The sequence below is a fragment of the Mesorhizobium sp. WSM4307 genome (genome assembly GCF_007003945.1).
Lineage (GTDB): Bacteria > Pseudomonadota > Alphaproteobacteria > Rhizobiales > Rhizobiaceae > Mesorhizobium.
This window is the reverse complement of record NZ_VFTB01000002.1, coordinates 447613-502833: the sequence shown is the minus strand read 5'-3', so window position 1 is coordinate 502833 and position 55221 is coordinate 447613. Positions and strand designations below refer to the sequence as shown.

General features: G+C 63.5%; 59 protein-coding genes, 1 tRNA gene and 2 pseudogenes (2 of these 62 cut by a window edge). 23 read left to right on the top strand and 39 right to left on the bottom strand.

Features of this window, described 5'->3' with window-relative positions; all coding sequences use genetic code 11:
• The 3 genes from rplM to FJV83_RS06060 all read left to right on the top strand — a co-directional run.
• A protein-coding gene (gene rplM, locus FJV83_RS06070) for a 50S ribosomal protein L13 (RefSeq protein ID WP_010915638.1) crosses the window boundary here: on the top strand, window positions 1-19 show its end. The gene continues 446 nt to the left of window position 1, outside the view; the window shows 19 of its 465 coding nt (coding positions 447-465); the start codon falls outside the window, past its left edge; the stop codon is at window positions 17-19.
• Between the two features lies 1 nt (window position 20).
• A complete protein-coding gene (rpsI, locus tag FJV83_RS06065; RefSeq protein ID WP_027028580.1) occupies window positions 21-503 on the top strand; it encodes a 30S ribosomal protein S9 in 483 nt (160 codons plus the stop codon).
• Window positions 504-926: 423 nt separating this feature from the next.
• Window positions 927-1631 carry a class I SAM-dependent methyltransferase gene (locus FJV83_RS06060; RefSeq protein WP_245317958.1) on the top strand — a complete coding sequence of 235 codons (705 nt, stop codon included), beginning with the start codon at window positions 927-929 and terminating at the stop codon, window positions 1629-1631.
• Between the two features lie 11 nt (window positions 1632-1642).
• On the opposite strand, the pseudogene FJV83_RS06055 reads toward FJV83_RS06060, so the two are convergent.
• The 4 genes and pseudogenes from FJV83_RS06055 to FJV83_RS06040 all read right to left on the bottom strand — a co-directional run.
• Window positions 1643-1918: pseudogene (locus tag FJV83_RS06055) on the bottom strand (hypothetical protein); the annotation flags it as partial.
• 12 nt (window positions 1919-1930) lie between these two features.
• Window positions 1931-2086: pseudogene (locus FJV83_RS06050) on the bottom strand (DNA polymerase III subunit chi); the annotation flags it as partial.
• Complete coding sequence (locus FJV83_RS06045; protein WP_142884739.1) at window positions 2086-3144, bottom strand: glycerophosphodiester phosphodiesterase family protein; 1059 nt, start codon at window positions 3142-3144, stop codon at window positions 2086-2088. The pseudogene FJV83_RS06050 and the gene FJV83_RS06045, both read right to left, overlap by 1 nt.
• A 96-nt stretch (window positions 3145-3240) precedes the next feature.
• On the bottom strand, window positions 3241-4452 hold the full coding sequence (locus FJV83_RS06040) for an acyltransferase (RefSeq protein WP_142884740.1): 1212 nt from the start codon (window positions 4450-4452) through the stop codon (window positions 3241-3243).
• A 123-nt stretch (window positions 4453-4575) separates the two neighbouring features.
• Between FJV83_RS06040 and speB the strand changes: the two genes are divergently transcribed.
• Genes speB through FJV83_RS06025 form a run of 3 tightly spaced genes read left to right on the top strand, consistent with a single transcriptional unit; the run spans window position 4576 to window position 7379 of the window.
• Window positions 4576-5583, top strand: a complete 1008-nt coding sequence (gene speB, locus FJV83_RS06035) for an agmatinase (protein WP_142884741.1) — start codon at window positions 4576-4578, stop codon at window positions 5581-5583.
• 30 nt (window positions 5584-5613) lie between these two features.
• Complete coding sequence (gene argC / locus FJV83_RS06030) at window positions 5614-6540, top strand: N-acetyl-gamma-glutamyl-phosphate reductase (RefSeq protein ID WP_142884742.1); 927 nt, start codon at window positions 5614-5616, stop codon at window positions 6538-6540.
• Window positions 6537-7379 carry an aminoglycoside phosphotransferase family protein gene (locus tag FJV83_RS06025; protein WP_210202890.1) on the top strand — a complete coding sequence of 281 codons (843 nt, stop codon included), beginning with the start codon at window positions 6537-6539 and terminating at the stop codon, window positions 7377-7379. Before argC ends, FJV83_RS06025 begins: the two co-directional genes overlap by 4 nt.
• 19 nt (window positions 7380-7398) lie before the next feature.
• Here the strand turns inward: FJV83_RS06025 and FJV83_RS06020 are convergent, their stop codons facing one another.
• On the bottom strand, window positions 7399-8559 hold the full coding sequence (locus FJV83_RS06020; protein ID WP_246691806.1) for a COX15/CtaA family protein: 1161 nt from the start codon (window positions 8557-8559) through the stop codon (window positions 7399-7401).
• Window positions 8560-8711: 152 nt separating this feature from the next.
• Here FJV83_RS06020 and FJV83_RS06015 point away from each other — a divergent pair, with 152 nt between their 5' ends.
• The gene (locus tag FJV83_RS06015; RefSeq protein WP_095770414.1) at window positions 8712-8927 is read left to right on the top strand and encodes a DUF2842 domain-containing protein; all 216 of its coding nucleotides are present in this window, start codon (window positions 8712-8714) and stop codon (window positions 8925-8927) included.
• 72 nt (window positions 8928-8999) lie between these two features.
• Here the strand turns inward: FJV83_RS06015 and FJV83_RS06010 are convergent, their stop codons facing one another.
• The gene (locus FJV83_RS06010) at window positions 9000-10058 is read right to left on the bottom strand and encodes a polysaccharide deacetylase family protein (RefSeq protein WP_142884743.1); all 1059 of its coding nucleotides are present in this window, start codon (window positions 10056-10058) and stop codon (window positions 9000-9002) included.
• Window positions 10059-10148: 90 nt separating this feature from the next.
• Here FJV83_RS06010 and FJV83_RS06005 point away from each other — a divergent pair, with 90 nt between their 5' ends.
• Window positions 10149-11378, top strand: coding sequence for a GNAT family N-acetyltransferase (locus FJV83_RS06005; RefSeq protein WP_142884744.1), 1230 nt, complete (start codon window positions 10149-10151; stop codon window positions 11376-11378).
• A 3-nt stretch (window positions 11379-11381) separates the two neighbouring features.
• Here FJV83_RS06005 and FJV83_RS06000 read toward each other — a convergent pair whose 3' ends face one another.
• Window positions 11382-12092, bottom strand: a complete 711-nt coding sequence (locus FJV83_RS06000) for a GntR family transcriptional regulator (protein ID WP_095770417.1) — start codon at window positions 12090-12092, stop codon at window positions 11382-11384.
• Between the two features lie 263 nt (window positions 12093-12355).
• Here FJV83_RS06000 and FJV83_RS05995 point away from each other — a divergent pair, with 263 nt between their 5' ends.
• The 6 genes from FJV83_RS05995 to FJV83_RS05970 all read left to right on the top strand — a co-directional run bounded on the left by FJV83_RS05995 (window position 12356) and on the right by FJV83_RS05970 (window position 18177).
• Complete coding sequence (locus FJV83_RS05995) at window positions 12356-13444, top strand: ABC transporter ATP-binding protein (protein ID WP_142884745.1); 1089 nt, start codon at window positions 12356-12358, stop codon at window positions 13442-13444.
• A 34-nt stretch (window positions 13445-13478) separates the two neighbouring features.
• Window positions 13479-14768 (top strand): PotD/PotF family extracellular solute-binding protein, encoded by a 1290-nt coding sequence (locus FJV83_RS05990; protein WP_095770419.1) that lies wholly within the window; start codon window positions 13479-13481, stop codon window positions 14766-14768.
• Window positions 14769-14851: 83 nt separating this feature from the next.
• A complete protein-coding gene (locus tag FJV83_RS05985) occupies window positions 14852-15763 on the top strand; it encodes an ABC transporter permease (protein WP_142884746.1) in 912 nt (303 codons plus the stop codon).
• A gap of 1 nt (window position 15764) precedes the next feature.
• On the top strand, window positions 15765-16583 hold the full coding sequence (locus FJV83_RS05980; protein ID WP_095770420.1) for an ABC transporter permease: 819 nt from the start codon (window positions 15765-15767) through the stop codon (window positions 16581-16583).
• Complete coding sequence (locus FJV83_RS05975; protein ID WP_142884747.1) at window positions 16580-17332, top strand: aspartate/glutamate racemase family protein; 753 nt, start codon at window positions 16580-16582, stop codon at window positions 17330-17332. Before FJV83_RS05980 ends, FJV83_RS05975 begins: the two co-directional genes overlap by 4 nt.
• Before the next feature lie 5 nt (window positions 17333-17337).
• On the top strand, window positions 17338-18177 hold the full coding sequence (locus FJV83_RS05970; RefSeq protein ID WP_142884748.1) for a GNAT family N-acetyltransferase: 840 nt from the start codon (window positions 17338-17340) through the stop codon (window positions 18175-18177).
• A gap of 28 nt (window positions 18178-18205) precedes the next feature.
• Here FJV83_RS05970 and FJV83_RS05965 read toward each other — a convergent pair whose 3' ends face one another.
• Entirely contained in the window at window positions 18206-20488 is a 2283-nt protein-coding gene (locus FJV83_RS05965; RefSeq protein ID WP_142884749.1) for an exopolysaccharide transport family protein, read from the bottom strand.
• 256 nt (window positions 20489-20744) lie between these two features.
• Here FJV83_RS05965 and FJV83_RS05960 point away from each other — a divergent pair, with 256 nt between their 5' ends.
• From FJV83_RS05960 to FJV83_RS05940, 5 genes are all read left to right on the top strand, one after another.
• Window positions 20745-21308 carry a polysaccharide biosynthesis/export family protein gene (locus FJV83_RS05960; protein ID WP_027046744.1) on the top strand — a complete coding sequence of 188 codons (564 nt, stop codon included), beginning with the start codon at window positions 20745-20747 and terminating at the stop codon, window positions 21306-21308.
• Between the two features lie 10 nt (window positions 21309-21318).
• Window positions 21319-22449 carry a glycosyltransferase family 4 protein gene (locus tag FJV83_RS05955; protein WP_142876137.1) on the top strand — a complete coding sequence of 377 codons (1131 nt, stop codon included), beginning with the start codon at window positions 21319-21321 and terminating at the stop codon, window positions 22447-22449.
• 89 nt (window positions 22450-22538) lie between these two features.
• Window positions 22539-24074: an undecaprenyl-phosphate glucose phosphotransferase gene (locus FJV83_RS05950; protein ID WP_095770424.1), complete on the top strand. Its 1536-nt coding sequence runs from the start codon at window positions 22539-22541 to the stop codon at window positions 24072-24074.
• Complete coding sequence (locus tag FJV83_RS05945) at window positions 24071-25342, top strand: O-antigen ligase family protein (RefSeq protein ID WP_095770425.1); 1272 nt, start codon at window positions 24071-24073, stop codon at window positions 25340-25342. The genes FJV83_RS05950 and FJV83_RS05945 overlap by 4 nt, the downstream gene beginning before the upstream one ends.
• Before the next feature lie 54 nt (window positions 25343-25396).
• Window positions 25397-25473: transfer RNA gene (locus FJV83_RS05940), tRNA-Pro, on the top strand.
• Between the two features lie 713 nt (window positions 25474-26186).
• On the opposite strand, the gene FJV83_RS05935 is transcribed toward FJV83_RS05940, so the two are convergent.
• The 5 genes from FJV83_RS05935 to FJV83_RS05920 all read right to left on the bottom strand — a co-directional run bounded on the left by FJV83_RS05935 (window position 26187) and on the right by FJV83_RS05920 (window position 28067).
• Window positions 26187-26381: a DUF1059 domain-containing protein gene (locus FJV83_RS05935; protein ID WP_080643723.1), complete on the bottom strand. Its 195-nt coding sequence runs from the start codon at window positions 26379-26381 to the stop codon at window positions 26187-26189.
• Between the two features lie 127 nt (window positions 26382-26508).
• On the bottom strand, window positions 26509-26727 hold the full coding sequence (locus FJV83_RS05930) for a hypothetical protein (protein ID WP_095770895.1): 219 nt from the start codon (window positions 26725-26727) through the stop codon (window positions 26509-26511).
• 70 nt (window positions 26728-26797) lie between these two features.
• Window positions 26798-26974 (bottom strand): hypothetical protein, encoded by a 177-nt coding sequence (locus FJV83_RS36345; RefSeq protein ID WP_179295889.1) that lies wholly within the window; start codon window positions 26972-26974, stop codon window positions 26798-26800.
• Between the two features lie 164 nt (window positions 26975-27138).
• Complete coding sequence (locus FJV83_RS05925; protein ID WP_095770426.1) at window positions 27139-27597, bottom strand: YbaK/EbsC family protein; 459 nt, start codon at window positions 27595-27597, stop codon at window positions 27139-27141.
• Between the two features lie 185 nt (window positions 27598-27782).
• Entirely contained in the window at window positions 27783-28067 is a 285-nt protein-coding gene (locus FJV83_RS05920) for a helix-turn-helix transcriptional regulator (protein WP_095770896.1), read from the bottom strand.
• Window positions 28068-28348: 281 nt separating this feature from the next.
• Here FJV83_RS05920 and FJV83_RS05915 point away from each other — a divergent pair, with 281 nt between their 5' ends.
• Both FJV83_RS05915 and FJV83_RS05910 read left to right on the top strand, forming a co-directional pair.
• Window positions 28349-28963, top strand: a complete 615-nt coding sequence (locus FJV83_RS05915; protein ID WP_142884750.1) for a hypothetical protein — start codon at window positions 28349-28351, stop codon at window positions 28961-28963.
• Between the two features lie 196 nt (window positions 28964-29159).
• A complete protein-coding gene (locus tag FJV83_RS05910; RefSeq protein WP_140888648.1) occupies window positions 29160-29357 on the top strand; it encodes a hypothetical protein in 198 nt (65 codons plus the stop codon).
• A 229-nt stretch (window positions 29358-29586) separates the two neighbouring features.
• Here the strand turns inward: FJV83_RS05910 and FJV83_RS05905 are convergent, their stop codons facing one another.
• From FJV83_RS05905 to FJV83_RS05875, 7 genes are all read right to left on the bottom strand, one after another.
• A complete protein-coding gene (locus tag FJV83_RS05905; RefSeq protein WP_095770897.1) occupies window positions 29587-29889 on the bottom strand; it encodes a hypothetical protein in 303 nt (100 codons plus the stop codon).
• Between the two features lie 120 nt (window positions 29890-30009).
• Entirely contained in the window at window positions 30010-30549 is a 540-nt protein-coding gene (locus FJV83_RS05900; RefSeq protein ID WP_027046741.1) for a MerR family transcriptional regulator, read from the bottom strand.
• 211 nt (window positions 30550-30760) lie between these two features.
• Window positions 30761-31084, bottom strand: a complete 324-nt coding sequence (locus FJV83_RS05895) for an integration host factor subunit alpha (protein ID WP_010915609.1) — start codon at window positions 31082-31084, stop codon at window positions 30761-30763.
• 102 nt (window positions 31085-31186) lie between these two features.
• Window positions 31187-32158, bottom strand: a complete 972-nt coding sequence (locus tag FJV83_RS05890; RefSeq protein WP_095770428.1) for a beta-ketoacyl-ACP synthase III — start codon at window positions 32156-32158, stop codon at window positions 31187-31189.
• A gap of 9 nt (window positions 32159-32167) precedes the next feature.
• Window positions 32168-33238, bottom strand: coding sequence for a phosphate acyltransferase PlsX (gene plsX, locus FJV83_RS05885; RefSeq protein ID WP_019857626.1), 1071 nt, complete (start codon window positions 33236-33238; stop codon window positions 32168-32170).
• Between the two features lie 111 nt (window positions 33239-33349).
• Window positions 33350-33898 (bottom strand): DUF177 domain-containing protein, encoded by a 549-nt coding sequence (locus tag FJV83_RS05880; protein ID WP_095770429.1) that lies wholly within the window; start codon window positions 33896-33898, stop codon window positions 33350-33352.
• On the bottom strand, window positions 33898-34443 hold the full coding sequence (locus FJV83_RS05875) for a ubiquinol-cytochrome C chaperone family protein (RefSeq protein ID WP_095770430.1): 546 nt from the start codon (window positions 34441-34443) through the stop codon (window positions 33898-33900). The genes FJV83_RS05880 and FJV83_RS05875 overlap by 1 nt, the downstream gene beginning before the upstream one ends.
• Window positions 34444-34558: 115 nt before the next feature.
• On the opposite strand from FJV83_RS05875, the gene FJV83_RS05870 reads away from it, so the two are divergent.
• Window positions 34559-35074, top strand: coding sequence for an outer membrane protein assembly factor BamE (locus tag FJV83_RS05870; RefSeq protein ID WP_027046739.1), 516 nt, complete (start codon window positions 34559-34561; stop codon window positions 35072-35074).
• 226 nt (window positions 35075-35300) lie between these two features.
• Here FJV83_RS05870 and FJV83_RS05865 read toward each other — a convergent pair whose 3' ends face one another.
• From FJV83_RS05865 to FJV83_RS05790, 16 genes are all read right to left on the bottom strand, one after another.
• Window positions 35301-37442, bottom strand: a complete 2142-nt coding sequence (locus tag FJV83_RS05865; RefSeq protein ID WP_095770431.1) for a sodium-translocating pyrophosphatase — start codon at window positions 37440-37442, stop codon at window positions 35301-35303.
• 262 nt (window positions 37443-37704) lie between these two features.
• Window positions 37705-38454, bottom strand: coding sequence for an ABC transporter permease (locus FJV83_RS05860; protein ID WP_095770432.1), 750 nt, complete (start codon window positions 38452-38454; stop codon window positions 37705-37707).
• Complete coding sequence (locus FJV83_RS05855; protein ID WP_095770433.1) at window positions 38451-39389, bottom strand: ABC transporter ATP-binding protein; 939 nt, start codon at window positions 39387-39389, stop codon at window positions 38451-38453. The genes FJV83_RS05860 and FJV83_RS05855 overlap by 4 nt, the downstream gene beginning before the upstream one ends.
• Entirely contained in the window at window positions 39386-40549 is a 1164-nt protein-coding gene (locus tag FJV83_RS05850; RefSeq protein WP_142887451.1) for an ABC transporter permease, read from the bottom strand. The genes FJV83_RS05855 and FJV83_RS05850 overlap by 4 nt, the downstream gene beginning before the upstream one ends.
• Before the next feature lie 55 nt (window positions 40550-40604).
• Window positions 40605-41516: an ABC transporter substrate-binding protein gene (locus FJV83_RS05845; protein ID WP_142884752.1), complete on the bottom strand. Its 912-nt coding sequence runs from the start codon at window positions 41514-41516 to the stop codon at window positions 40605-40607.
• A gap of 180 nt (window positions 41517-41696) precedes the next feature.
• Complete coding sequence (locus FJV83_RS05840; protein WP_142876370.1) at window positions 41697-42914, bottom strand: MFS transporter; 1218 nt, start codon at window positions 42912-42914, stop codon at window positions 41697-41699.
• On the bottom strand, window positions 42911-43411 hold the full coding sequence (nusB, locus tag FJV83_RS05835; RefSeq protein WP_019857616.1) for a transcription antitermination factor NusB: 501 nt from the start codon (window positions 43409-43411) through the stop codon (window positions 42911-42913). Before nusB ends, FJV83_RS05840 begins: the two co-directional genes overlap by 4 nt.
• The gene (gene ribH / locus FJV83_RS05830; protein ID WP_095770437.1) at window positions 43408-43902 is read right to left on the bottom strand and encodes a 6,7-dimethyl-8-ribityllumazine synthase; all 495 of its coding nucleotides are present in this window, start codon (window positions 43900-43902) and stop codon (window positions 43408-43410) included. The genes nusB and ribH overlap by 4 nt, the downstream gene beginning before the upstream one ends.
• A 109-nt stretch (window positions 43903-44011) precedes the next feature.
• Window positions 44012-44629, bottom strand: coding sequence for a riboflavin synthase (locus tag FJV83_RS05825; protein WP_095770438.1), 618 nt, complete (start codon window positions 44627-44629; stop codon window positions 44012-44014).
• A gap of 12 nt (window positions 44630-44641) precedes the next feature.
• Complete coding sequence (gene ribD / locus FJV83_RS05820; RefSeq protein ID WP_185973285.1) at window positions 44642-45772, bottom strand: bifunctional diaminohydroxyphosphoribosylaminopyrimidine deaminase/5-amino-6-(5-phosphoribosylamino)uracil reductase RibD; 1131 nt, start codon at window positions 45770-45772, stop codon at window positions 44642-44644.
• A 2-nt stretch (window positions 45773-45774) separates the two neighbouring features.
• Window positions 45775-46254 carry a transcriptional regulator NrdR gene (gene nrdR / locus FJV83_RS05815; RefSeq protein WP_010915593.1) on the bottom strand — a complete coding sequence of 160 codons (480 nt, stop codon included), beginning with the start codon at window positions 46252-46254 and terminating at the stop codon, window positions 45775-45777.
• A gap of 95 nt (window positions 46255-46349) precedes the next feature.
• Window positions 46350-46679: a GlpM family protein gene (locus tag FJV83_RS05810; RefSeq protein ID WP_019857610.1), complete on the bottom strand. Its 330-nt coding sequence runs from the start codon at window positions 46677-46679 to the stop codon at window positions 46350-46352.
• Window positions 46680-46705: 26 nt separating this feature from the next.
• Window positions 46706-47284, bottom strand: coding sequence for a hypothetical protein (locus FJV83_RS05805; protein WP_179295940.1), 579 nt, complete (start codon window positions 47282-47284; stop codon window positions 46706-46708).
• Between the two features lie 96 nt (window positions 47285-47380).
• Window positions 47381-48694, bottom strand: a complete 1314-nt coding sequence (glyA, locus tag FJV83_RS05800) for a serine hydroxymethyltransferase (protein ID WP_095770440.1) — start codon at window positions 48692-48694, stop codon at window positions 47381-47383.
• Window positions 48695-48887: 193 nt separating this feature from the next.
• Complete coding sequence (locus tag FJV83_RS05795; protein WP_142884753.1) at window positions 48888-50531, bottom strand: Na+/H+ antiporter; 1644 nt, start codon at window positions 50529-50531, stop codon at window positions 48888-48890.
• Between the two features lie 309 nt (window positions 50532-50840).
• Window positions 50841-52094, bottom strand: coding sequence for a murein L,D-transpeptidase (locus FJV83_RS05790; RefSeq protein WP_095770442.1), 1254 nt, complete (start codon window positions 52092-52094; stop codon window positions 50841-50843).
• A 240-nt stretch (window positions 52095-52334) separates the two neighbouring features.
• On the opposite strand from FJV83_RS05790, the gene FJV83_RS05785 reads away from it, so the two are divergent.
• Window positions 52335-52976, top strand: a complete 642-nt coding sequence (locus FJV83_RS05785; protein ID WP_142884754.1) for a hypothetical protein — start codon at window positions 52335-52337, stop codon at window positions 52974-52976.
• Between the two features lie 460 nt (window positions 52977-53436).
• Here the strand turns inward: FJV83_RS05785 and FJV83_RS05775 are convergent, their stop codons facing one another.
• The 3 genes from FJV83_RS05775 to FJV83_RS05765 all read right to left on the bottom strand — a co-directional run.
• Window positions 53437-53952, bottom strand: coding sequence for a winged helix DNA-binding protein (locus tag FJV83_RS05775; RefSeq protein ID WP_008875359.1), 516 nt, complete (start codon window positions 53950-53952; stop codon window positions 53437-53439).
• A gap of 238 nt (window positions 53953-54190) precedes the next feature.
• On the bottom strand, window positions 54191-54613 hold the full coding sequence (locus tag FJV83_RS05770; RefSeq protein ID WP_095770445.1) for a DUF6163 family protein: 423 nt from the start codon (window positions 54611-54613) through the stop codon (window positions 54191-54193).
• Window positions 54610-55221, bottom strand: the 3' portion of a protein-coding gene (locus FJV83_RS05765) for an enoyl-CoA hydratase/isomerase family protein (RefSeq protein WP_142876373.1). Its footprint extends 432 nt past the window's final position; the window shows 612 of its 1044 coding nt (coding positions 433-1044); its start codon lies off the right edge, out of view — the gene reads right to left on this strand; it ends in the stop codon at window positions 54610-54612. Before FJV83_RS05765 ends, FJV83_RS05770 begins: the two co-directional genes overlap by 4 nt.

Below are 55221 nucleotides of genomic sequence, written 5' to 3'. Positions count from 1 at the left end.
GAACAAGAAGGTCGCATAAGATGGCTGAGCTTTCCTCGCTCGCAGAACTGGGCGCCGCCACGGGCAACACTAATACCCAGCCGGCAGCCCCCGTCCACGTCCAGAAGCTCGACAAGTCGGGCCGCGCCTATGCCACCGGCAAGCGCAAGAACGCCATTGCGCGCGTCTGGGTGAAGCCGGGTTCCGGCAAGATCGTCGTCAACGACAAGGAATTCGCGACCTATTTCGCGCGTCCGGTCCTGCAGATGATCCTCAACCAGCCGATCATCGCTTCCAACCGTTCGGGCCAGTACGACATCGTCGCCACCGTCGTCGGCGGCGGCCTCTCCGGCCAGGCCGGTGCGGTGCGTCACGGCATCTCCAAGGCGCTGACCTACTACGAGCCGGCGCTGCGCGCCGTGCTCAAGAAGGGCGGCTTCCTGACCCGCGACAGCCGCGTCGTCGAGCGCAAGAAGTACGGCAAGGCGAAGGCCCGCCGCAGCTTCCAGTTCTCGAAGCGCTAAGCGCTCCGCAGTCTTGGACAATCGAAAAGGCCGCCTCCGGGCGGCCTTTTTGCATTGCGCATCCCTATCCTGCGGAATGGTCCGCGTTGCGGATGAACAGGGAACGCGCAGAGCGCCGCGCCGGCCACCGCAAGCGCCGAGGCGAGGAAGGCAATCTGCATGCCCTGGATCGTGCCCAACCCCAAAAGGCGGAGCTGAACAGGTGTTGCACATCCGGAAAATGTCAGGCTCGGCAAATTTGCTGAGGCCCGTCGCGCGCGGCGCGGCACCATGCTACGAAACGGGACCGGCCTTTTCGGTCCAAAGGATATTTGGATAGGTAGTTCTTAGGGAAGGTCGCAGATGTCACCCGAACCGATCAAATTCACCGACGGCGCGGCTTACGAGCGCTTCATGGCTCCCTGGAGCCGATCCGCCGGGGCTTTGTTCCTCGACTGGCTGGCGCCGGGCTCCGGACGGGCCTGGGTTGATGTCGGTGCCGGCAACGGCGCGTTCACTGAGCTCATTCTAGCGAAGTCCGCCCCTTCGTCCGTTTGCGCGATCGATCCCTCCGACGCGCAGATTGCGACTGCTCGGCAAAAAATCTCGGCAAAGCAGGTCGAGCTGTTGATTGGCGATGCGATGGCCCTTCCCTACGACGCCAACCGCTTCGACGTCGCTGTGATGGCGCTGGTGCTGTTCTTCGTCCCCGACCCGCGCAAGGGCGCCTCGGAAATGCTCCGCGTCACCAAGCCCGGCGGCATTGTCGCGTCCTACACCTGGGACGTCATGCGCGGCGGCACCCCTACGCAGCATTTGTGGGAGGAGATGGACGCGATGGGCAAACCGGCCGCACGTCCGCCGAGCGCGGAGGTCTCGCGTTTCGCGGCGCTGAAGGCGCTTTGGGCGGAGCTCGGCATCCGCGATGTCGAGACGCGCGAGCTTGTCGTCGAACGCGCCTTCGCTGACTTCGACGATTATTGGCTATCCATGGTCGTGAGCAGCCCGAGCGGAATCGTCGGGAAGCTGTCGGATGCGGAGAGCGCGGAGCTGAAACGCCGACTAAAGGACAGACTGCCGGCAAGCGCCACGGGAGCGATCACGGTTCACGCCTGGTCGACGGCGATCAAGGGGCGAAAGGCCGCTTAATGCGCGGCGCCTTACGTCGCCGCTTTCTTCTTCCTTCTTCGCCTTCGGCTTGCCGGCTTCGATGCGACCGGCGCTTCCAGCGTGCCCTAGATCGAGGACAGGCGGCCGGACGTGAACGTGTAGATGCCCGCACGCCGGCCGGTCGTCCAGGTGACCACAGCGACGCGCCGGCCGGCACCGTCACAGGAGAGATTGACGTTCGAGGGCGCGCCGATGCCGCGCACCACGTCGCATTCGGTGTGGCCGAGCCCGACCGTGCCGCCCATGGCCGCAGGCGCCGTCGTCGATGTAAACGACCGCTAATTCCGCCGCTGCCACCGGCCCCGTTCGAAGGCCTGCCAATAGGTGACCTCAAATCCGCGCGTCTTGCAATCCGTCCAGGTGCTGCGGGCCAAGGCAAGTGCGTCCGGATCGTCGCCGTTGAACAGCAGCACCATGCGCTCGTAGCTCTGGCTCAATTGATGCTGGCGGTCGCGGCAGGCTCGAGGCGTTCGCCCGTCCCGGCATAAGGCACGCGATAGCCGTTCGCCACCAGCCAGGCGATGGCCGCTTTCGGTTCGTCGGTCTGGATGATGGTGGCGCCACGATCTGCCCAGAAGCCCCAGGCTTCGCGCGGCAGGCTGGCCTGGACCGCCAATTCGTCGCCACGGCCGCCAGCGAGGAAGCCACCCGGCTTGTTGACGATGGCATAGGTGTCGGCCCAGATGTGCCAGTTGCCCCGCACCGCGGCCGCGCGCATGCGGGTGCTGAACAGCGGTCCACCGGTTTCGGTCAGCGTCTCGGCGCCGGCCCGCCAGTTGATCAGCTCGATCGCGCGCGGCGAGAAGGCGTGGTCGACCGTCCCGGCGAAACCGGCGTCATGGACCGCGTCATCGGCGATGATCGGCATGAACTGGATGCCGCCGCCGATCGCGGCCATGGCCGCCTTCACCGTGGCAATCCTGGTCTGGTTCCAGAGATTCTCCTTGACGATGACCTGGTCGGCCATGCCGAGATCGCGCGCCACCGCGATCATGCCCGGGAGGTCACCGACTTCGAGCTTGTTGTCGAGATTGATGAGGATCCTGTCCCTGGTCGCCAGCAGCATCTCGCGCAGCGTCGAAACCCTCTCGTCGGTAACGGCGCGGGTGCCCTCGATCACCAAGCGGCAGGTCTTCAGTTCGGCAAGCGTGTATTTCGCCACCTCGCCCCTGCAGGTCGTGGTGCGCTCGAGCCAGCTGTCATGCATGACGACGAACTCACCGTCCTTCGAGCGCCTGATGTCGACCTCGACAATCTCGGCGCCCATGGCGATCGAGCCCTCGACGGCGGCGAGCGAATTTTCCGCATAGAGCGTCTTGCCGGCCTGCATGCTGCCGGCGCGGTGCGCGGCGATCATGACGTGGTCGCGCCACTGATTGGCATGCTCGAAGCGGTCGAGAATCTGCCTGGCGCGGGTTTCGCTGGCCAACGCCTGACCAGAGGAAGCCGCAAGTGCCGCGGAAAGCAGAAGACTCAGACAGATGGTCCGCATCCAGAATCGCTCCTTGCCGGATCGAAGCCGGGATAGGCGATGCCCGTGACATCTGGGTGAACGAAGCCGGCTAGCAGATTCTCAGGAAAGGTGGCGTCAGATGCGTTTCGAGAGCCGGCGGAACCTTGTCATCGCCGGAATTTCGATGAAGCGCCAAGTGATCCACGATGCGGCGATGGTGGCGACGAGCATGACGACGATTGCCACCGTTCCGGCCCAGCCGGTGCCGAAGCCCGTCGCCGGCGACCCGCGCAGCACGATGTCGCCGACGAGGCCGAGGCCAAGCTTGTGCTCGACGAGCCCGGCAACGTTGATCAGGCGTGCCTGCACGAAGATGTGGACCATGTAGATGGAATAGGACAGCGCGCCAAGCGTCAGCATGAACGGCGCCCGCAGCAAGGCGGAAATCCAGCCGCCCTCATGGGCAAAGAGAAACAGCGCCAGCGCGAACACCAGGGGTGCCGCGATGCCGAAATCATTGCTGCCCGCCAGTGAGACGAAAAGCACGATGACCGCCACCATGACGATTTCGGCAAGGGTCCAGCTCAGCCGCGGCCCGCTTCTGGCGAGGAGCTGTCGCGCCCCCGCAATGGAATCATGCTGAAACCAGGCCAGCAGGGCCCCGAGCGAGAAGCCGTAGAGGCAGCGGATGAAGCCGAAATCGTAGGATACATCCATATGATGATGTATGGAGAAGCCAAGCAGAAAAAGCGGCGCGGTGATGGCGGCGGCGACAAGCCATATCCAGGCACGCGCGCCGGCGATGAAGACCACGCCGGCGAACAGCAGGTAGGCGAAGAACTCCGCCGAAATGCTCCAGCTTGGCGCATTCCAGGTCAGGTGATCCTCGAAGCCCATCCCTTGCAGCAGGAGCAGATTGGCAAGCAGGCTCTTCAAATCGAAACCGCCGGTGAAGGGGGCAGCGCCGGTGCCATGCAGTTGCGGCAGCATCAGGCGCAGCAGTTCGAAGCCCGCAAAAGCGGCGAGCATGATGAGATGCAGCGGATAGATGCGGCCGAACCGCACCAGCGCGAACCGGGCGACCTCTGCCGGCTGGCTCAGCCGATCGGCATAGCTGCCGGCGATGACAAAGCCGGAAAGGACGAAGAAGAAATCGACGAAAAGATAGGACGAACCGATGAAGGCGCTCTGCGAGATCGCGGAAGCGGTCGGGAAATGAAACAGCGCCACAAGCAGCGCGCAGATGCCGCGCCACGAATCGAGAACCTGGAAGCGCTCGCCGGCTATCGTACCGGCATGGGTCGACACCACGGCATCGGACGGATTAAGAAACGCGGCCTGCGTCATGATGATACAAATCCTGTCTTGCCGTGGCACCCGGGCGGCGCCGTTTCGTCTCCCCAAGCCGTGACTGGCATCTTCCATGCCGGTTCTGTAGTTGTTGCACCCCGATGAAAACGAGGACCAGTAATGGCGACCAAGAACATCGACCATGCCTTCACCGCCCGCTCCAAAACGGGTGGCGCCCTTGAGCCGACCTATTCCGGCGCGCTGTCGTTCATGCGGCGCAAATACACCAAGGACGTGAAGGGCGCGGACGCAGTGGTATGGGGCATTCCCTTCGACGCCGCCGTCACCAACCGGCCCGGCGCCCGTTTCGGGCCGCAGGCGATTCGCCGCGCATCGGCGATCCTCGACAATGACCCGCAATATCCATTTTCGCGCGATCTGTTCGAACATCTCGCGGTCGTCGATTACGGCGACTGCCTGCTCGACTCCGGCAACCACCAGAAAACGCCGGGCACGATCGAGCGCGAAGCGGCGAAGATCCTGAAATCAGGCGCCTTTCTTTTGACGCTGGGCGGCGACCATTTCGTCACCTGGCCGCTCCTCAAGGCACATGCCGCCATCCACGGACCGCTTGCCCTGGTGCAGTTCGACGCGCATCAGGATACCTGGGAGGATGACGGCAAACGCATCGACCACGGATCCTTTGTCGGCCGTGCGGTCAAGGAAGGCATCATCGATCCGGACCGTTCGATCCAGATCGGCATCCGCACCCACGCCCCTGATACGTTCGGCATCAAGATCCTCTACGGCCACGAAATCGAGGAGATGCGCGCCTCCGACATCGCCTACGCCATCGTCGACCGCACCGGCGGCAAGAAGACCTACCTCACCTTCGACATTGACTGCCTCGACCCGGCCTATGCGCCCGGAACCGGCACGCCGGTGGCCGGCGGACCGTCCTCGGCGAAGATCCTATCGACGCTGCGCCAGCTCAACCAGGTCGATATTGTCGGCGCCGATGTCGTGGAGGTTGCGCCGGCCTACGATCACGCCGATATAACGGCGGTCGCCGGCTCGATGGTGGCCATGCAGTATCTCGGCTTGCTGGCCGAACGAAAGGCACGGCAGGATGAGATGAACAACGGCAATCACAACGGTGCCGCGGTGAATCACGGTAACGGCATATAGTCTCGGAATATCAGGGAATTTGATCAGGTCATGAAACCGAAAATCTTCATCGACGGCGAGCACGGTACCACCGGCCTCCAGATCCGGGCGCTGCTTGCCGAGCGAGGCGACCTGGAGATCATTTCAATCCCCACCGAGCGCCGCAAGGAAACGGCGGCGCGCGCCGAATTCCTCAATGCCGCCGATATCGCGATCCTGTGCCTGCCGGACGATGCGGCGAAGGAGAGCGTCTCGCTGATCGCCAACGACACCACCAAGGTCATCGATGCGTCGACCGCGCATCGTGTCGCCGAAGGCTGGGCCTATGGCTTCGCTGAGATGGACAAGGATCAGGCGAAAACCATCGCCACGGCCAAGCGCGTCGCCAATCCCGGCTGCTGGCCGCAGGGACCGATCGCCACGCTGAGGCCACTGGTCACATCAGGCCTGCTGCCGGCGGATTTCCCCATCACCGTCAACGGCATTTCCGGCTATTCGGGCGGCGGACGCCCGATGATCGAGGACTATGTCGCCAAGGGCGAGGACGCCTCGGAGTTCCAGCCCTATGGCCTGACCCTGCAGCACAAACACGTGCCGGAACTGCGGGCCTATGCAAAACTATCACATGAGCCGATCATGCAGCCGGCGGTCGGCAATTTCGCCCAAGGCATGATCACAGTGGTGCCGCTGCAACTGGGCGGCCTCGAGCATGTGCCGACAGGCGCGGAGCTTCATGCCGCCATTGCCGACCATTTCGCCGCCATCAAGGGCGGCGTGGTCGAGGTGGCGCCCTATGCACATCTGGAGCGCATGCCGGAGATCGATCCCGAGATATACAACGGCACCAACCGCATGAAGGTCTACGTCTTTGCCAACGACAAACGCGCGCAGGCGCTGCTGCTGGCGGTCTATGACAATCTCGGCAAGGGTGCCTCGGGTGCAGCCGTCCAGAACATGGACCTGATGCTCGGCCTTTGATGGACGCACCAGCCTTTCCGGCGCGCTGGAAAGTCAGCGCGCCGGACCTCATTGCCGAAACCTTTTCGAGCCGTATCTGGAAGGTTGTTCGCGACGACGGCTCGCCGGCCGTCGTCAAGGCGCTCAAGCCTTTCGACGATGTCGCCGACGAGCTGCGCGGCGAGCATTTCCTCGCCTGGCGGCGCGGCGAAGGCGCGGTGCGCCTGCTTGGCCGCGACGGCCACCGCATATTGCTCGAATATGGCGGCGACACCCTGCTTACGCGGGTTCTCGATGAACAGGGCGACAATGCCGCGACCGCGATCGCGGCCGAGGTGATGACGAAACTGTTTTCACCATCGCAACACCCTTACCCGCCCGAGTTGCAGCCGCTCAGGGAGAGGTACGCCAGCCTGTTCAGGAAAGCCGCAACCGACAAAGACGCGGGTCATGCCAGCATCTATGTCGAGGCTGCGTCGACCGCCGGACGGCTGCTGGATAATCCGCACGATATCAGGCCCTTGCATGGCGATCTCCACCACGACAACATCCTGCACGGGCCGCGCGGCTGGCTGGTGATCGATCCGAAAGGTGTGCTCGGCGATCCCGGCTTCGACGCCGCCAACATGTTCTACAACCCGCTCGACCGGGACGATCTTTGCCTCGATCCGGAGCGGATCGCGCATATGGCCGAAGTCTTTGCCAGGACACTGGGCCAGGCACCGCCAGCCATCCTCGACCACGCCATCGCCTATGGTTGCCTGTCGGCCGCGTGGCACCGCGAGGACGACAATGCGGTCGAGGAGAACCGCGAACTGTCGATCGCCGAGGCGCTCCGGGCAGTGCGGCTCACCTTCTGAGCGCCGCAGTCACATAGCGTTAGACGTAGCGAGGCAGTTCGACTGCAAAGTAGACTATTGCAGCTGCCAAGAGACCAAAGAGAATGTATCTGCGTTTCATCGGTGGCCGTGTCGGCAGTGGATAGGCGCCCTTGGTGCCGCGCCAATGCGCGGCGGCAAAGCCCAGCACGATCAGTGCAAAAGCTTGATGGGTCAGTGCCATATGCAGCGGCACCTGCATCAGCAGCGTACCGACGCCGATCGAGGCCTGCACCAGCACCAGCACAAACAACAGCGTCGCGCGGCGGGCATGGGTCGAGCCGGGCAGCCGACGACGCGTGGCGATCATGTGCCAGAGCGCGACGGCGAAGACCGTATAGGCGCCGAGCCGGTGGACGAACTGCACCGTCTTCGGACTTTCGAAGAAGTTGCGCCATGCCGGCTCGAGGATCAGCAAATCACCCGGGATGATCTTGCCGTCCATCAGCGGCCAGGTGTTGTAGCTCAGGCCGGCGTCGAGCCCGGCGACCAGGCCGCCGAGGTAGATCTGGACCAGCGCCAGGAACACGATGAAGCCGGCCAGGCGCTGCGTCGAGCGATCGGCGGCGGGCTCCGAATGCGGCGCCAGCCCACGCGCGACGACCATGGTGGCGGTGAAGATCAGCGCCGCCAGCGTCAGGTGCGTCGCCAGCCGATACTGGCTCACGGACACACGGTCGACCAGGCCTGAGGCCACCATCCACCAGCCGATAGCGCCCTGCAGGCCGCCGAGAAGCAGAATGCCGACCAACTTTGGCCCCAGGCCGCGCTCGATACGGCGGCTCCCCCAGAAGACCAGCAGCGGCAAGGCGAAAACCAAGCCGACGCTGCGCGCCAAGAGACGGTGCGCCCACTCCCACCAGAAGATCGACTTGAACGCCTCGATGCTCATGCCCTTGTTGAGCTCGGTGTATTGCGGGATCTGCTGGTAGCGCTGGAATTCCTCCTGCCACTCGGCGTCGTTGAACGGCGGGATGACGCCGTGGATCGGCTGCCATTCGGTGATCGACAGGCCGGACTCCGTAAGCCGCGTGGCGCCGCCGACCACCACCAGGGCAAACAGCACCAGAAGCACGACATAAAGCCAGCCGCGCACAAGCGCGCGGTTGTGCAGGTCGCGGTCGCGGGCGACGTATGGCGCGGCGGCTGATATGGCAGCCATGATCTTGTCCCGTCCGGTTGAGGTGGCGGATTGGTGGACCATCGCATTCGTGCTGGCAAGACCATGCAGCGCGGCACGCCGTCGCGCCCGATGTCGCGGGTTGCGCCTGTCCGGCGTTCGGCCTAAGCGGTAGCGATCAACGAGGCCGAGCCATGCCCATTCGCCTGAAAAAGCTGATCGGAATGTTCCTGCTGGTGGCACTGGTCATCATCTATGCCCTGGTCGCATCGATCTTCGCCGTCGCCCGTCTGTCGGAATCGGGCGCGCTGGTGCACTTCCTGTTCTTCCTGTTCAGCGGCCTGCTCTGGGTGCTGCCGGCGATGGGCATCATCAAGTGGTTGATGCTGGAACCGCGGGCGAAGCGCTGAAACGGGCTGGCCCGGTTGCAGAGGCATAGACGGCTGGATCAACGCGCACGGCGGATTGACGACAAACCCCGGTCAGACGGTGACGACCATCTTGCCGGCATTGGCGAGCGGCGTCGTCACGCCCGACAGCATGGTGCGGATATGGGCGAGGTTCTGGTACCGGCCATTGATCGAAATGCGCGGCAAGGCATGCAGGAAGCCGGCATGTTCGGCGCGCAGCACGCCATGGCGGGTCGTCACGGCGGAGACATAGCCGGCGTCGCGGGCAAAGCCGACTTCTCGGCAGCCGACCGCGCTTGCATAGCCATAGGGATAGGCGAAATGGAGTGGTTCGCTGCCAAGCTCTGCTCGGAACATGTCCTTCACGGCGACGATCTCGCGCCGCGCATCGGCCTCGGAGAGCCGCTTCAGATTGCTGTGATTGATCGTATGGGCGCCGATCGTGACCAGCGGATGCGCGGCGACGGTGCGGATCTCATCCCAGTTCATCAGCGTCCGCAGGCGCGAGGCATCCGCGTCGACGCCATTTGAGCTGGCGAGATCGCGCAGCACGGTGCGCAGATCTTCCTCGCGAACCTCGGTGGCGAGGTAGGCGTGCAACCGGGTTATGGCCTGGCTTTTCCGGGACGAGGTCGCGCAATCGATCACCGCCGGACCATTCGAGGTCGACAAAGTCAGGCGGTCGGACGCGTTGACGATATCCTCGGCCACATCCCACCACAGATCGGCGGTGCCGTCGATCAGCCCTGGCGCCACATAGATGGTCACCGGCGCGCCGTGCTTCTCCAGCACCGGCAGGGCCTCGGTCATGTTGTCGCGATAGGCATCGTCGGCGGTGATGGTGGCGAACCGGCCGCCCTTGCCGCCTGCCTTGATGCGCTCCACGGCCTCGTCCATCGAGACGAAAACATAGCCGTCCGCCTTCATGTCGGCGATCACGGCGTCGAGGAAACTGGGCGCGATGTTGAGGTGCCGGTTGACGCTGTCGGGCTTTTCCGGTGTCGCCGTCACGCGGTGCAGCATCAGGATGGCGCCGATGCCGCCGATAAACGGCCTGGCCAGCGGTGCGAGGCCGGTATAACGGGCGACGTTGAGCGCCAGCTTCCGGATTGCCTCCCCACCGTCGATCATTCATTCACCTTTTGCGCCTAGGCTGATCCAAGCACGGAATACGCCTGAGCGCGCCCCAAATCGGGATCAATACGCCTTAAGGATTGAGGTATGGTTGACGCAATGGCGTCATTTGACGGCAATCGGCTCGCGGCGACCGAGGCTTCGCCACGCGCCCTGCCGAAGGACGCCGCCGGGCCATCGGTCTCCGTTGCAGCAGCCGATGGGCTCGCAGCCTATGCAGGGTTCTGCCGCTCGGCGATTTATGCGCCGGCACAGGGCGCGACATGGATCCTGAACTGGGCCGCGCAGTTCGAGCCCGATCTGTTGGTGGCGACGCTCACTCTCGGAGGCAAGCCAGTCTTCGCGCTGGCGCTGGAAGTTGTCAGCCAGGGGCCGTTCCGGGTCGCCCGTTTCATGGGTGGCCGCCATGCCAATGGCAATTTCGCGGCCGCTGACCCGCAATGGCTGGCCAGGGCGGAGAGCGCGGCCGTCGGATCAGTGTTTCGGGCCATCGCCAAGGCTCGGCCCGACATCGATCTCATCGCGCTGGAACGATTGCTGCCCGATCTCGATGGCATCGCCAGTCCGCTCGCATCGCTCGATCATTTCGCCAGCCCCAATCTTTCGCTGGCCATCGACCTTGGCGGGGGCTTCGAGGCGCTGCTGCTGCGCGCTAGCGGCAAGCGCAAACGCAAGAAACATCGGTCGCAGATGCGCAAATTCGACGCCGTCGGCAGCCATCGGCGCATCGAGGCGCGCAGCCCCGACGAGGTGGAGCGATTGCTCGACGCCTTCTTCGAGATGAAGGAGCTCCGCTTTCGCAGGATGGGCATTGCCAATGTCTTCGGCGGCGACCAGACGCGCGCCTTCTTCCGGGCGCTGTTCACGCAGGCCCTGGCCGAGGACACGCCCTCGTTCGTGCTGCATGGCTTGGAGGTTGCCGGCAAGCTGCGCGCCATCACTGGATCGAGCCGCTGCGGCAAGCGCCTGATCTGCGAGTTCGGCGCGATCGCCGAGGACGATCTCTCGCACAGCAGTCCCGGCGATTTCCTGTTCTTCGACAACATCCAGGAAGCCTGCGAGACGGGTTTCGCCGTCTATGATTTCTCCGTCGGCGACGAACCCTACAAGCGGCAGTGGTGCGATGTCGAAACCAGGCATTTCGAGGTGCTGGTCCCACTGACGCTGAAGGGCCGCGCGCTGGCGCAGACGCTTCGCCAGGGCGCGCGGTTGAAGGCTTTCGTCAAGAACAGCCCGACGATCTGGAAACTGACCAAGATGCTGCGCCGCAAGGCAGCCGGACAGGCAGCGCAAGCCGCCACGGACGACGAAAACTAGCCGTCAGAAATTGAGAGCCTCGCGAAGCGCCGGACCCGCCCTGACGCGCAGATCGAGATCGGCCTCGATATGGTCGATATGATGCAGCATCAGCTGGCTGGCCCGTTCGCAATCGCTGCTCTCCAGCGCTCCGACAATTTCCGTGTGCTCGCTATGCCCGCAGGCTGACACGCCAGACCGCCCGTAAAGCGCGATGACAAGCGAGGAGCGCGCGACCAGTTCCTCCATGAAGCGCTGCAGGATGCCGTTGCCGGCGACCGAAGCAAGCAGCAGATGGAAATCGCCGGACGCCTTGATCTCGGAACGCCGCGCGGTCGGACCGCGTTCGGCAATGAAGCGGCCCTCCTCGTCGAGTTGCGCCCTGAAGGCCGCGATGTCGGCGGCGGTGACGCGCCCGCAGGCGGCAACGGCAATGCCGGGCTCGATCAGCCGGCGCGAGGCGAACACCTGGCGGGCCTCCTCGGGCGAGGGGTTGGCGACGAACGCGCCGCGGTTGCGCTCCGTGCGCACCAGGCCTTCGAAGGACAACATCTGCAGGGCCGCGCGCGCCACGGTGCGCGACACATCGAACAGTGTGCCAACCTCGCCCTCGGACAGCTTGGTGCCCGGCGCCAGCCGGCGGTCGACGATGGCGTCGCGCAGATTGTCGCGGATCGCCTGTGCGCGATCCTGATTGGCGCTGTCGGTGGAATAGATGTGATCGGCAATATTCATGGCGATGATGTTCCCGCACCCTTCTAACGCGACTCGCCGTCTGCGCACGAGAGGCAAAGTGAACACAAAGCCGGAAAAGATTGCATACGATTTTTGTGCAGATCGCGCACAATAGCCCATAATTTGTGCAATGCACAAGACAGCCCGCCAGATAGGCAACCGCAGGCAGGCCTGATTTTCCAGACAATTCAAATGCTTGGCCAGTCACCCCGATATTGGCACGCATGATGCATTGGTCAATGCGACCAAACGGGGAAGCCTGAATGTCCAAAGCCGCCGAGATCGACATCGTGTCCGTTTCGAAAGTCTATGGAACGACGACCGCCGTCGAGGATATCAGCCTGAAGATACCGGCGGGCACCTATTGCTGCCTGCTCGGCCCCTCCGGCTGCGGCAAGACCTCGACGCTGCGCATGATCGCCGGCCACGAAAGCATCTCGTCCGGCGATATCAGGCTCGGCAACGCCGTCGTTACCGACCTGCCGCCGGCCAAGCGCGGCACGGCGATGATGTTCCAGTCCTATGCGCTGTTTCCGCATCTCGACCTCATCGACAATGTCGCCTTCAGCTTGAAGATGAAGCGCGTCGACAAGGAAAAGCGCCGCGCCAAGGCGCTCGACATGCTGAAGCTGATGCAGATGGAGGCCTATGCGACGCGCCGCCCGGCGCAGCTTTCCGGCGGCCAGCAGCAGCGCGTCGCGCTCGCCCGCGCCCTGATCACCGATCCGGAAGCACTGCTGCTCGACGAGCCGCTTTCGGCGCTCGATCCGTTCCTGAAGATCCGCATGCGCGCCGAGCTGAAGAAATTGCAGACGTCGCTCGGCATCACCTTCGTGCACGTCACCCACAGCCAGGAGGAGGCGATGGCGCTTGCCGACCTGATCGTGGTGATGAATGACGGCCGTATCGAACAGGCGGCGCCGCCGCGCGACGTGTTCGAGCGGCCGGCCACGGCCTTCGTCGCGCGCTTCATGGGCGACCACAACGTCATCTCCGGCCGGGTCACCGGCAGCCGAGACGGCATGGTCGTCTTCGACGTCAATGGTGGCGGCACGCTCGCCGCCAGCGGCAAGCCGCAGCAGGCGGGCGCCTCGATCGACATCGCCATCCGCACCGACCATGTGCGCATCGGCGCGGCACCCGCGCCCGGGCTCGGCTTCACCGGCATCGTCGCCAACATCGAATATCGCGGCGCCACCGTGAAGCTCTCCGCCACCGGTGCCGGCATCGACGATTTCACCGTCATCATCGACGATTCCGAGTTCTTCGCCAGACCCGTCGCCATTGGCGACGCCGTACCGCTCGCCTGGGATGCCGAGGATGCGATCGTCCTCGGCCGCCTTCATTCATGACATCAACCAAGCAAAACAAGACAGGGGAATAGACATGACAGACACAATGCAACCCAAGACTGGCATCTCGCGCCGCTCGCTGCTCAAGACGGGTGCGGCCGCCGTCGGCCTCGCCGCCGGATCGGGCGTCATTACTGGCTTCCCGACCATCTGGGCGCAGTCCAACATCACCCTGCGGCAGTTCGGCACCGGCGTGTCGAACCTCAACGCCATTGCCGACAAGTGCAAGGCCGACCTCGGCATCACACTGGAGATGACGGCGACCGATTCCGACGCCGCCGCCCAGCGCGCCGTGACCCAGCCCGACAGCTACGACATCGCCGATATCGAATACTGGATCTGCAAGAAGGTGTTCCCCACCGGCGTGCTGCAGCCGATGGATGTCAGCAAGCTGAAATATTACGACGAGCTGGTGCCGCTGTTCAAAACCGGCAAGCTCACCCCCGACAGCGTGATCGCGCAGGGCACCGCACCGCACACGGTGGGCTATGTCGAGGCGCAGGACTCCAAGACCTTCGCCAAGGCGCCGACCAACTGGTTCACCATGGTGCCGACCATCTACAACGCCGACACGCTGGGCATCCGTCCTGACCTCGTCGGCCGCGACATCACCAGCTGGGCCGACATCATGGACCCGGCCTTCAAGGGCAAGACCGCCATCCTCAACATCCCGTCCATCGGCATCATGGATGCCGCCATGATCATGGAAGCCAGCGGCAACATCAAATATGCCGACAAGGGCAACATGACCAAGGACGAGATCGACAAGACGATCGACTTCCTGATCAAGGCCAAGCAGGGCGGCCAGTTCCGCGCCTTCTGGAAGTCCTTCGACGAGAGCGTCAACCTGATGGCGTCGGGCGAAGTCGTCATCCAGTCCATGTGGTCGCCGGCAGTGGCCGCCGTGCGCTCCAAGGGCATCGCCTGCCGCTTCCAGCCCCTCAAGGAAGGCTACCGCTCATGGGGCGGCGGTCTCGGCCTTGCCGCCCACCTCAAGGGCGCCGAACTCGACGCCGCCTATGAATACATCAACTGGTACACGTCGGGCTGGGTCGGCGGCTACCTCAACCGCCAGGGTTACTACTCGGCCAACATGGTCTCGGCCAAGAAGTTCATGACCGAGGACGAGTGGGGCTACTGGATCGAGGGCAAGCCGGCCAAGGGCGAGATCAAGGCGCCCGACGGCACCGTCATGGAAAAGGCCGGCGCAGTGCGCGATGGCGGCTCCTTCGAAGAGCGCATGGGCAAGGTCGCCTGCTGGAACTCGGTGATGGACGAGGACCGCTACATGGTGAAGCGCTGGAACGAGTTCATCGCGGCGTAAGGCTGCGCCTCTCCTCTTCCCCTTCTCCTGCTGGAGAAGGGGAAGGCAGCTCCGCCCGGACAGCACCCGCACCGAGAGCCTAGATGACAGTCGCCCTCGAACGTCCCACCATAGCCGCCAGTCCCATCAGGCGTCGCCGTCGCTTTTCGCTCGGCGCCGTCACGCCCTATCTGCAGTCGGCTCCGCTGGCGCTGATCCTCGGCGCGTTCCTGCTTTTGCCCATCATCATGATCGTCGTCGTGTCCTTCTGGGATTACGACTTCGCCGCCATGTATCCGGATTTCCTGACAACCAACTATTCCGACGTGCTGGGCTCCTGGGTCACCTGGAAGACCTATCTCAATACCATCAAATTCGCGGCCATCGTCTGGGCGCTGACCTTGTTCATCGGCTTCTGGGTCGCCTATTTCCTCGCCTTCCACATTCGCACCACCGCCATGCAGATGGTGCTGTTCCTGGTCTGCACCGTGCCGTTCCTGACCTCCAACATCATCCGCATGATCTCGTGGATCCCGGTGCTCGGCCGCAATGGGCTGATCAACTCGACGCTGGTGCATATGGGCCGGGTGCCAAAACCCATCGAATGGCTGCTCTATTCCGAATTCGCGGTCGTGCTCGCCATGGTGCACCTCTACACGCTGTTCATGGTGACGCCGATCTTCAATACGCTGATGCGCATCGACCGCTCACTGGTCGAGGCCGCCCGCGACGCAGGCGCCTCCGGCTGGCAGGTGCTCTGGAACGTCATCATTCCTCTGGCCAAGCCCGGCATGGCGATCGGCACCATCTTTGTCGTCACGCTGGTGATGGCCGATTTCTCCACCGTGCAGGTGATGTCGGGCGGCCAGAGCGCGTCCGTGGCGCTGATGATGAAGAACCAGATGTCGCTGCTGCAATATCCGGCCGCCGCTGCCAACGCCGTGGTGCTTTTGGTGCTGGTGCTCTTGATGGTCGCCGGCATCCTGCGCATCGTCGATATCCGCCGGGAGCTTTGACGTGAGCCACGAGAAACGCACCCTCGAATTTTATGTGCTGGCGGCCTTCTTCGCGCTGTTCGTGCTGTTCCTCTACGGCCCGCTGTCGGCGATCCTGATCCTGTCGTTCCAGGGCGAGACCGGGGGCCTCACCTTCCCGCTCAACGGCGTGTCGCTGCACTGGTTCGCCAATCTGTTCGAGCGCCAGTCGGTCGGCGATTTCGGCGGCAGCTTCAAGCGCTCGCTGGTGCTGGGGCTGATGGTGATGGTCGTCACCGTCATCGTGTCGCTGCTGGCGGGCCTTGCCTTCCGCCGCAAGTTTCGCGGTGCCACCGCCCTGTTCTATTTGGCGGTCGCCAGTCTCGTCGTGCCCTCCATCATCATCTCGCTGGGCATCGGCGTCGTCTTCCAGCAGGTCGGCTTGCGCCCAGCCTGGTATACCTCGGCCTTCGGCGCGCAGCTGACCTGGACCTTGCCGTTCGGCGTGCTCATCATGTTCGCCGTCTTCAACCGCTTCTCGCCGGCCTATGAGGAGGCCGCGCGCGATCTCGGCGCCACCTCCTGGCAGACCTTCGTCCATGTCGTGCTGCCGATGATCGCGCCGAGCCTGATCGGCGTCGGCCTGTTCGGCTTCACGCTCTCTTACGATGAGTTCGCCCGCACGCTGATGACATCGGGAACCTTCAACACGCTGCCGCTCGAGATCTATGGCATGACCACCAATGTCACGACGCCGGTGCTCTACGCGTTGGGCACGGTGACCACCGTGTTCTCCTTCCTGGTGATCCTGGCGACGCTGGGCGCCATCCTCTATGTCGGCCGCCGCCGGGCGAGAGCATGACCGTGCAGATCCTGGTAGTGAACCCCAACACGACGGCGAGCATGACCGAGACCATCGCGGCCGCCGCGCGCGGCGTCGCTGGCGTCCGGACTGAAGTCGTCGCCGTCACCTCGTCCACGGGGCCAGCCTCGATCGAAGGCTATTATGACGAGGCGATGGCCGTGCCGGGTCTTTTGATGGAGATCGCCGCCGGCGAACGCCGCGGCGTGCAGGCGGCGATCATCGCCTGTTTCGACGACACCGGCCTCGACGCCGCGCGGGCCATGGCCGCCATTCCCATCATCGGCATCTGCGAGGCGGCACTCAGCATGGCCTCCTTCATCGCCCAGCGCTTCACCGTCGTAACCACCACCGAACGGTCGCGCGTGCCGGTGGAGGGGCTGGTGCAACGCTACGGCATGGCCGGACGGGCGCGTGTGCGCGCCGCCGACATTTCGGTGCTGGCGCTCGAGGATCCGGCATCGGGAGCAGTTGGCAAGCTGCGCGACGAGATCGCCCGGGCCGTGGAGCAGGATCGTGCCGAGGCGATCGTGCTTGGCTGCGCCGGCATGGCGGACCTTGCGCACCAGTTGCAGGCGGATTTCGGACTGCCTGTCATCGACGGTGTCGGCGCCGCGATCAAGCAGGCCGAAGCGCTCATTGCGCTCGGCCTTTCGACATCGAAGCGCGGCGCCTATGCCAGCCCGCTGGCCAAGCCCTATCGCGGTATGCTGAAATCGTTCTCGCCCGGAGCTGTCGCCGCGGAGTGAGCACCATGAATCGAACCGTCCGCACGCTGTCGCTGGGGGAATTGACCGACCTCATCGACTGGGCGGCTGCGGAGGGCTGGAATCCCGGCCTGGAAGACGCGGCGATGTTCCAGGCGGCGGACCCGGAGGGTTTCATCGGTGCCTTTGTCAGGGATGAAATGGTCGCCGCGATCTCGGCGGTGGCCTATGGACAGGATTTCGGTTTCATCGGCCTTTACATCTGCCGCCCGGACATGCGCGGCAACGGCCACGGCAAGGCGGTGTGGACCGCGGGCATGGACAGGCTGGCCGGGCGCACCATCGGCCTCGATGGCGTCGAGGAGCAGCAGGCCAACTACCGCAGCAAGGGGTTCGAGCCGGTCTACGAGACCATCCGCTACAGCGGACGACCCGCGGCCCTGCCCGTCCGCGCCGAGCGGCCTAGCATGGCGAGTGCGCAACCGACGCCCGACATCATCGCCTATGATGCCCTTTGCTTTCCCGCGCCCCGGCGGTCCTTCCTGCAGCGATGGCTGCAACCGCCACATCATCATGCCGTAACGGCGATCACGTCGCGGGGAACGGCTGGCTATGCGGTGGCGCGAGCCTGCCGCAGCGGCTTCAAGATCGGCCCACTTTTCGCCGACGACGAGCAGACCGCGCTTGAATTGCTCGGGGAGCTGGCGGGCGCGTGCAAGGGTGGCGAATTGAACATCGACGTGCCGGCCACCCAGGTGGATTTCATCGCGGCGCTCGAGGCGTCCGGTTTCGCACCGACCTTCAGCACCACCCGCATGTACAAGGGCGCGCCGCCGAGGCTCGATGCCAAGAGGGTATTCGGCGTGACGACGCTGGAGCTGGGATAGGTGGGGCGCGCCGCTGAACGCGGTTTTTTCAGGCCGCGGAGCGCCGTCCCGGAGTGCCAGGCGGCTCGTGGCCAATCGGCGTCACCAGCGTCAGGTCGGGGTAACCGCTCTCGATCAGATTGACCGCGGCCTTGGTGACCTCGTCGTCCGGTTCGAGCATGGACAGGAAGACCTCTGTGGCATCGGCCCCGAGACGGCTGATGCCTTGCGCGTCGGCCGGCCCGCATTCGACCACCACCAGATCATAGGCGGTGGTCAGTGACTGCATGATGATCGGCAGCCGGTCGGCGGCGCGCATGGCGCGGACCGGATCGGCGGTGCCGACGGGAATGACGTGGCAGTCCGAATAGAGATCGGCATGGATGACGTCGCTGAACTGCGCCTGCGAGGCGAGCAGATCGGTGATCCCCGGGAAGAGCCCGCTGTCCAGCATCGGCCGCGAAGCGGCACCAGACGCGGTGAGGTCGAGCAGCAGGACGCGGAGGCCGGCGTCGGACACTTCGCGCGCCACCAGGATCGCCGACGCGGCTGCCTCGTCGCCTTCGGGCGAAACGAATATGGCGCGGGCGGCTCCGCTGGCGATCAGCTTTTCCGCGGCCTTCTCGATGTCGATTTCACCCAGCACCGAGCGCGGCCGCTGGACTTCTACAACCGGCTCCGGCTCGGCGACCGATTCGACTTCGGCGACAGGTTCTGCCTTGACGGCAGGCTCGGGCTCGGCAAAGGGCCGCGGTTGCGCCACCATCTCCGGGTCCGCAGCCGCCTCGGACCATTGCGCCTCGGCGCCAGGATTGGCGAACCCGCCGGCGACAGCCGGCTCCAGGCGGGCAGATGGCTCAGGGGCGTCCGGCTGCTGGCGCGCCGTTGCTGGCATAGCCACTTCGTCGATCGGCGCAAAACGGGTGCCTGGAGCCGGGCGCATGGCGCGGCCCGAGAAGAGTTCGCGCAACAGCGTGAATATGGCCGCCAGCAGAAGCGAGGCCGCCGCAGCTGCCCCAACGATCGGCCCAATTTTGGGGAAGTATGGCTCGGAGGGCACCGAAGCCGGTGAGGCGATGCGGGCGTCGACCGGCACATAATTGCGGTCCTGACGCGAAGCTGCCTCGCGGTAATTGGTCAGATAGAGCTCGAGCTGCTGGCGCTTGGCGGCGGCGTCGCGCTGCAGCGCGTCGAGATCGACCTGCTGTTCGCCGGCCTGCGCCGAAGCCGCCTTCAGTTGGTTGACGTCGGAGACGAGCTGGCTTTCGCGCGCCTTGGCGGCGTCGGCCTGCATCACCAGGCCCTTCATGATCTTCTGGGCTTCGCTGCGGATCTGCGCGTCGAGATCGGCGAGCTGTGACTTTGCGGCGCGAACGCGCGGGTGGTTGTCGAGCATCGTCGTCGACAGATCGGCGATGGTGGCGCGCAGCTCGGCCTGACGCTCCCGCAAACGCTGGATCAGGTCGGACGACAGCACTTCCGGCAGCGAATCCAGCGAGCCGCCATTCTGCAGCGCCTTGCGCACGCTGTCGGCGGTGCCTTCGGCCGCGGCGCGGTTGGCCCGCACCCGCGACAATTCGGTCGACAGTTCGGCCAGCTGCTGGGTTGCCAGGGTGGCATTGTTGCCGCCCATCAGCAGGTCGGACTGCGCGCGGTAGGCTGCGACCTTGGCCTCGGCATCCCTGACCTGCTTCGACAGGTCGGCGATCTCGGGCGCCAGAAAATCAGCCGCGGCAGTGTTCGATTCACTCTTGGCCGCGCCCTGCCCCGCAATATAGGCAGCGGCAATGGCATCTGGGATGGCGGCGGCGAGCTTGGGATCCTCCGAGGAGAACTCGATGGCGATGATGCGGGTTTTTTCAACGCCGAAGACGTTGAGCTTCTCGCGCATCTTCTTCAACACGCGTTCGTCGGCCGGAACATCCATCGGGTCGTTCTTCAGCCCAAGCAGGATCAGCACGCGGCTGACCGCCGACATGTTGATCGTTTCGTCGAACTCACGCAGCCGCGCCAGACCGAGTTTCTGCGCCACCTGCTTGAGGATTTCGTTGGACGAAATGATCTGGACCTGGGTGGCGACGCCTTGTTCGTCGAGGATCGGCTTGTCGCCATCATTGTTGCTGCCGGCCGGACGGGTGTAGACGGATTCGCGCGGGGCGATTTCCACCTGCGTCTGGGCCTTGTAATGCTTGGTCGCGAACGAAGCGAACGCAAACGCCAGACCGGTCACCACCAGAACGAAGAGCAATATGCGCAGCCAGTTCCTCGCCAGGCTGGCGAAGAGCTGCCTGAGGTCAACGTCGACATCTGCGGCCGCGGACTGAACGGACATGCATCCCTACTCCGAAACTGGGTCGGGATGCACCGTAAACAACTATGGTAACTCAGCCGTTAAGATCGCGGTAATACTCCATTAGGAATACTGGCCGCGCCCCAAGAAAAACGATAAAAATGGCAAAACCCCTGCTTCGTGCAGCGCTATCGGCCGGCTCCTTTACCGGCCATTAACCCTAACAGGATGATAACGGACCCGATCCCAGATGTTTGCTGCGATGCCGCAGCGGCCAGTCGAAGGTACGTATCCGGTCATGAAAAGCACTGCTTCTCTCTTTCACGCTCTGCTTGCCGTATCGATGCTTGCCGGCTGCTCCAGCTACCGCCCGACGCCGGCTGCCTTCCACGAGGTCCTCGACCAGCCTTACCGTCTCGGCGCCGGCGACCGTGTCCGCGTCACCGTGTTCGAGCAGGATGGCCTGACCAACACCTACAGCGTCGACCAGTCCGGCTACCTCTCCTTCCCGCTCGTCGGCGCCATTCCGGCGCGTGGCCACACCGCGCAGCAGATGGAAAAGGAGATCGCCGACAAATTGCGGCAAGGCTATCTGCGCGACCCCGACGTCTCGGTCGAGATCGATCGCTACCGGCCGATCTTCGTCATGGGCGAAGTGGGTGCCGCCGGTCAGTATTCCTATGTGCCCGGCTTGACCGTGCAGAAGGCCATCGCCATTGCCGGCGGTTTCTCGCCACGCGCCAACCAGGAAAGCGTCGACATCACCCGCGACATCAACGGCAAGGTGATGACCGGCCGCGTGGTGACATCCGATCCGCTGCTGCCTGGAGATACCGTCTACGTCCGCGAACGCCTGTTCTGACAGACACCACGTGGCGGACAAGCTCAGGATCGTCCACTGCTTTCGTTCACCGGTCGGAGGAATTTTCCGCCATGTGCGCGACCTGACCGAAGCGCAGGTCGCCGCCGGCCATGTGGTCGGCATCGTCTGCGATTCGACCACGGGCGGCGAATTCGAGGAGCGCCTGTTCGAGCAGATGAAGGACATGCTGGCCCTCGGCATCCATCGCACGCCAATGCAGCGCCATGTCGGCCCGGGGGATCTCGCCTCGGCCCGGCGCACCTACAGGATCATCAAGGAATTGCGGCCGGACGTGTTGCATGGACACGGCGCCAAGGGTGGCGCCTATGCCCGTCTCTTCGGCTCATTGTTGCGGGTATCAAGGTCTCGCGTAGCCCGCCTTTATTCGCCGCATGGCGGCTCTCTCCACTATGACGAAACGACAGCCACGGGGAAGCTGTTCTTCGCGCTGGAGCGCTCCATGGCGCACTTCACCGATTGCCTGCTGTTCGTCTCGGACTACGAGCGGCGAACCTATCGCAGGAAGGTGGGCGAGCCGCCGATCCCTAACACGCTGGTCTACAACGGACTGCGCGCCACCGAATTCGAGCCGGTACTCATCGGGCCCGATGCGGCGGATCTACTCTATATCGGCATGATGCGCGACCTGAAGGGGCCCGACATCTTCATCGACGCCCTGGCCGCCGCCGGCCCGCGGCTTGGCCGCGCGCTGAGCGCGGTGATGGTCGGCGACGGCGACGACCTGCCGCGCTACCACGCGCAGGTAAAGCGCCTGGGACTTCAAGGCCATGTCCGCTTCCTGTCGCCAATGCCGGCCAGGGAAGCCTTCGGACTTGCCGAACTCGTCGTCGTTCCATCCCGCGCGGAAGCCATGCCCTATATCGTGCTGGAAACACTTGCCGCGGCAAGACCGATGATCGCCACCTCCGTCGGCGGCATACCGGAGATCTTCGGTTCCGGCTCCCCTGCCCTGATCCGCCCCGATCCGGCCGAACTGGCCGGCAAGATGAGCGAGGCGCTGGCCGACCTTGCCGCCTATGGCGCCCTGATGCCCGATGGCCCCGGCCTCAGGGCGCGCTTTGGCGCCGACGTAATGGCCGCCGAAATCGAGAAGGCCTATTTCGCCGCGCTCGGCAGGTAACGCCTGACCCTTTCCAAAGCCACGCGTTGTTTCAAGGGTTTCTTAGCTCTCTTTTGCTATTCACCCTGGGGAAGCTTGCGGACTGTTCCATGAATGAGATCGATCCCGCGCACCGCTTTTCACCCGAAGCGGTGCGTAAATTTGACGGCTCGACCGATGGCGATGCGCCCGGCGGCATGAACGACGTGGCCCGGCAGGTCGCGTCGCAATACCGGCGCGATACGATGTCGCCGATCATGGTCAGCGGCGTCCTGCGCATGGTTGAATTCGGGGTGCTGTTCCTCTCGGGGCTCTGCGTCTATTTCTACTTTGTCGGGTTCTTCAACTATCTCGCCTGGCAATATCCGGTGACGATCGCCGCCGCGTCGTTCCTCGCCGTGGTGCTGCTCGACGTCACCGACTGCTACCAGGTGGTTTCGCTGATGCGGCCGATCGCCAATTTCGGCCGCATCCTGCTGGTCTGGGCCGGCGCCTTCGCGCTGATGGCGTTGACAGCGTTCGTCATGAAGATGTCGGAAGATTATTCGCGGCTTTTGTTCGGCACCTGGTTCGTCGTCGGTTTCGTCCTCCTGTTCGGCCTCAGGCTGGTCATGTCGAGACTGATCCGGCGCTGGGCACGCGATGGCCGCATGGAGCGGCGCGCCGTCATCGTCGGCGGCGGCAAGGCGGCGGAAATCCTGATCCGCTCTGTCGAAAAGCAGCCTTACAACGATATCCGCATCTGCGGCATCTTCGATGACCGCTCCGACAAGCGCTCGCCGCCGATCGTTGCCGGCTATCCCAAGCTCGGCACAATTTCGGAATTGATCGAGTTCGCCCGCATCGCCCGCATCGACATGCTGATCGTGTCGCTGCCGCTGACCGCCGAAACGCGCGTGCTGCAACTGTTGAAGAAGCTGTGGGTGCTGCCGGTCGACATCCGGCTTTCGGCGCATTCCAACGCGCTGCAGTTCCGTCCGCGCGCCTATTCCTTCATCGGTTCGGTGCCGATGCTCGACATTTTCGACAAGCCGATCAACGATTGGGATTCGGTCGCCAAGCGCACCTTCGACATCGTTTTCTCGCTGATCGGAATCATCGTCTTCTCGCCGGTGATGCTGGCGACCGCGATCGCCATCAAGCTCGACAGCAAGGGACCGGTGCTGTTCAAGCAAAAGCGCCACGGCTTCAACAATGAGATCATCGAGGTCTACAAGTTCCGCTCGATGTACACGGACCGGTCGGATCCGACCGCCAAGCAGACCGTGACCAAGAACGATCCGCGCGTCACCCGTGTCGGCCGCTTCATCCGCAAGACCTCGATCGACGAACTGCCGCAGTTCGTCAATTCGCTGCTGGGCTCGCTGTCGCTGATCGGCCCGCGCCCGCATGCGATCGCCGCGCAGTCGCACAACCTTCTCTACAACGAGGTGGTCGACGGCTATTTCGCTCGCCACAAGGTCAAGCCCGGCGTCACCGGTTGGGCGCAGATCAACGGCTGGCGCGGCGAGATGGACACCAATGAGAAGATCCGCATGCGGACGGAGTACGACCTCTACTATATCGAGAACTGGTCGCTGCTGTTCGATCTCAGAATCCTGTTCCTGACGCCGATCCGGCTGCTCAACACGGAAAACGCCTATTGAGCGCGATTTCCCATGAACTGCCGCAGGCCGCGGTCAACGCCAAGCTGACCGCCCTGATTTCCTCCAGTGCGGTGGTGGTCGGCATCCTTCTGTCCGGCTTCGTCATCAGCGAGCCGGCGCCTTACGAAATCTACATGGCCGGGCTGATCGCCATCTGGGCGCTCTTCGGCCTGCGGATTTCTCGCGCGGCCATGCCGCTGCTGGTGCTGCTGGTGACGATGAACATCGGCGGGATGATCTCGATGACGCAGATGGCGGACCTCGCCTTCACGCCGCTCTATCTCTCCGTGTCATTGTTTCTCGCCTTCAGCGCGGTGTTCTTCGCGTCGGTGACAGCCACGCAACCAGGCCTCTACCGGCTGATCTTCAATGCCTATGTCGTCTCGGCGGTGGCGACCTCGCTGCTCGGCATAGCCGGCTATTTCCATGCCTTCCCCGGCGCGGAGATGTTCACCAAATACGACCGCGCCGCCGGCGCCTTCCAGGACCCGAACGTCTTCGGGCCGTTCCTGGTGCTGCCCGGCATCTATCTGCTCTATCTGATCCTGACAGGTTCGGTCGCGCGCATGCCGCTGCTGGCGGTGCCGCTGCTGATCATCGCATTGGGCATCTTCTTCTCCTTCTCGCGCGGCGCGTGGGGCATGTTCGCCGTGTCGGCGGTACTGCTCACCGGCTGCCTGTTCCTGCAGAGCGCCAGCGGCAAATTCCGGCTGCGCGTGGTGATCATGACCATCGCCGCGCTGTCAATGCTGACGATCACCATCATCGTCATCCTGCAATTGCCCGGCGTGGCGGAGATGTTCTCCAGCCGCGCGCATCTCGAACAGAGCTATGACACCGCGCGCCTCGGCCGCTTCGCCCGCTACGCAATCGGCTTCCAGATGGCGATGGAGCGTCCGTTCGGCATCGGGCCGCTGGTCTTCGGCAAGATGTTCGGCGAGGACACGCACGACATCTGGCTGAAAATGCTGATGGACTATGGCTGGCTTGGCTTCGTGTCGTTCCTGACGCTCGTCGTCTGGACCATGGTGGCCGGGTTCCGCATCCTCCTGCGCGACCGGCCGTGGCAGCCCTATCTGTTGTGCGCCTATGTCGCCTTCATCGGCAATATCGGACTCGGCACCTTCATCGACATCGACCACTGGCGCCACATGTATCTGTTGCTCGGGCTGGTGTGGGGCGCCATCGCCCTGGAGTACCGCCATCAGCGGCTGTCGCGGCCGGCATTTCCAGGTGCGCCGGCGATCGCATCCACGCAGGCGCGATAAACGCCGAATTTCGGTTGACCCGGGCAGGGTTATCACGATACATCGCGCTCGGTCCGGAGTGTAGCGCAGCCCGGTAGCGCACTTGACTGGGGGTCAAGGGGTCGTCGGTTCGAATCCGGCCACTCCGACCATTTTAAGACAAGGACTTGCCCCCAAAAGTCCACCTTCATTTTCCATCTCTAGGGTAACGCAGGGAGTACCACTCTCCCTTTCGGTGACGTCCAGCGAGCCGGCGGCGCATCGTTCGCGTCTGCCCGTCGGTCGGCACTTCTTATCCCGTTTGGATTCGGCACCGGTGCCTCTCGGACGTCTCGCGGTGGTGGATCGACATGTTCAAGCTCCGAGGGCGCTTGATTGTCGCGATGAGGGATTGGTGTCTTCTTCGGGTCGGGCTCCTTCGGAGGAGGATCTTTGATTTTGTTCCGCATATCCAGTTTCCTCCAACCCCTGCCGGCCTCAGGATTAGCCGCGGCGCTGCAACAGGGAAAACCGAATCGTCAGCCTCTTGTTCCGTTGTGCCCGTTAAAAACCCGCCACCGTGAGGCAGCGGGTGCTGGCGCGGAATGAGGCTGCGGAAATGACGCCGAAATTCGTCAGCGCACCTTGCGCTTGAGACACTACATCTTTCGGCGGGTAGTGAGCGGACGCTTCGGGTCAGCCAGCACAGCGCCCTCGAGCCCGACTGGTCAGCCCCAGCGGCCACCGCTGCTAGTATGTGCGCCCTTGTCGGTCATTGCCCGCCACCTTCCGACAGGGTGCCGGCGGACCGATCGCAAAGCTTCACCAATATCGCGTCGTACGCTCGGCCAGAGCCGGGCGGAGCTTTACCCAGAGCCGCCTGGGCTCAGGGAGCAGGTGCGCCTTCGTGGATAGATTTCCGGACCTCGGAGCGGAACTCAGGGGTATCGTGTTCCCCATGAACAGACACAGCGTGTTGTACCGCAGCCTCGATCAGTTCGTCCTCCCGATCTGCGGAGATTGCAACGGTGCATTTCATTTCGCTCGGGAATTCTCGGCAGTCAATGTATTTGCGTGCCATAGGTTCCTCCTCGAAATCTCGCTGTTTTCGGCGACCAAACAGCATACTCCTGCCCGCTGACGCAAACAATCTACGTCTATCGGGGGTAGTCTCTCAGTTTGAAATTATTGCGGACAAGGGCGCCGGTTCAATCGAGCTTCTGTATGCGCCCCTTTTCGAGGCGGAACACCCCGCTGTTCCCGCCTTGGCGCTCGAAATCGCTCTGAAGTTCATCCCATGTGCCAAGATACTGGCTGCAATCGGCGCAGCTGATCGGCGTTGAAGGTTGAGCGTCTGTTGGAATCTGCAGACGGATGATGCCGCAATAGGGGCACTCCAATAGATGGTCCAGATACTCGCCGGCCATGATCACTTTCAGCACCCCGCCCGGAACTATCGGGCGAGCAAGCCGCGAACGCAAGGGCTGCAGTACAAAACTACAAGCCGGCGCTCCCTGCCTTCTTCAAGGCGCGGGCGTGGAAAAGAAGCGAAGAACAGTTAGGCCCCAGCAGTCGCACCAGGTCTAGCGCCTGCTCCTCTGATATCCCGGTTTCGATCACCAGGGCTTTTGCGACCTGAGCTTGCCTGATTGAATTGGGATTGGTTTCCGCCACGTCTTGCGCTCCCTGGTGAGGCGGGAGCGCAATGCGGTCTCTCAGCCGGGCGCGCCTTTTGCTAGTTGCACCCGATGTCACCCAAACTAGCGTAGAGATTCGATTAGGCAACTCTATCGGGCGAGGTCGTCAGATTTTCGGCCATGCGGAGCATCGCTCGATCGCTATTGGCAGACATCAATCCATTCGGCGCCGGTAAGGTCGACCATGCGCTGCGGTGCAATCCGTACCGCGGCATTGGTGGCGCCCGCGGCGGGCACCACCTCTTGGAATTCCCGCAGCGAGACGTCGCAATAGATCGGCAGCGGTGCCGGCAGGCCGAACGGGCAGACGCCGCCGACAGGATGGCTCGTGGCGGCAACCACTTCGTCCGCGTCCAGCATGCGCGGCTTGCCGCCGAACTGGTCCTTGAACTTGCGATTGTCCAACCTGGCGATGCCGCTGGTCACCACCAGCATGGTGCGCTCGCCGACGCGTAGGCAGATCGTCTTGGCGATCTGCGCCGGCAGGACGCCGTGCGCCTCCGCCGCCAGCGTCACCGTCGCCGAGCTTGTTTGCGTGACGATGACCTCGATGTCAGGCGCATGAGCGGCGAAGAAGGCACGAACGGAGTCCAGGCTCATAGCGAAAAAACCACAGTTCACCTCGATACACGGCAGACGCGATCGGCGCGGATTTGGATGCCGCAGGAATAAACACGCGCGACCTGTAAATCGGCAAGCCCGGCCTGCTGGAGAACGCCGTGGCATCAACAAGAAACCCGCCAGGCGGGCCTTGGCGGGTTCTTTTTTGCATGGCTGGGCCAGGCCTATGCCAGGGGTCGGCCTTGCGGGGCCGGTTTCGGCGCGGCGGCAACGATGAGGGCGTCCTGAGGCAGGCGAAGCGCGGACGCAATACGACGCAGCTTCGACGGATCGGCCGCCCGGCCGTTCTCGATGTCCTCGATCTCGCCGACCGATAGGCCGCAAGTCAGGGAAAGCTCTTCCACACTGTATCCGCGGGTTTCCCGCATGGCTCTGAGGGTGGTGTAATTCGGCCCGATCTCACCGGCTAACGGTTCGGAGAGGGCATGGCTTTTTGCATTGTTGGGCATTGGCAACTCCGCTGGCTGAAAGAGTTTGATCAAAAATGGAGCGTTGCCTGAGACGAGCAGGAACATGCCCGCTCGCCAGCGATTTGCCAAGAGCCAAACAGGCCGTCACGCTATCGTGAACCGGACCCGCGAGGCGGCGCACGCACATCGCGCCATCAAGTTCTTTTGAACGGCCCGGTACCTTTTTGCCCGGAGGTTTAGGCCCACCTGTTCGTTGTTCTGATGCGCCGGCGTGAAAACCATCCGGTTCCAGCCGGCCCGTTCCCAGAAGGATCTCCGTTATGAACTTCAAGACTTCCCTCCTCGTGCTCGGCACGATTTCCAGCCTTTTCACCGCCGGAGCGGCGACCGCCGAGGCGGCTGACACGCTACGCGTGCGCGGCACGGTGGTCAGTGTCGAGCCGTCGCTGCTGACCGTCAAAACCCGTCAGGGCGACACCTCCGCGATCAAGCTCAATACCGGGTGGAAGATTTCCGGCGTCGCCAGCGCCTCGCAAAGGGACATCAAGCAGGGCGATTTCCTCGGCATCGCCTCCGTCTCGAAGGCGGATGGCGGCAGCGGCGCGCTGGAGGTGGTGATTTTCCCAGCCGCCCTGAAGGGGACTGGCGAAGGCGACCGTCCCTGGGATCTGCAGCCGAACAGCCGCATGACCAACGGCACAGTGGCCGACGTAACCGACATCAGCGGGCGCGCCGTGACGCTGACCTACGACAACGGGCAGACCAAGAAGATTTCGATCCCCGACGGCACGCCCGTCGTGACCTTCGCCCCGGCCACGCCGGCCGATCTCAAGCCGGGCGCGACGGTCTTCGCCACCGCCCAGCGCGAGGCTGACGGGACGCTGAGTTCCAGCCGCGTCGTGGTGGGAAACAATGGCGTGATCCCGCCGATGTAGCCACAATCAGCGGCAAGAGCCGGCTTTTCGGCCCTCACAATAAAGTGTCGGGAAGCCGGTTCCCCAGAAACACGCCGGAAACACAATTCTACAATCGGGAAATACTGACGAAAAAAAACTGGAGCGTAATTCCATTCGCGGCGATCGGGCCATCGACCCGATTTTAAGATCTGCCGGCGAAAGAAGGAAACGATCCATGAAGAAGTCCCTCCTCTCGGCCCTCGGGCTTGCAGTTGCACTCGCTTTCACGGCGCCGGTCATCGGTGCGACGAGCGCCGATGCGGCCCCGATGGCAAAGCATCATCGTCATCATCGCGTCCATCATCACCATGTTCGTCATCACCGCGTTCACCACTACGTTCATCACCGCCACCACATGAAGAAGGCCTACTAAATCCTACTAAATACAGACTGCCAACGAGACGACCGGCCTTGGTTTCTTGTTCAAGGCTGGTCTTCTCCTGGTCATGCGATGCCAGGCTGGACACCAGGCCTTCGCGAACAGGGCCGGGCATCCCGATGATGGCAAGGCCCGATATCTCCTGGATGGACAGCACCGCTCTGCCTGTCGCGCGATGGCAGCTCACGCTTCGCCAACACTTGTCTTATGACCGAGAGCGCCCTTAGCGCCGGCTGAATAGCAGGCTGGCGACCAGACCAAGCACCACAAGCCCAACCGCGGCGGCCGCTGCCGGATGGTCACGAGCCGATTTCTCGACCACCCTGCCCTGTTTGCGGATTGCCGGCATCGCATCGCGCAGGCGTCCCGCGAGATCCGAATATGTGTCGAGCGCGGCATCGCGGCCATCTTCATAGTAGGCGCCACCCCGCTTTGACACCGCCTTGCGCAACGCCACGAGTTCTCTCGAAAGGGCCGCGACCTGCTTTTCGAGGTCGATGTCCGAAAGGGTCGAAAAAGATGCCATCATGCGTTTCCTTGTCTTGCCATGCGACGTCGTCTTGCTGAACGACGTCTTGCAGAAGGAAACGTAACGCCTCACCCCAAGGCGGGTTCCGGTTTCGAGGCTTCAGAGCGCTTCGCGCGGTCAGCGCACCTGGTCAAGCAGGCGCTTGCATTCCAGGAGGTCGAACAGCGCCTCCTGCAGCAGCGCGCGATTGTCGCGCGACAGTTTCGACGAGTCCGGCTGAACCGGACCTTCCTCATCGCTCTTGCCCAGACCGAAAAAGCGACGGCTCGGCTTGACCCTTGGCTGACCAACCAGTTCGTCATCGCCGCCGCGCGGCTGCGCCGCCGGCGTCAGCGGCACCTGATCGGCCTGCTTTCGTTGCGAGATCGCCTCGACGGCGGCCATGTCGCCATTGCCGATTGCAACCAGGAAATGATTGCCGTTCTCGCGCAGCAACTTCTGCACGCCCTTGATCGTGTAGCCCTGGTCGTAGAGCATGTGGCGGATGCCCTTGATCAGTTCGACATCCTGCGGCCGGTAATAGCGACGGCCGCCGCCGCGCTTCATCGGCTTGATCTGGTTGAAGCGTGTCTCCCAGAAGCGCAGCACATGTTGTGGCAGGTCGAGATCTTCGGCGACCTCGCTGATGGTACGGAAGGCGTCAGGGCTCTTGTCCATGGGCGAAATCCTCACGCTGGAGCGTGATCCGGAACGGTCTTCAGCGAGATCAGTCTCAACAAAGAGACGCTCATTCCATTTGCGCGGAATGGATCATACGCGGAACACCAATCCGGCCATGCTGCCGAATCGGGCCTTATTTCAGCGGTTTGTGAAGCAATATTCAAGCCCGGCGTGATCGCGGGGCCGGTTTTCAACCGTACAATGAAGGCTATTTGCCGCCCTTTGCCTTGCTGTTCTGGTGAGAGCGCAAGATGCGGTTCTTCAGCACGTTGGACGATTTGAACGTCATCACCCGGCGCGGCAGGATCGGCACCTCTTCGCCGGTCTTGGGATTGCGCCCGATGCGTTCGTTCTTGGAGCGGACATGGAACGTCGCGAAAGACGACAACTTGACCGTCTCGCCACGCACAATGGCTTCGCAGATTTCGTCCAGCACGGCTTCGACCAGTTCGGCGGATTCAGTGCGCGACAGGCCGACCTTTCGGTAGACGGCCTCCGCCAGGTCGGCACGCGTAAGTGTCTTTCCCCCCATGCGACCGTCCCATCAGTTCAAAACGTAAAATCGGCACAACAACGGTAGAGCCTAAGTAATTGATCCGGCAAGGTCAAGGACCGAAACCGAGCCGTTCGGCACTTACCAGCGAACCAGAACGGCGCCCCAGGTGAAGCCGCCGCCCATCGCTTCCAGGAGGACGAGGTCGCCCTTCTTGATGCGGCCATCGGCAACGGCCACCGACAGCGCCAGCGGCACGGAAGCAGCCGAGGTGTTACCGTGCAGATCGACCGTAACCACCACCTTTTGCTCTGCTATCCCGAGCTTCTTGGCGGATGCGTCAATAATTCGTTTATTGGCCTGGTGCGGCACGAACCAGTCGAGATCGTCGGCCGATATGCCGGCGGCGGAGAAGGTTGCCTCGATGACGTCGGTGATCATGCCGACCGCATGCTTGAAGACTTCGCGACCTTCCATCCTGAGGTGACCGACCGTTCCCGTGGTCGACGGTCCGCCGTCGACGAAAAGCTTGTCCTTGTGCACGCCGTCGGAGCGCAGGCTGGCCGCCAGGACGCCGTGGTCGGCAATCGTGCCGGCCCCCTCGCCCGCCTCCAGGACAAGTGCCCCTGCGCCATCGCCGAACAGCACGCAGGTCGAGCGGTCGCTCCAGTCGAGGATGCGTGAGAACGTTTCCGAGCCGATCACCAGCACACGTTTGGCAAGCCCCCCACGGATGTAGAGGTCGGCTGTCGTGACCGCATAGACGAAGCCCGAACACACCGCCTGCATGTCGAAGGCGAAGCCGTGATGCATGCCGAGCCGGTTCTGGATCTCGACCGCTGTGGCCGGGAATGTGTTGTTGGGCGTCGACGTTGCCAGCACGATCAGGTCGATGTCATCAGGCGTCAGCCCGGCATTGGCAAGGGCGGCACGTGCCGCGGCCTCTCCCAGGGAAGCCGTCGTCTCGTCGTCGGCCGCGATATGACGCTGGCGGATGCCGGTACGCTGGGCGATCCACTCGTCCGAGGTTTCAACCATGCCCTCGAAATCGGCATTCTTCATGATGCGGCGGGGCAGCGCGGCGCCCATGCCGCGCACGACTGATCTGATCAAAGTTCTTTCCTATTCCTTCGCGTCGGTAACGACGTCGGATTTCCGGGATGACAGGGCACGCGGGTTGCGCGCATGAAACAGGTCCAGGTCGGCTTCGATGCGGTCGAGCAGATTGTTGCGCACCATGTCATAGCCGAGCTCGATCGCCGCGGCGAACCCGTCCGAATCTGCACCGCCATGGCTTTTGACGACAATGCCGCTCAGCCCCAGGAAGACGCCGCCATTGGAGCGGCCGACATCCATCTTTTCGCGCAGGCGATCGAAGGCGCCCTTGGCGAAGACATAGCCGATCTTGGCCATCAGGGTGCGGCTCATCGCGGCGCGCAGATACCCCGCGATCTGGCGAGCGGTGCCTTCCGCGGTCTTCAGTGCGATGTTGCCGGCGAAGCCCTCCGTGACGACCACGTCGACCGTACCCTTGCCGATATCGTCGCCTTCGACGAAGCCGTGATAGTTCATCGAGGCCATGTTGGCCTCGCGCAGCATGCGCCCTGCCTCCTTGACCTCTTCCTGGCCCTTGATCTCTTCGACGCCGACATTGAGCAGGCCGACGGTGGGCCGTGCAATGCCGAAAACGGCGCGCGCCATGCCGGTGCCGAGAATGGCAAAATCAATGAGCTGTTGCGCATCGGCGCCAATGGTGGCGCCGACGTCCAGAACCACGCTTTCGCCGCGCAATGTCGGCCACAATGCCGCGATCGCCGGGCGATCGATGGTGGCCATGGTGCGCAGGCAGAATTTCGACATCGCCATCAGCGCGCCGGTGTTGCCGGCGGAGATGCAAGCGTCAGCGGCACCTGACTTGACCGCTTCGACCGCCTTCCACATCGACGACTTCCAGCGGCCATGGCGCAACGCCTGGCTGGGCTTGTCGTCCATCCTGACCGCGATCTCGCAATGGAAGAATTCGCTCACCTCGGCCAATTTGGGGAACTTGGCCAGTTCGGGGCGCACAAGTTCCTCACGCCCGTAGATGACGAAGCGGATGTCGGGACGGCGAGTCGCGACCGTCATGAGCGCCGGAATGACCACGGCTGGTCCGTGATCGCCGCCCATGGCATCGATGGAAATCCTGATCACGCGGTATTCATCTCACGGTTAGGCGGCAGTCGCTTAGCGATCGCAAAGGTTCGGCGAAAATAGCGGTTTTGGCTTTTCGCACAACCGACTTTTCCATCGCGGGCGAGGTTTTCAGGATTTTCCCAGCAAGGATCGCAGTTTTTGCTGAAATTCATTCTCCGCCGCTTCGGTATCGCCGCCGGCATCCAGCGACGCGCCCGGCTTGCGCGGGTAAGGGTCGATGGCCAGTCCGAAGAACTGTTCGGCTAGCGCCCCGACATCGATGGTGTCGCCGGAGAATGTTTCGGGGCTGTCGGGCCCGTCCGCATCGAGCAGGATCTCGCCACCGCCCTCGAACCCCTGCCGCCCAAGCTTGGAATCCTCGGGCAACAGCAGTGCCTCGACCGGCTCGTCGATATGCGCCTGGACGGGGTCGAGCGTGACGATGCAGGCCTGCGTGATATCGGCCTCGACACGGCCACTGACCTTGACGCCATTGCGCTTCCAGGAAACGACAAGGAGTTCGGCGCGATAGGCTTCGACCGACAGCAGCCCGTGCTCCTCGGCGAGCGCGGCGCGCTGGGCGGCGTCGGCCTCGATCACCACCGGCAGGCCCTTCTGCGGCAGCCGGGCGACATTGGCGAAAAAGGAAACCGGGCTTCGCGGATCAGCATGTTTCATCAAGCACCTCCCTTGGCGAGCGGAAACACCGCCGTGCCGGAAACGATCGATTCGGACGGCTGGGCGGCCAGCTGCCGGCAGGCGTCGGCGACATAGTCGGCCAATTGCGGCGCCTCCGGCCACGTGCCGGCATCGGGCCGGACATTGCGTGCCAGTGCCGCGGTCAGGCCGTCGCGATCGTTTCTTTCCAGCGCATCATCATAGGCGGCGGTGCGGCCATAGAACATCTTCGCCAGTTTCTTCATGCGCTTGGGCACGCCGACATCGCCAATGCCCAGTTCCCGCAGCGAATGATCGACGTCGAGAAAGAACTCGTCGATCAGCACCTGGGCGATCTCCTGCGCCACGCCGTCTTCGCCGCGCAAGCGATGCTGGAACAGGAACATATGCAGCGAAAGCATCTCGAAACGGCCGAGCGGCGTGTCCGGCACATCCCAGTGGGAATAAAATACGGTCTGCCGCGCCGCCGCCACGATTTGTGCGTAAAGCGCGTCCGTTATGGCGCGGTTGGCGTGGCGTTCGCGACCAAAAAGGCGCTGGAACATGGGGATGGTCTCCCGGGGACCGTTTGTTGAATTGGCCTTGTTGCATCGGCAGGCAAGCTGGTTTACCGGTTTTGCGGCCCAGCGCAAGTTGCGGCGATATAATGGAGAATTGTTGTTGCGCGCGCTGAATTTCAAGTCGACCTTCTCGTCCAGGCCTGCCGGCGCGATCTCGCTGCTGCTGGTCGTTTCGGCGCTTTCGGCGTGTCACACCAACAAGATGATCGGCGACCTCAATCCGAGCGAGACATTCACGCAAGGTTACGTCTACGACCAGCAGGCCGTCGATTCGGTGCCAGTCGGTTCCAGCCGTGAGCAGGTGCTTCTGGCGCTTGGCACGCCGTCGACCACGGCGACTTTCGACAACGAGGCATTTTATTACATTTCGCAGACGCGCAAGCGCTATGTCGCCTTCGATAAGCCCAGGCTCGTCGACCAGAAAGTTCTGGCGGTCTATTTCGGCGCCGATGGCCGCGTCACCCAGATCGCCAATTACGGCATGAAGGACGGCAAGATTTTCGACTTCATCTCGCGCACCACGCCGACTGGCGGCAAGGACCAGAACTTCCTCAGCCAGATCATCAACGGCGCCAGCAAGCTGGCGCCCGGCATCCCCGGCGGCGGTACTCCCTGATCATCAGACCCTGCTTCCCCGTGGGAAGCAGCACCATCTCAGGCGACCAAAAACCCGTGGGAGCGATCCCACGGGTTTTTGTTTGGCCAAGGCGAGCAGACGGGGGCGAGCCGGCGTTAAATCGAGCGGATCTTGGGGTTTGAAGTGGCCGTGGAACCTGACGGAGCCAAACAAAAACCCGCAGGGATCGCTCCCCGCGGGTTTCTATCTGACGGCCAGGTTACGTTCAGCCGTGCGCGAGCACGGCCAGAAGCAGGAGCGCCACGATGTTGGTGATCTTGATCGCCGGATTGACCGCGGGGCCGGCGGTGTCCTTGTAGGGATCACCGACCGTATCGCCGGTCACCGAAGCCTTGTGTGCCTCGGTACCCTTGAGATGCTTGACGCCGTCCTTGTCGACAAAGCCGTCCTCGAACGACTTTTTCGCGTTGTCCCACGCGCCACCGCCCGAAGTCATCGAGATGGCGACGAACAGGCCGTTGACGATGACGCCGAGCAGCGAGGCGCCGAGGGCGGCGAAGGCCGAGGCCTTCGAACCCGAGATCAAGAGCACGCCGAAATAGACGACGAGCGGCGCCAGCACCGGCAGCAGTGACGGGATGATCATTTCCCGGATCGCCGCCTTGGTCAGAAGGTCGACTGCACGCGCGTAGTTCGGCTTGGAGGTGCCGGCCATGATGCCGGGATCCTCGCGGAACTGCTTGCGCACCTCCTCGACGATGGCGCCCGCAGCGCGGCCGACGGCCGTCATGGCGATGCCGCCGAACAGGTAGGGAATCAGGCCGCCGAAGATCAGGCCGGCGACGACGTAAGGGTTGGAGAGATCGAAGGAAATCTCGCCCATGCCCTGGAAGTAGGGATATTTGTCGCCGTTGGCGGCAAAGAACTTCAGGTCGTTCGAGTAGGCGGCGAACAGCACCAATGCGCCGAGACCTGCCGAGCCGATGGCATAGCCCTTGGTCACGGCCTTCGTGGTGTTGCCGACAGCGTCGAGCGCGTCGGTGGAGTGGCGCACTTCCTTGGGCAGACCGGCCATTTCGGCAATGCCGCCGGCATTGTCGGTGACCGGGCCGAAGGCGTCGAGCGCAACGATCATGCCGGCAAGGCCGAGCATGGTGGTGACGGCGATCGCCGTGCCGTAGAGGCCGGCGAGCTGGTAGGTCGAGATGATGCCGCCGACGATGACGATGGCCGGTAACGCCGTCGATTCCAGCGAGACCGCGAGGCCCTGGATGACGTTGGTGCCGTGGCCGGTGACCGACGCCTGGGCGATCGAGTTGACCGGGCGCTTGTTGGTGCCGGTGTAGTATTCGGTGATCACCACGATCAAACCCGTCACCGCAAGGCCGATCAGGCCGCAGATGAAGAGGTTCTTGCCGGTGATGACCATGCCGGCGACCGTGCCGATCTCGCCCCAGCCAAGGCATACCGAGGTGGCGACGCCGAGGCCGGCGATCGACAACAGACCGGTGACGATCAGGCCCTTGTAGAGCGCACCCATGATCGAACCGTTGGCCCCGAGCTTGACGAAGAAGGTGCCGACGATCGAGGTCAGGATGCAGGCGCCGCATATGGCGAGCGGATAGAGCATAGCGGCGCCGAGAACGGCGGTGCCGCCGAAGAAGATGGCACCGAGAACCATGGTGGCGACGACCGTCACCGCATAGGTCTCGAACAGGTCGGCGGCCATGCCGGCACAGTCGCCGACATTGTCGCCGACATTGTCGGCGATGGTGGCCGGGTTGCGCGGATCGTCCTCGGGAATGCCGGCTTCGACCTTGCCGACCAGATCGCCGCCGACATCGGCGCCCTTGGTGAAGATACCGCCGCCGAGACGGGCGAAGATGGAGATCAGCGAGGCACCGAAGCCGAGCGAGACCAGTGAGTCGATAACGATGCGGTCATTGGGCTGCAGGCCCATGGGACCGGTCAGGATGAGGTAGTAGATCGAGACGCCGAGCAGCGCCAGGCCCGCCACCAGCATGCCGGTGATGGCGCCCGACTTGAAGGCGATGTCGAGACCGGCGGCCAGACTGTTGGAGGCCGCCTGTGCAGTGCGCACGTTGGCACGCACGGAAACATGCATGCCGATGAAGCCGGCAGCGCCCGACAGGACGGCGCCGATCAGGAAGCCGATCGCGGCGGTGATCGAAAGCAGCCACCAGGCGAGCAAGAGCACGACCACGCCGACGGTGGCGATGGTGGTGTACTGGCGCGCCAGATAGGCTTGCGCGCCTTCGCGGATGGCGGCGGAGATTTCCTGCATGCGTGCGTTGCCCTGGTCGGACGCAAGGACCGAACGTGTCGCCCAGATAGCGTACAGGACAGAAAGCAAGCCGCAGGCGATGACGGCGGAAATAATGGTCATTGCCGATTTTTCCTCGATTGTTGGCCCAAATGAACCCCTCCCTGGGCCGATGAGATAAAGATGGAATCCCGCGTACGGAATCCGCCTCTTCGCATCGGTGTATGCGAAACAGTGCCGCGAACGTCAAGATATTGTTCAGTTTTTGCCCGGCTTTCGCCCAAAAGACAAAAGTCGCGACGACCCTGCCTGGCGTGGCCCTCATTTAGATCGATTGAAATGACGCAAGGGGATCGTGCCGACAAAGCCATCAGCTTCCAAAGGACTACTCCGCCTCGCGCCCCATGCGCCGCGCCGCATAGCGCTCGATCGCCGACAATCCGTCGTAGATCAGCACGGCAAGCGCCGCCACGATCAGGCCGCCCTGCAGGATGAAAGCAAGGTTGTTGGACAGAAGGCCAGCAATGATCACCTCGCCCAGCGTCTTGGCGGCAACCGTCGAGCCTATGGTGGCGGTGGCCAGGCTGATCACCACCGAGAGCCTGATGCCGCCCAGGATGATCGGCGCGCTGAGCGGCAGCTCGACCTTGGTGAGCCTTTGCCAGCCGGTCATGCCCGCGCCGCGCGCCGCCTCGACGACATTGGCCGGCAGCGTCGTCAACGCGGTCAGAGCATTCTCGAAGATCGGCAGCAGGCCATAGAGAAACAGCGCAATCAGCGTCGGCTTCTCGCCGAAGCCGACAGCCGGCACGGCGAGCGCCAGCACCGCCACCGGCGGGAACGTCTGGCCGATATTGACCAGGCTGCGCGACAGCGGCAGGAATTCGGCGCCAGCCGGCCTGGTGACAAGGATGGCCAGTGCCACCGCAACGATGGTCGCCGCGGCGGTGGCGATCAGCACGATGCGCAGATGCAGCAGCGTCAGCGTCAGCAGGCTGCCCTGATTGTAGATCACCGGCGCGTTGTTCTCGGTCAGCGGCTTGAGCAGCGGCTCAAACCAGCCCGGACTGGTGACGAACGTCGCAAGCAAAACCACCAGCGCAAGCCTGAGCAGCAAAGGCAGCCAGGCTCTCATGCCGGCCTCGCCGCCCGCTTGACCAGCCCATCCACCGTAACGCGGCCGAGTGGCTTGCCGTCGGCCCCTTTGACCGGCAGCGCCGGCCGGCCTGTCCACAGGAGTTCAGCCAGTGCATCGCGCTGGCTGGCATCGCCGGGGATGGCTTCGCCCTCGGCGGTGCCGTTCTCCACCGCGTCACGCACCCGTCCCAGCGACAGCAGCCTGAAGGGCCTTTCGCTGGCGCCGACCAGGGTCTCTACGAAGCTGCTGGCCGGGTTTGCCAGGATCTCGGCGGGGTTGGCGTATTGCACAAGCTTGCCGGCATCCATGACGGCGATCTTGTCGCCCATGTGCACTGCCTCCTCCATGTCGTGGGTGACGAGGATGATGGTGGTGCCGAAGCGCTTCTGGATCGCCAGCAGATCTTCCTGCGCCTTGGTGCGGATGATCGGATCGAGCGCGCCGAACGGCTCGTCCATCAACAGCACGTTGGGTTCGGCGGCGAGCGCGCGGGCCACTCCGACCCTCTGCTGCTGGCCACCGGACAGTTCGTGCGGGTAGCGCGGTCCGAATTCCTGGGGGTCGAGTTGGTAGAGCGTCATCAGTTCATCGACGCGCGCCTTGATGCGATCTTTGTCCCAGCCAAGCAGCACCGGCACAGTGGCGATGTTCTGCGCCACGGTGCGATGTGGAAACAGGCCGTGGCCCTGGATCGCATAGCCGATGCTTCGGCGCAGTTCGTAGCCCGGCACCGAACGATTGTCGGCGCCGTCTAGCTTGATGATGCCAGCGGTCGGTTCGACCAGCCGGTTGATCATGCGCAGCAGCGTCGTCTTGCCCGAGCCCGAGGTGCCGACAATGACGGCGATGGTACGTGGTTCAATGACCATCGAGACGTCGTCGACGACGGTGGTCGTGTCATAGCGCTTGGTGATGCCTTCGATCTCGATCATGCCGTGTCAACCCTGCGCTTGGTGGCGGTCATTTCGATCATTGCGTCGAGGATGATGGCGGCAGCGAAAGCGAGCGCCACGGTCGGCACCGCGCCGAGCAGCACCAGGTCCATCGCGGTCTGGCCAACGCCCTGGAAGACGAAGACGCCAAAGCCGCCGCCACCGATCAGCGCTGCGATGGTGGCAAGGCCGATGTTTTGCACCAGGACGATACGGATGCCGGTGAGGATCACCGGAAAGGCCAGTGGGAATTCGACGCCGAACAGGCGCTGGCGGTCGGTCATGCCCATGCCGCGCGCCGCGTCGTTGGCGGCGCGCCCCACGCCGGCGAGGCCGACCACGGTGTTGGCCACAACCGGCAGCAGCGAATAGAGGAACAGGGCGACGAAGGCCGGCGCCGTGCCGATGCCTCTGATGCCGAGCGCGGCCGCTCCCGGCACATGCGTGGCGATCCAGCCGAGCGGCGCGATCAGCAGGCCAAACAGTGCGATCGAAGGAATGGTCTGGATGATGTTGAGCACGTTGAGCACACCGGCCCGCAGCCTTTCGCCACGATGACAGAGTATGCCGAGCGGCAGGCCGACGACGACCGCCGCAAGCAGCGAGCCAAGCGCCAGCGTCACATGCTTGGAACCTTCGACCCAGAAACTGTCGGCGCGGTTGGCGTATTCCTTGAGGATGGAAAGGTCGTTCCAGGCCCCCGACACCAAGAGCAGCCCAATGGCCCCGGCGGCGGCAACCAGCACACCGACACGGGCCCATGGCGACAGGTTCAGCCTCGTCAGCACGTCCGCCAGCAAAAGCGTGAAGGCAAAGATGAGTACCCAGAAACCGGAGGCCGGCGATACCCTGGCAAGGGTATTGCCGGCCGGCGTCAAGAATGTGCCAGCGACGCCGACGAGCAGCGCGAGCGCGGCAAGCGCCACGACACTGGACGCAAGGCGCAGCACAAGCGGTGTCCTGAAGAGCGCTGTGAGCGCCGCGACGATCACGATAGCCATCAGCAATGGCCCGGCGGTTGCCGGCAGCGCCTCGAGAATCGAGCGCGCCTGGCCCGGAACGATCCGATTGGCGCGGAACGTGGCGAAGGGAGCGAGGAACGCCGCATAGGCCGCGATCGCGGCAATGACCACGCCGAGCTTGTCGAAACGGATGTTCACGCCCTCCCCCGTCGGTCGTTCCGGCGCGCCACGCGAGCGGCGCGCCGGAATCGTCCTACTTCAGAAAGCCGTTCTTCTTCAGGAAGTCCTCGGCGACGCCCTTGACCGGCTCGCCGCCAACCTGCACACGGCCGTTCAGTTCCTGCAGCGTGACCAGGTCGAGCTTGGCGAAGACCGGCTTCAGCAGCGTCTCGATTTCGGGATGTTGCTTGAGCACGGATTCGCGGATGATGGGCGCCGGCTGGTAGACCGGCTGCACGGCCTTGTCGTCCTCGAGCACGACAAGGCCCGACGGCGCGATGCCGCCATCGGTGCCGTAGACCATGGCGGCGTTGGCGCCACTGGTCTGGTTGGCGGCCGCGGCGATGGTCGCCGCGGTGTCACCGCCCGAAAGCGTGATCAGTTGGTCCGGCTTCAGCGTGAAGCCGTAGGTGGTCTGGAAGGCCGGAAGGGCGGCCGCCGAATTGACGAACTCGGCGGAAGCCGCGAGCACCACCTTGCCGCCGCCGGCGACGTATTTGCCGAAGTCCGACAGCGTCACGAGCTTGTTCTGGTCCGTCACTTCCTTGCGCAGTGCGATCGCCCAGGTGTTGTTGGCCGGCGCCGGCGACAGCCAGACGATCTTGTTGGAGTCGTAGTCGAGCTTCTTGGCTGTCTCATAGGCCTTGGCGGCGTCCTTCCAGACCGGGTCGTCGGCCTTCTCGAAGAAAAAGGCGGCGTTGCCGGTGTATTCGGGATAGATGTCGATCTCGCCGGCGGTGATCGCCTTGCGCACCACCGGCGTGCCGCCGAGCTGGATGCGGTCCGATGTCTTGATGTTGTTGGCATTGAGAACGAGCTGGATGATGTTACCGAGCACGCCACCCTCGGTGTCAATCTTCGAGGAGACCACCACCTGAGCACTGGCGGAAGCTGCCGTGATGGCCAGCGCCAATGCCGCGCCGGCGAAAACCTTGACTGAAAACATCGTGAAAACCCTTTGCTGTGAACCGGAATGCGGCGGCCGCATATGAGCATGGCTTCAACGGCCAGTCGGGGCACACGGTTTCATAACAATAGGCACAGGCGCAATAATTTTGTTTCAGATCGGCAAATTCAACCGAAGCAATCCTGACAGCATCATGCCAGTTCGACAGCAGTTTTGGGATCAGGTGCGCGCGTTGCGCGGAGCCGTCAACTTGAGTGCGCCGAGGGCCACGAAGCACAGAACGGTGACCGGAAAGATCATCCAGTTCAGCATCTCCCAGCCCCAGGCGTTGTAGACCATGCCCGACAGCAGCGACGCGCAGGCGACGGAGCCGAACAGGACGAAGTCGTGGAACCCCTGCACCTTGCCCTTTTCCGACGGCCGGTAGCTGGCCGCGACCATGGCGGTGGCGCCGATGAAGCCGAAATTCCAACCAAGGCCGAGCAGGATCAGCGACGTCCAGAATTGCCACAGCGCCAGCCCCGACAAGGCAACGGCAGCGCAGCCGATGAGCATGATCAGGCCGATGGCGACAATGCGCTCGGCGCCGAAGCGATGGATCAGCGAGCCGGTGAAGAAGCTCGGCGCGAACATCGCCATGACGTGCCAGGAAATGCCCAGCGTCGCATCGTCCTCCGACAGGCCGCAACCGACCATGGCCAGCGGCGCGCCGGTCATGACGAAGCTCATCAGCGCGTAACTGCCGACGGCGCAGAACAGCGCGGCGACGAAGCGCGGCCTGGTGACGATTTCGGACAGGGGCCTGGCATCGCCGCCGGAAACGTCAACCTTGCTCGCCGCCTTCGCCGGCAGGCGCAGAAACGACAGGATCATCGCGCCGACGGCTGCCAGCGGCAGGATGGAGGCGAACGATCCGGCAAACATCACCGGTGCGAACAGTTCCCGGGTGAAGATGACGATCTGCGGCCCGAGGATGGCGGTGACAATGCCGCCGGCCAGCACGAAGGAGATGGCGCGCGCCTTGAACTGCGGAGGCGCATTGTCGGCGGCTGCGAAGCGGAATTGCTGGACGAAGGCGCCACCGATGCCGATCACCAGCAGCGCGAACGCGAACAACCAGAAACTGCCGTGGAAAAGCGCCAGTGTGGCAATCAGGCCGCCAAGCGCGGTGACGACGGTTCCGGTCATGAAGCCGCCGCGCTGGCCCAGCTGGCGGATAATGGCCGCGGCGGGCAAGGCGCCCAGCGCGACGCCGATGTTGAAGCCGGTGATCGGCGCCGTGGCCAGCGATTTGTCGGCACCGAGCAGGTATTGGCCGGCCAGCGCGCCCATCGAAATGGCGATGGGTGCCGCCGAGCCGATAATCGCCTGCGAGGCGGCGAGGATCAGCGCGGTGCGCCGCGCCTCCCTGCCCGTCTCGATGGCGATGGCCGTCACGATGCGTCCTTGCCCCGCCCCTCGCCGCGCACCCGGCGTGACACGCGGTCGAGTACGGCATTGACGAGTTTCGGCTCGTCTTCCTCGTAGAAGGCCTTGGCAATGTCGACATATTCCGAAACGATGACCGCCACCGGCACGTCCTCGCGCTTCATCAATTCATAGACGCCGGCGCGCATAATGGCGCGCAGCGTCGAATCGAGCCTCGACAGCGGCCAATCATCGGTCAATGCTTGGCGGATGACTGGATCGATGGTCTTCTGGTTCTCGACGACGCCGGTCAGGATGGCGCGGAACCATTGCGCATCCGCCTCGCGATAGAGCGCGCCGTCGACTTCCTTGCCAAGCCGGAACGCCTCATATTCGGCGGTGATCTCGAAGACACCGCTGCCGGCGACATCCATCTGATAGAGCGCCTGCACAGCGGCCAGACGGGCCGCGCCACGCTTGTTGGCATGGCGCACAGCGGGCTGTCCGGGCGAAGCGGGCTCGCTCACGATCGCGCTCCCAATTGTTCCTTGAGCGCGATCATGGTCAGCGCCGCTCGCGCAGCAAAGCCACCCTTGTCGCCTTCCGAGCGCTTGGCCCGCGTCCATGCCTGGGCGTCGTTCTCGGTGGTCAGGATGCCGTTGCCGACACAGACCGAGTCCTGCACGGACAGGTCCATCAGCGCGCGGCTGGATTCATTGGCGACGATATCGAAGTGATAGGTGTCGCCACGGACGATCGTGCCGAGGGCGACAAACCCATCGTAATTGGTGCCGCCTTCCGCCGCGCCGTCCAGCGCGAAGGTGATCACTGCGGGAATTTCGAGCGAACCTGGAACGGTGACGACGTCGTAAGTCGCGCCCGCTTCATCGAGCGCGCTCGTCGCGCCGTCGAGCAGCGCGTCGGCAAGGTCGTCGTGAAAGCGCGCTTCGACAATCAGCAGATGCGCCTTCGCCTTCGGACGAATGAAGGCTTTGCCGTGTTGGGATGTACCAGCCATAAAAGTCTCCGGGGGGTTGCCGGTGACTTAGGCCGAAGCCGGATTGATCGCAAGCGGAAGATTGCTGGAGTGTGTCAGACGCATTGGACCGGCCGGTCCGGCAGACTTTCTAGAGCCCCTCTTTCGCCGCCTCCGCCAGTCGTGCCGCATAGCGGGCCATGGTGTCGATCTCGAGATTGACGCGGTCGCCGACCTTGCGCTCGCCCCACGTGGTCACGGTCAGCGAGTGGTGGATCAACAGCACGTCGAAGCGGGTGCCCTCGACCTTGTTGACGGTGAGCGAGGTGCCGTCGAGCGCGACGGAGCCCTTTGGCGCGATGAATTTGGCCAGATGGCGCGGCGCCTCAAGCGTGAAGCGCACCGCGTCGCCCTCGTCCTTGCGCTCGACGATCTCGGCGGCGCCGTCGACATGGCCCGATACGATGTGGCCGCCGAGTTCGTCGCCTATCTTCAGCGCCCGTTCGAGATTGACCTTGGTGCCGGATTTCCAACTCGACGCCGTGGTCAGCCGCAAGGCCTCTTCCCAGGCCTCGACCTCGAACCAGCGCGCGTTCGAGCCATGTTCGGGCAGCGCCGTGACCGTCAGGCAGACGCCGCCACAAGAAATCGAGGCGCCAATGGCGATGGTTTCGGGGTCATAGGCGGTATCGATGCGCAAGCCGACGCCTTCGCTAAGCGGCTTGATGGCCGCGACGGTGCCGATATCGGTGACAATTCCGGTAAACATCGATGCTGATCCCTAGAGGTCCCTTACCCACTCGGCGTAGCTGTCCTCGCCGAAGCGCATCTCGCGCAACTTGCGGAAGCCTGCCGGGATATGGTCGGCATCGACCGGCGATGCAATGCCATCCTCGCCAATAGCCTCCGGCCCCTGGAACAACACGATGCGATCGACCAGATCTTCGTCGAGGAATGCCTTGGCGACCTGGGCGCCGCCCTCGACCAGCACGCTTGCCATGCCGAGCGCCGCCAGGTCTTCGAGCAGTTCCGGCAAGGCGACGACGCCGTCATGGGTTTCGGTGCCGATGAAGCGTACGCCGGCGCGTTCGAGCGCGGCGCGACGGTGCGGATCGGCTTCAAGACAGGCAGCGACATAAAGCGGCACGCGGTCGACACCGGAAACCAGCTTCGAGGCTTCCGGGAGCCGTATCTGGCGATCGAGGATGATGCGCGCCGGCGAACGGTTCTCCAGCCCCGGCAGGCGCACGGTCAGCGCCGGATCGTCTTCCAGCGCCGTGCCGATGCCAATCAGTATGGCGTCGGACTCCGCGCGCATCAGATAGACGTCGCGGCGCGCGATCTCGCCGGTGATCGCGACCTGGCCGGCGCCTTTCCTGCCGATCTGGCCATCGCTCGAAAGCGCAAGCTTCAGCGTCACTTCCGGACGTTTTCGCAGAGATCGAATCAAATAACCCGCCATCTGCTCGGCGGCATCCGTGGCCAGGACCTTCTCCACCACCTCGATGCCGGCGGCGCGCAGGATGGCAAAGCCCTTGCCGGAGACACGCGGATCAGGGTCGCTGGCGGCCCCCACGACGCGCGCAATCCCGGCATTGACCAGCGCAATGGCGCAAGGCGGGGTGCGGCCGTGATGCGCGCAAGGTTCTAGCGTGACATAGGCGGTGGCACCACGCGCGAGCGCGCCGGCCTCGGCCAGCGCCTCGGTCTCGGCATGCGGCCGGCCGCCGACCGCGGTGACACCGGTGCCGACGATCATCGGCCCCGCGCCGTCATCTCGCACGATCAGCGTGCCGACGGAAGGATTGGTGGAGGTGCGGCCGGCATTCCTGCGCGAAAGCCGCAAGGCGGCGGCCATGAAACGACGATCAAGGGCCGCTTGTTCGGCCTCGCTCAGTTGCGATGCTGCCATGCTCAGCCGGCGTCCTCTTCACTCTTGTCTTCGTCGCCCTTCAGCTCGCCCAGGAGTTCATGAAAATCCTTGGCCTCGCGGAAATTGCGGTAGACCGAGGCAAAACGCACATAGGCGACGTCGTCGAGCGACTTCAGCGCCTCCATGACCAGCCGGCCGACCTCGCCGGAGGCCACTTCCGTCTCGCCGGAGCTTTCGAGCTGGCGCACGATGCCGGTCACGGCGCGGTCGATGCGTTCGGGATCGACATTGCGCTTGCGCACCGCGATCTCGACCGAGCGCAGCAGCTTGTCGCGGTCGAACGGCACTTTACGGCCCGACTTCTTGACCACGACCAGATCGCGCAACTGGACGCGTTCGAAGGTGGTGAACCGGCCGCCGCAATCGGGGCAGACACGCCGCCTGCGGATCGCCGCGCCATCCTCAGCGGGGCGCGAATCCTTCACCTGCGTATCTTCGGACTGGCAATAGGGACAGCGCATGGAGAGCCTTGGGTTCGCGAATCTGGTGAGGCGAAAGGCTTAGAGCCTTTCCGACCGGGATTGAAGCCGTTCCGTCTCTTCAACGGACTGCAGCATCAGAGATAGCGAGGCGCGAGGAAGATTGCCAGCGCGGCAACCAGCCAGACGGCGATGCCGCCGGCAACAGCCAGGCGATAGTCGACCTTGTCGATGAACAACCAGCAGGCGCCGAGGAAGGCAAGATAGGCGGGAATTGTCTTCATTCCGGCAAGGCAGGCATCGCGGAAACCGCCCGGATCGCCCTTGGCGCCGACGGCGAGCAAGGCAATGACGGCAAAGGTCGGCGCCAGCGGCAGGATACCTGGCAGGACATTGCCCCGCTTGGACGCCCAGACGATCAGCGCCGTCACCAGCCCGCCGACCACACCCTTCCAGACAATGTCCATCCGCGGTCCCTACTGCGACCGAGCCGTCACGGCGCGACATCCTTGGTCGGGAAGCCGCAAGACGTTCCGAGGTTGCGGTAGGCCTTGGTGAAGCCGTCCATCGGGATGCTGGCGAAGGCCTGCTTGCCGAAAGTCACGTCGAGCGAGACGACCTGACGCATGGCTCGCAGCAGCGCGAGACTGGTCTTGGCCTGGTTGTCGACCGTCCAGCTCGGACGGCCGATGCCGGCATCGTTGGAATAGACCGTTGCCGAAACCTTGACGCCGGGATCGCCGAACGTCGCCGCGATCTTCTTGCCGGTCGGCAGTTGCTTGTTGTCGACGGTGAGCATGATGGCGGGATAGGCATCAGGCGGCAGCGCATCGCCGGTCGAGATCGACAAGGTCAGCGTGCCTGAATTGCCATTCGCGTCGAAGAACGCCGTCGAAGCCGCACAGGTCTTGTGCGCATCCTGGCCGGTATCGAGTGTATCGACCATGGTTGTCCATCGGCCGAAGGTGCTCGTGGCAGGCATGTCCGGAGCGGGCTGTGTCTGCGCCGAAGCGGGCCCACAGACGGCCAGCCAGCCGATAGCGCCGAGTAACGCGATACGAAAATTGCCCATCATCGTTTCTCCAGTTCCATGCGCCACCCGATCAGGGTGGCGCGCCGCCGGCGGATAAAAGATGACGCTTCGCGCCTGGTCAATCGATAAGGACGGTCAGCCGAGATACGGATAGAGCGGAAAACGATCGGTCAACGCCACGACCTTGGCCTTGACCGCCGCCTCGACCGCGGCATTGCCCTCGTCCGAATTGGCGACCTTGAGACCATCCAGCACTTCGGCGATCAGCTTGCCGATCTCGCGGAATTCGGCCTGGCCGAAGCCGCGCGTGGTGCCGGCCGGCGTGCCCAGGCGCACGCCCGAGGTGACGAAAGGCTTTTCCGGATCGAAGGGAATGCCGTTCTTGTTGCAAGTGATGTTGGCGCGGCCAAGGGCTGCCTCGGCGCGCTTACCGGTGGCGTTCTTGGGGCGCAAATCGACCAGCATCAAATGGTTGTCGGTGCCGCCGGAGACGATGTCGAGGCCCGTCTCCTTGAGGCTCGAAGCCAGCGCCTTGGCGTTGGCGGCCACACTCTCGGCATAGACCTTGAAGCTCGGCTTAAGCGCCTCGCCGAAGGCCACCGCCTTGGCGGCGATGACATGCATCAGCGGGCCGCCCTGCAGGCCGGGGAACACCGCCGAATTCATCTTCTTGGCAATCTCTTCGTCGTTGCACAGGATCATGCCGCCGCGCGGGCCGCGCAGCGACTTGTGCGTCGTGGTCGTCACCACATGGGCGTGCGGCAATGGCGAGGGATGCACGCCGCCCGCGACCAGGCCAGCGATGTGCGCCATGTCGACCATCAGATACGCGCCGACCGCATCGGCGATCTCGCGAAAGCGCTTCCAGTCCCAGATGCGCGAATAGGCGGTGCCACCGGCCAGGATCAGCTTCGGCTTGGTCTCATGCGCGGTCTTCTCGATCGCGTCCATGTCGAGCAGATGGTCTTCCTTGCGCACGCCATAGGAGACGACCTTGAACCACTTGCCGCTCATGTTGACCGGCGAGCCATGGGTGAGATGGCCGCCGGAATTGAGGTCGAGGCCCATGAAGGTGTCGCCGGGCTGCAGCAGCGCCAGGAACACCGCCTGGTTCATCTGGCTGCCGGAGTTCGGCTGGACGTTGGCGAAATTGCAACCGAACAGCTTCTTCGCCCGCTCGATGGCCAGTTCCTCGGCCACGTCGACGAACTGGCAGCCGCCATAGTAGCGCTTGCCCGGATAGCCCTCGGCATATTTGTTGGTCATGATCGACCCCTGCGCCTCGAGCACCGCGCGGGAAACGATGTTTTCCGAGGCGATCAGCTCGATCTCGTGGCGCTGGCGACCGAGTTCATTGCGGATGGCACCGAAAATCTCCGGATCGGCGTCTTCCAGCGTGGTTTCGAAGAAGGATTCGAATTTGTTCGACGCTGCCGCTGCTGTTGCCATGGCCTGAAATCCTCCGGTTCGGGGCAATTTGTTTATGCTTATCGTTGTCCCAAAACCGCTGCACACTTTTGGGCGACACGCATTGCCGCGCCATTAACACAGTTGTTTTCGACCCGCCACGTTTGCGGCGCGAAATTTGCTGGCCGGTTTGCGGCAGAGACTGCAAATCCGCAGCCGCCGAGCACCGCCGGTGCTATTTCCGTGTCTGCCTGCCGTTCAAAAGGGCTTCCGTCAGGGTGATCTCGGTGAACAGCGCCCGCGCTGTGTGGTCGTTGATCTTGCCGCGGCGAAGCATGGCGCGCAAGGCGCCACGCTCGGCGGCGATGCCGGCGAGCCTCAGATCGATCTCCAGCCTTCCCGCCTCCCGCACTTCGGCGCGCGCCTCATCGGCCTCGTCGGACGCCGCGATGCGGCGCCGATAGGCCGCGACAATGCCGTTGGCGGCGGCGAGCTTGAGGCCGGGCACATCGCCCTCCTCTTCATCCGTCTGGGCGATGCTTTCGAGGTGGGCGCTCGCCGCCTTCGCAGCGCCAACGCGAGCCATGCGTTCCTCGGCGGCGCCGGCGTCTTCGCCGGGCTCGACCAGCCCGCGCGCGATCACCGGCAAGGCCAGGCTGGCGATCACAAGGGAGCAGATGATGACGCCGGCGGCGAGGAAGATGACTAGGTCGCGCGCGGGGAATGGCGAACCGTCCTGGAGGGCCAGCGGCAGCGACAATATGCCGGCCAGCGTGATGGCGCCGCGCACGCCCGAGACCGAACCGGCGAGCCGCACGCGCAGGCCGAACGGTTCGGTCTTACGCTTGCCGAGCCGCGCCGCAAAACCCGCCGTGATGTCGCCGATCCAAATCCAGACGAAGCGGAGCGCGATCAGGCAAAGGGTCAGCAGAAGGACCGTCAGCACCGGCTCGAGCAGCCAATGGCGGCTGGACAGCTCCGGTGGCACCTTGCGGATGATTTCGGGAAGCTGCAGGCCGAGCACTATGAACAGCGCGCCGTTGAAGACGAAGGAAAACGTCGTCCACAGCGAGATCGTCTGCATGCGCGCCGAGACGCCGAGAAAGCGGAATATGCCGGTGCTTCCGGTCAAGAGACCGGCGGTCACCGCGGCCAGGATGCCCGAGGCCCCGAAATGCTCGGCGCCGAGATAGGCGACGAAGGGAAGCAGGACGGTGATCAGCACCTGCGCCTCGGCGGGCACGCCGCCTATGCGGTTGAGGAGTTGCATCGCCTTGGCGGCGACGAACAAGGCCGCCACGCCGGCCAGGATACCGACCGCCACTGCGTAGACAAAACTCAGCGAAGCGGCGGCAAAGGAAAAACTGCCGGTCAATGCCGCCGCGACGGCAAAGCGAAACATGACCAGGCCCGACGCATCGTTGAGCAAGGACTCGCCTTCCAGAATGTGCATCAGCCGCGCCGGGACGACGTTCCTGTCGACGATCGAGGAGACGGCCACCGCATCGGTCGGCGACAGCACGGCCGCGAGCGCGAAGGCCACGACCAGCGGAATGCTCGGCACCAGCCAGTGCAAGGCATAGCCGAAACCGACAATGGTGAAAAAGACGAGGCCGATGGCAAGGTCGAGGATCGGCCCGCGCAGGGCCATCAGCTCGCGCTTGGGCGCGCCGAAGGCATCGCTGAACAGCAGCGGCGGAATGAACACCAGCAGGAACAGCTCCGGATCGATCTCGACATGAATGCGGCGCACCGGCCAGGCAAGGGCAGCACCTATGGCGATCTGCAGGACCGGCAGCGGCACCCGCACCAGCCGCACCAGCGCGCCGGAAACAGCGACGAAGACCAGCACGACGAGGACGAAGATAGCGGCTTGCATGGCACGATTCCGGCTGTTTTGCGAACCATGCGCAATCGTCGTCCTCGCGTCCAGACAGCGCCGGAACGGCGATGGCCGAGGCCGGCCTATGTTTGCGGTATAGAAAAAGCGGACCGCGCGGACGGCAGGCCGTCCATGCAAAAGGCGTTGCCCAAGCGACCGTCCGCTTCCGCGTCGACAATGTTGCAAACTCGGCGCCGTCAACCGCGCGCAAGCGATGGCGCGGTTGGTCAACCAACGGCTGATCTAACCACCCTGCAAACGAAAGGCCGCCCCTTCGAACGGCCTTTCGTCAAAATTGTCAGTCTCTTAGAGTGAAGAGGTAATCTGCAGTTCGCTGGCGCCGTCGAGCGCGTAGACGTCGTCGCGGAACTGCACGACGCCCGGGGCCGTCGACCAGGCCGAGAGATAGAGGAAGTGGACCGGAACCGGGTTGGTGACCTGGATCGGCGTGTTTTCGCCGGTCTTGATCGCCGCCTCGAAATGCTGACGGTCCCAGCCCGGCGTGTCGCGCAGGATCCAGGTGACGAGGTCGCGCACATTCTGCACGCGTACGCAGCCCGAGGAATCGAAACGCATCATCTTGCCGAAAAGGCTCTGCTGCGGCGTATCGTGCATGTAGACGCCGTCGGGGCTGGGGAAATTGATCTTGACCGAGGCCATCGCGTTGCCCGCGCCAGGATCCTGGCGGAAGCGATACTTGGCGGCGTCGTCGGTCGACCAGTCGACAGTGAGCGGATCGACCTCGCTGCCGTCCGGCGCGAACAGGCGGATATGGCTGTCCTTCAGATAATCGGGATTCTTGCGCATCAGCGGGATGATGTCCTTGCGCACGATCGAGACCGGCGCGTTCCAGTATGGATTGACGATGATCTCGTTGATCTTGGAATTGACGATCGGCGTCTGGCGATCGATCTTGCCGACGATTGCGGTGTGGCGAAGCACGACGCGGTCGTTCTCGACCGCTTCGATCTGCGCGGCCGGAATGTCGACCAGCACGTAGCGGCTGCCGAGCGTCCCGGCCTTCTCCTTGAGCCGCTGCAGGTTGGTCTGCAACTGGCCAAGCCGGATCTGCGCCGAAACGTTCATCGCGGCATAGGTATACTTGCCCATGGAGCCGTCGGCCGGCAGGCCATGGCGCAACTGGAAGCGCTTGACCGCCGAGTCGACATAGGAATCGAAGGCGGTCGAGATGCCGGCGCTCTGCGACAGATCGCCCGCAGCCATCAGACGCTTGCGCAGCGGCACGACATCGGGATCATCGACACCGAGCTGCAGTTTCTTGGTTGCGGGGACCTCTGCCCAGCCGCCCTGCCCGACGATGTTTTGGTACTGCGCGACCGCCTGCTCGGTGAAGGCGACGGTCTGCGGGCTGAAGATCGGCAGCGTCGAGGCCACTTTGCCGCCTTCGCTGGCGCGAGCGTCGAACTGGTCGTCCCAATTGCCGCGGGCCGAGGATTTCAGGATATCCCCGATCACATCCTGCGCGCTCGCACGGCCGGCCACCATGGCGGCGGCGAGCAACGAGGCTCCGGAAAGGAAAAAGCGGCGGCTGGTTCTCATGGACGTTCCAGACATTCTTGTAGCATTCGATCAGGGGCGATTTTGCCCGCACTCTAAAGTTGGCAATCTTAACAATTAGCCAACCATGTCCGCATCGGTTCGGCCACAAACGCGTGACGCACCGTCCGGTTCCAGGTGAACGCACAGCCTGGACCGCAGCTTCACCGGCGTCCTCGGTTCCATTGGAATATGGCGGCAACGTGGCCTTGGCCCGCGATTTGCATCGGGCGACGCAGCGAAATGAAGAGCCCGTGCCTTTTCGGTACCGACGCGCGATCGGCGGCCGCGACATCGACCGATGAACCGCAGGCCGATGATGATACACTGACAAGCCAGTCCAAAGCGAGGAATGAGACCATGCCTGGTGTCCTTTCAGTCGTCGCGGCCTTCGCTTTGGCCGGAGGTCCAAACGGCAGCAGTCCAACGCCGGAGGAGACGGTCGCCTATTTCGTGCACGGCCTGGAACAGGGCGCGATCCCCAAATACGGGCAGCAGGCCGACGAACCGATGAAGCAGGTGTCCCGATCGCCGGCTATCTTCACCAGCACGGGCCCGAACGAGGTCGGCGACAAAACCGAAACGATCAGGTTCATCGTCACCAGGCTGGACGATTGCACCTACAAGGCAGAACAGCAGTTCGAGGAGGACGGCGACATCTACTACCGCCTGACCTACGAAGTTCGGCTTGGTAACGTGACCGCCCTGTCGTTCGACAGTCCGCCTTTTGCCATCTCGCTCAAGGGACTGGTGAAATCCTGCTCAACCGACACCGAGGGCAGCTGCGACCTGACGCGAGAACCCGAAACAATCGGCCCGTTCTTCGGCGAACAGGCCCGGCCGAACAGGCGCTTACCTATTTCCACGAGAAATTCTGTCCGCTGAAGCCGTGATCCTGTCTGGCTGACTGTCGCACGATCCCTCAGCGTGGAGTTGCAACATTTGGGTCCGGACTTGGCTGCGCCCTCAATTCCGAACATCTTTGCAACACCTCATGCTGAGGATAGCGCAGGACCTTGTTATCCTCCAGTTTGAGCAACAGTTCCCGACTCTTGTCCGTGCTTTCACCATCCGTACACGACATGTCCAGGATGACGACATCCAGGCGGTTGATCTTCTGTACCTTGTCCAACGTGCAGCCCACCTCTCACATCTCCACTGCCTTGTCGGTAAACGTCACGATCGAGTCATTGTTGTCACATGGGGAACTGCCTTCCGCGGCGAAGGAATCCTTCCAAGGGATCAGGAAAAGAAAAAGGGCCGATGCCTTTCGGCACCAGCCTTGACCAGAGGTCGACATTTCGGCCGCGCTTCTGTGGCGCGGGCCAGATCTGATGTGGATGGCTTACATCCGGTAGGCGATGGTGTCGTTCCAGAAGCGGTCGAGGCGCTGCAAGGCGCGGTTCATCTGCTTGAACTCGTCGGTGTTGATGCCGCCGACCTGCTCGATCGAGCCGACATGGCGCTCATAGAGACCGGCGACGACCTCGGCCACCTCATTGCCCTTCGGGGTCAGCGAAACGCGGACCGAACGGCGGTCGATGCGCGAGCGTTGGTGGTTGATGAAGCCGAGATCGACCAGCTTCTTCAGATTGTAGGAGACATTCGAGCCGAGATAGTAGCCACGCGAGCGCAGTTCGCCGGCGGTCAGCTCGGAATTGCCGATGTTGAAGAGCAGCAGCGCCTGGATGGCATTGATGTCGGAACGGCCGTTGCGGTCGAATTCGTCCTTGATGACATCAAGCAGACGGCGGTGCAGCCGCTCGACGAGCTGCAGCGATTCCATGTACAGCGAGCGGATAGCCTCGCGGCGGTCGTCGGAAACGTTGGCGGTCTTCGCCGCCGGACGCGAATTGATCATTGTCTTTGCCTCTCGTTTGTCGCCCTGGTGATTTTTTGTTTTTCACCTTGATCGCGACACTATCGAATACTCATAAAATTCGACTTAAACGCTAGGGCTAACAAGAGCTTACCGGTAAGAGGTTTCGGAAGAGGCTTAACGAACGGTCACCCGAGTAAGGATAATTAACCTAAAGGCTTAGGCACTTATCGCAGGGCTCAATCCGGGCGTTTGCCAAGTCGTCAACGGCCTCAACGGCTTAGTGCCGGACGGGGCGTTTCTGCAGCCAGATGACGACGCGAAAGACGATGTAGAGCAGCGCCACCGCCGCATGCGAGACGACGATCAGCGGCCGATGGCCAAAAAGCTCGGGAAACCCGGCATACATGACGGTCTCGGTGACCGCGCAGATGAACCAGATCACCGGGCCCCACGAGGCCAGCATCCACAACCCCGCCGCGGCAAAGGGGAAAAACACGGCGAGCATCACCGCCGCCACCTGCCAATGCACCGGCATCAGGTCGAAGCGCCACAGCGGGCCCGGATAGAAGCCGATCAGCTTGATCCAGTACAGGATGCCGAACAGCAGGCAGTAGCCTGATATGACGCGCTGGAACCAGGCGAAGATCACCTCGACCGTCGAGGGCTGCAGGACGACGCGTCTCGACGTCACCTCGTTCATAGCGGGAGTTCCCGTTCGCCGAGCGGGGCGAAATAGGCCTCGACATCCGCCTCGCCGACCGCATCGAGCGTTGCCGGCCGCCATTGCGGCTTCGATCCCTTGTCGATGATGGCGGTGCGGATGCCTTCGTAGAAATCGTGGCCGGCAAGCATGCGGTTGAGGATGCGGAACTCCATCTTCATGCACTCGTCCATCGACAAGGTCTGCCCGGCGCTGATCTGCCGCCAGGCGACGCGAAGGCTGGTGGGCGAGCGCGTGCGCATCGTCGCCAGCGTCTTTGCCGCGAATTCGTCGGTGCCCGCCGCGCGGTCCAGGCTATCGATGATATCCTGCAGCGACGGTTGGGCGAAATGGCGGGAGATCGCTTCCAGCGTCGGCCTGTCGGTCTCCCGCTTTGCCGGGACGAAGAAACCGCGCAGCACCGATTCCGGATCGCCGGTAAGCACCAGCCGATCGAGAAAGCTGGCCTGGTCCTCGGCCTTGATGGTGTGGGTGGCCAGCCCCGACCACAGCGCATCGCCATGGCGGATGCGGTTGCCGGTCAGGGCCAGATACATGCCGAACGAGCCGCCAAGGTCGGGCAACAGATGGCTGGCGCCGACATCCGG

Bases quoted from the DNA above. Each gene is read 5' to 3' on its own strand.
- ribD (WP_185973285.1), bottom strand. From the start codon at position 45,772: ATGGCAGCATCGCAACTGAGCGAGGCCGAACAAGCGGCCCTTGATCGT.
- FJV83_RS05965 (WP_142884749.1), bottom strand. From the start codon at position 20,488: ATGTCCGTTCAGTCCGCGGCCGCAGATGTCGACGTTGACCTCAGGCAG.
- FJV83_RS05930 (WP_095770895.1), bottom strand. From the start codon at position 26,727: ATGGCCGGCGAGTATCTGGACCATCTATTGGAGTGCCCCTATTGCGGC.
- FJV83_RS06010 (WP_142884743.1), bottom strand. From the start codon at position 10,058: ATGATCGACGGTGGGGAGGCAATCCGGAAGCTGGCGCTCAACGTCGCC.
- rpsI (WP_027028580.1), top strand. From the start codon at position 21: ATGGCTGAGCTTTCCTCGCTCGCAGAACTGGGCGCCGCCACGGGCAAC.
- FJV83_RS06000 (WP_095770417.1), bottom strand. From the start codon at position 12,092: ATGAATATTGCCGATCACATCTATTCCACCGACAGCGCCAATCAGGAT.
- FJV83_RS05880 (WP_095770429.1), bottom strand. From the start codon at position 33,898: ATGAAACATGCTGATCCGCGAAGCCCGGTTTCCTTTTTCGCCAATGTC.
- FJV83_RS05935 (WP_080643723.1), bottom strand. From the start codon at position 26,381: ATGGCACGCAAATACATTGACTGCCGAGAATTCCCGAGCGAAATGAAA.
- FJV83_RS05805 (WP_179295940.1), bottom strand. From the start codon at position 47,284: ATGGGCAATTTTCGTATCGCGTTACTCGGCGCTATCGGCTGGCTGGCC.
- FJV83_RS05825 (WP_095770438.1), bottom strand. From the start codon at position 44,629: ATGTTTACCGGAATTGTCACCGATATCGGCACCGTCGCGGCCATCAAG.
- nrdR (WP_010915593.1), bottom strand. From the start codon at position 46,254: ATGCGCTGTCCCTATTGCCAGTCCGAAGATACGCAGGTGAAGGATTCG.
- FJV83_RS05775 (WP_008875359.1), bottom strand. From the start codon at position 53,952: ATGATCAATTCGCGTCCGGCGGCGAAGACCGCCAACGTTTCCGACGAC.
- FJV83_RS05995 (WP_142884745.1), top strand. From the start codon at position 12,356: ATGTCCAAAGCCGCCGAGATCGACATCGTGTCCGTTTCGAAAGTCTAT.
- FJV83_RS06005 (WP_142884744.1), top strand. From the start codon at position 10,149: ATGGTTGACGCAATGGCGTCATTTGACGGCAATCGGCTCGCGGCGACC.
- FJV83_RS06020 (WP_246691806.1), bottom strand. From the start codon at position 8,559: ATGGCTGCCATATCAGCCGCCGCGCCATACGTCGCCCGCGACCGCGAC.
- FJV83_RS05985 (WP_142884746.1), top strand. From the start codon at position 14,852: ATGACAGTCGCCCTCGAACGTCCCACCATAGCCGCCAGTCCCATCAGG.
- FJV83_RS05770 (WP_095770445.1), bottom strand. From the start codon at position 54,613: ATGAACGAGGTGACGTCGAGACGCGTCGTCCTGCAGCCCTCGACGGTC.
- speB (WP_142884741.1), top strand. From the start codon at position 4,576: ATGGCGACCAAGAACATCGACCATGCCTTCACCGCCCGCTCCAAAACG.
- FJV83_RS05790 (WP_095770442.1), bottom strand. From the start codon at position 52,094: ATGAGAACCAGCCGCCGCTTTTTCCTTTCCGGAGCCTCGTTGCTCGCC.
- FJV83_RS05845 (WP_142884752.1), bottom strand. From the start codon at position 41,516: ATGTTTTCAGTCAAGGTTTTCGCCGGCGCGGCATTGGCGCTGGCCATC.
- FJV83_RS05855 (WP_095770433.1), bottom strand. From the start codon at position 39,389: ATGATCGAGATCGAAGGCATCACCAAGCGCTATGACACGACCACCGTC.
- FJV83_RS05975 (WP_142884747.1), top strand. From the start codon at position 16,580: ATGACCGTGCAGATCCTGGTAGTGAACCCCAACACGACGGCGAGCATG.
- argC (WP_142884742.1), top strand. From the start codon at position 5,614: ATGAAACCGAAAATCTTCATCGACGGCGAGCACGGTACCACCGGCCTC.
- FJV83_RS05915 (WP_142884750.1), top strand. From the start codon at position 28,349: ATGAACTTCAAGACTTCCCTCCTCGTGCTCGGCACGATTTCCAGCCTT.
- glyA (WP_095770440.1), bottom strand. From the start codon at position 48,694: ATGGCAACAGCAGCGGCAGCGTCGAACAAATTCGAATCCTTCTTCGAA.
- FJV83_RS05860 (WP_095770432.1), bottom strand. From the start codon at position 38,454: ATGAGAGCCTGGCTGCCTTTGCTGCTCAGGCTTGCGCTGGTGGTTTTG.
- FJV83_RS05785 (WP_142884754.1), top strand. From the start codon at position 52,335: ATGAAGAGCCCGTGCCTTTTCGGTACCGACGCGCGATCGGCGGCCGCG.
- FJV83_RS05920 (WP_095770896.1), bottom strand. From the start codon at position 28,067: ATGCCCAACAATGCAAAAAGCCATGCCCTCTCCGAACCGTTAGCCGGT.
- ribH (WP_095770437.1), bottom strand. From the start codon at position 43,902: ATGGCTGGTACATCCCAACACGGCAAAGCCTTCATTCGTCCGAAGGCG.
- FJV83_RS06040 (WP_142884740.1), bottom strand. From the start codon at position 4,452: ATGACGCAGGCCGCGTTTCTTAATCCGTCCGATGCCGTGGTGTCGACC.
- FJV83_RS05795 (WP_142884753.1), bottom strand. From the start codon at position 50,531: ATGCAAGCCGCTATCTTCGTCCTCGTCGTGCTGGTCTTCGTCGCTGTT.
- FJV83_RS05950 (WP_095770424.1), top strand. From the start codon at position 22,539: ATGAATGAGATCGATCCCGCGCACCGCTTTTCACCCGAAGCGGTGCGT.
- FJV83_RS06015 (WP_095770414.1), top strand. From the start codon at position 8,712: ATGCCCATTCGCCTGAAAAAGCTGATCGGAATGTTCCTGCTGGTGGCA.
- FJV83_RS06045 (WP_142884739.1), bottom strand. From the start codon at position 3,144: ATGCGGACCATCTGTCTGAGTCTTCTGCTTTCCGCGGCACTTGCGGCT.
- FJV83_RS05895 (WP_010915609.1), bottom strand. From the start codon at position 31,084: ATGGGGGGAAAGACACTTACGCGTGCCGACCTGGCGGAGGCCGTCTAC.
- FJV83_RS05925 (WP_095770426.1), bottom strand. From the start codon at position 27,597: ATGAGCCTGGACTCCGTTCGTGCCTTCTTCGCCGCTCATGCGCCTGAC.
- FJV83_RS05910 (WP_140888648.1), top strand. From the start codon at position 29,160: ATGAAGAAGTCCCTCCTCTCGGCCCTCGGGCTTGCAGTTGCACTCGCT.
- FJV83_RS05970 (WP_142884748.1), top strand. From the start codon at position 17,338: ATGAATCGAACCGTCCGCACGCTGTCGCTGGGGGAATTGACCGACCTC.
- FJV83_RS05865 (WP_095770431.1), bottom strand. From the start codon at position 37,442: ATGACCATTATTTCCGCCGTCATCGCCTGCGGCTTGCTTTCTGTCCTG.
- FJV83_RS05990 (WP_095770419.1), top strand. From the start codon at position 13,479: ATGACAGACACAATGCAACCCAAGACTGGCATCTCGCGCCGCTCGCTG.
- FJV83_RS05900 (WP_027046741.1), bottom strand. From the start codon at position 30,549: ATGGACAAGAGCCCTGACGCCTTCCGTACCATCAGCGAGGTCGCCGAA.
- FJV83_RS05960 (WP_027046744.1), top strand. From the start codon at position 20,745: ATGAAAAGCACTGCTTCTCTCTTTCACGCTCTGCTTGCCGTATCGATG.
- FJV83_RS05875 (WP_095770430.1), bottom strand. From the start codon at position 34,443: ATGTTCCAGCGCCTTTTTGGTCGCGAACGCCACGCCAACCGCGCCATA.
- FJV83_RS05905 (WP_095770897.1), bottom strand. From the start codon at position 29,889: ATGGCATCTTTTTCGACCCTTTCGGACATCGACCTCGAAAAGCAGGTC.
- FJV83_RS05810 (WP_019857610.1), bottom strand. From the start codon at position 46,679: ATGGACATTGTCTGGAAGGGTGTGGTCGGCGGGCTGGTGACGGCGCTG.